Annotated in this window: 47 protein-coding genes (2 of these 47 cut by a window edge); 21 read left to right on the forward strand and 26 right to left on the reverse strand. The window is 66.5% G+C overall.

Annotated elements, in window-relative coordinates:
* From KO490_RS08360 to KO490_RS08395, 8 genes are all read right to left on the reverse strand, one after another.
* Positions 1-1,132, reverse strand: partial view of a nitrate reductase gene (locus KO490_RS08360; protein WP_216018958.1) — the start only. It extends 1,481 nt beyond the left edge of the window; 1,132 of the gene's 2,613 nt are visible here — the first part of the coding sequence; the start codon lies at positions 1,130-1,132; its stop codon lies off the left edge, out of view.
* Positions 1,129-1,455, reverse strand: a complete 327-nt coding sequence (gene nirD / locus KO490_RS08365; RefSeq protein ID WP_216018959.1) for a nitrite reductase small subunit NirD — start codon at positions 1,453-1,455, stop codon at positions 1,129-1,131. The genes KO490_RS08360 and nirD overlap by 4 nt, the downstream gene beginning before the upstream one ends.
* The gene (gene nirB, locus KO490_RS08370) at positions 1,452-3,887 is read right to left on the reverse strand and encodes a nitrite reductase large subunit NirB (protein ID WP_216018960.1); all 2,436 of its coding nucleotides are present in this window, start codon (positions 3,885-3,887) and stop codon (positions 1,452-1,454) included. Before nirB ends, nirD begins: the two co-directional genes overlap by 4 nt.
* 5 nt (positions 3,888-3,892) lie before the next feature.
* Complete coding sequence (locus KO490_RS08375; protein ID WP_216018961.1) at positions 3,893-5,578, reverse strand: ABC transporter ATP-binding protein; 1,686 nt, start codon at positions 5,576-5,578, stop codon at positions 3,893-3,895.
* A 10-nt stretch (positions 5,579-5,588) separates the two neighbouring features.
* Positions 5,589-6,659 carry an ABC transporter permease gene (locus KO490_RS08380; protein WP_216018962.1) on the reverse strand — a complete coding sequence of 357 codons (1,071 nt, stop codon included), beginning with the start codon at positions 6,657-6,659 and terminating at the stop codon, positions 5,589-5,591.
* 11 nt (positions 6,660-6,670) lie between these two features.
* On the reverse strand, positions 6,671-8,026 hold the full coding sequence (locus tag KO490_RS08385) for a CmpA/NrtA family ABC transporter substrate-binding protein (protein ID WP_216018963.1): 1,356 nt from the start codon (positions 8,024-8,026) through the stop codon (positions 6,671-6,673).
* 277 nt (positions 8,027-8,303) lie between these two features.
* Positions 8,304-9,476, reverse strand: coding sequence for an ABC transporter substrate-binding protein (locus KO490_RS08390; protein ID WP_216018964.1), 1,173 nt, complete (start codon positions 9,474-9,476; stop codon positions 8,304-8,306).
* On the reverse strand, positions 9,473-10,057 hold the full coding sequence (locus KO490_RS08395) for an ANTAR domain-containing response regulator (RefSeq protein WP_216018965.1): 585 nt from the start codon (positions 10,055-10,057) through the stop codon (positions 9,473-9,475). The genes KO490_RS08390 and KO490_RS08395 overlap by 4 nt, the downstream gene beginning before the upstream one ends.
* A 145-nt stretch (positions 10,058-10,202) precedes the next feature.
* Between KO490_RS08395 and KO490_RS08400 the strand changes: the two genes are divergently transcribed.
* The 10 genes from KO490_RS08400 to KO490_RS08445 all read left to right on the forward strand — a co-directional run bounded on the left by KO490_RS08400 (position 10,203) and on the right by KO490_RS08445 (position 21,518).
* Positions 10,203-11,081, forward strand: a complete 879-nt coding sequence (locus tag KO490_RS08400; protein ID WP_216018966.1) for a LysR family transcriptional regulator — start codon at positions 10,203-10,205, stop codon at positions 11,079-11,081.
* A 93-nt stretch (positions 11,082-11,174) separates the two neighbouring features.
* Complete coding sequence (locus tag KO490_RS08405; protein WP_216018967.1) at positions 11,175-11,990, forward strand: putative hydro-lyase; 816 nt, start codon at positions 11,175-11,177, stop codon at positions 11,988-11,990.
* A gap of 20 nt (positions 11,991-12,010) precedes the next feature.
* Positions 12,011-13,045, forward strand: coding sequence for a TRAP transporter substrate-binding protein (locus tag KO490_RS08410; RefSeq protein ID WP_216018968.1), 1,035 nt, complete (start codon positions 12,011-12,013; stop codon positions 13,043-13,045).
* Between the two features lie 15 nt (positions 13,046-13,060).
* Positions 13,061-13,606: a TRAP transporter small permease subunit gene (locus tag KO490_RS08415; RefSeq protein ID WP_216018969.1), complete on the forward strand. Its 546-nt coding sequence runs from the start codon at positions 13,061-13,063 to the stop codon at positions 13,604-13,606.
* Complete coding sequence (locus KO490_RS08420) at positions 13,603-14,886, forward strand: TRAP transporter large permease (protein WP_216018970.1); 1,284 nt, start codon at positions 13,603-13,605, stop codon at positions 14,884-14,886. The genes KO490_RS08415 and KO490_RS08420 overlap by 4 nt, the downstream gene beginning before the upstream one ends.
* A 14-nt stretch (positions 14,887-14,900) precedes the next feature.
* Positions 14,901-15,569, forward strand: coding sequence for a DUF2848 domain-containing protein (locus tag KO490_RS08425; RefSeq protein WP_216018971.1), 669 nt, complete (start codon positions 14,901-14,903; stop codon positions 15,567-15,569).
* Between the two features lie 69 nt (positions 15,570-15,638).
* Positions 15,639-16,610, forward strand: coding sequence for a LysR family transcriptional regulator (locus KO490_RS08430; protein ID WP_216018972.1), 972 nt, complete (start codon positions 15,639-15,641; stop codon positions 16,608-16,610).
* Between the two features lie 149 nt (positions 16,611-16,759).
* Entirely contained in the window at positions 16,760-19,195 is a 2,436-nt protein-coding gene (locus KO490_RS08435; RefSeq protein ID WP_216018973.1) for an FAD-dependent oxidoreductase, read from the forward strand.
* A gap of 101 nt (positions 19,196-19,296) precedes the next feature.
* On the forward strand, positions 19,297-20,787 hold the full coding sequence (locus tag KO490_RS08440) for an aldehyde dehydrogenase family protein (protein ID WP_216018974.1): 1,491 nt from the start codon (positions 19,297-19,299) through the stop codon (positions 20,785-20,787).
* Positions 20,787-21,518 (forward strand): sulfite exporter TauE/SafE family protein, encoded by a 732-nt coding sequence (locus tag KO490_RS08445; protein WP_216018975.1) that lies wholly within the window; start codon positions 20,787-20,789, stop codon positions 21,516-21,518. Before KO490_RS08440 ends, KO490_RS08445 begins: the two co-directional genes overlap by 1 nt.
* A 65-nt stretch (positions 21,519-21,583) precedes the next feature.
* On the opposite strand, the gene KO490_RS08450 is transcribed toward KO490_RS08445, so the two are convergent.
* The 3 genes from KO490_RS08450 to KO490_RS08460 form a co-directional block, all read right to left on the reverse strand.
* Positions 21,584-22,846 carry an ABC transporter permease gene (locus tag KO490_RS08450; RefSeq protein ID WP_216018976.1) on the reverse strand — a complete coding sequence of 421 codons (1,263 nt, stop codon included), beginning with the start codon at positions 22,844-22,846 and terminating at the stop codon, positions 21,584-21,586.
* A gap of 1 nt (position 22,847) precedes the next feature.
* The gene (locus KO490_RS08455; RefSeq protein WP_216018977.1) at positions 22,848-23,648 is read right to left on the reverse strand and encodes an ABC transporter ATP-binding protein; all 801 of its coding nucleotides are present in this window, start codon (positions 23,646-23,648) and stop codon (positions 22,848-22,850) included.
* Positions 23,649-23,713: 65 nt separating this feature from the next.
* Positions 23,714-24,694, reverse strand: coding sequence for an ABC transporter substrate-binding protein (locus KO490_RS08460; RefSeq protein WP_216018978.1), 981 nt, complete (start codon positions 24,692-24,694; stop codon positions 23,714-23,716).
* A gap of 263 nt (positions 24,695-24,957) precedes the next feature.
* On the opposite strand from KO490_RS08460, the gene KO490_RS08465 reads away from it, so the two are divergent.
* Together KO490_RS08465 and KO490_RS08470 are read left to right on the forward strand one after the other, a co-directional pair.
* A complete protein-coding gene (locus tag KO490_RS08465; protein ID WP_303462199.1) occupies positions 24,958-26,337 on the forward strand; it encodes an aspartate aminotransferase family protein in 1,380 nt (459 codons plus the stop codon).
* A 72-nt stretch (positions 26,338-26,409) separates the two neighbouring features.
* Complete coding sequence (locus tag KO490_RS08470; RefSeq protein WP_216018979.1) at positions 26,410-27,882, forward strand: PLP-dependent aminotransferase family protein; 1,473 nt, start codon at positions 26,410-26,412, stop codon at positions 27,880-27,882.
* Here KO490_RS08470 and KO490_RS08475 read toward each other — a convergent pair whose 3' ends face one another.
* Positions 27,883-28,863, reverse strand: coding sequence for a LacI family DNA-binding transcriptional regulator (locus KO490_RS08475; protein WP_216018980.1), 981 nt, complete (start codon positions 28,861-28,863; stop codon positions 27,883-27,885).
* 152 nt (positions 28,864-29,015) lie between these two features.
* On the opposite strand from KO490_RS08475, the gene KO490_RS08480 reads away from it, so the two are divergent.
* The 4 genes from KO490_RS08480 to KO490_RS08495 all read left to right on the forward strand — a co-directional run bounded on the left by KO490_RS08480 (position 29,016) and on the right by KO490_RS08495 (position 34,980).
* Complete coding sequence (locus KO490_RS08480; RefSeq protein ID WP_216018981.1) at positions 29,016-31,337, forward strand: DUF1989 domain-containing protein; 2,322 nt, start codon at positions 29,016-29,018, stop codon at positions 31,335-31,337.
* A gap of 32 nt (positions 31,338-31,369) precedes the next feature.
* The gene (locus KO490_RS08485; protein ID WP_216018982.1) at positions 31,370-32,332 is read left to right on the forward strand and encodes a glycine betaine ABC transporter substrate-binding protein; all 963 of its coding nucleotides are present in this window, start codon (positions 31,370-31,372) and stop codon (positions 32,330-32,332) included.
* A gap of 71 nt (positions 32,333-32,403) precedes the next feature.
* Positions 32,404-33,453 carry a glycine betaine/L-proline ABC transporter ATP-binding protein gene (locus tag KO490_RS08490; RefSeq protein WP_216018983.1) on the forward strand — a complete coding sequence of 350 codons (1,050 nt, stop codon included), beginning with the start codon at positions 32,404-32,406 and terminating at the stop codon, positions 33,451-33,453.
* Between the two features lie 9 nt (positions 33,454-33,462).
* Positions 33,463-34,980 (forward strand): proline/glycine betaine ABC transporter permease, encoded by a 1,518-nt coding sequence (locus tag KO490_RS08495; RefSeq protein ID WP_216018984.1) that lies wholly within the window; start codon positions 33,463-33,465, stop codon positions 34,978-34,980.
* Between the two features lie 113 nt (positions 34,981-35,093).
* Here KO490_RS08495 and purU read toward each other — a convergent pair whose 3' ends face one another.
* From purU to KO490_RS08560, 13 genes are all read right to left on the reverse strand, one after another.
* Positions 35,094-35,978, reverse strand: a complete 885-nt coding sequence (purU, locus tag KO490_RS08500; RefSeq protein WP_216018985.1) for a formyltetrahydrofolate deformylase — start codon at positions 35,976-35,978, stop codon at positions 35,094-35,096.
* Positions 35,975-36,880: a bifunctional methylenetetrahydrofolate dehydrogenase/methenyltetrahydrofolate cyclohydrolase FolD gene (folD, locus tag KO490_RS08505; RefSeq protein WP_216018986.1), complete on the reverse strand. Its 906-nt coding sequence runs from the start codon at positions 36,878-36,880 to the stop codon at positions 35,975-35,977. Before folD ends, purU begins: the two co-directional genes overlap by 4 nt.
* 3 nt (positions 36,881-36,883) lie before the next feature.
* On the reverse strand, positions 36,884-37,804 hold the full coding sequence (locus KO490_RS08510; protein WP_216018987.1) for an electron transfer flavoprotein subunit alpha/FixB family protein: 921 nt from the start codon (positions 37,802-37,804) through the stop codon (positions 36,884-36,886).
* Entirely contained in the window at positions 37,804-38,556 is a 753-nt protein-coding gene (locus tag KO490_RS08515) for an electron transfer flavoprotein subunit beta/FixA family protein (RefSeq protein ID WP_216018988.1), read from the reverse strand. Before KO490_RS08515 ends, KO490_RS08510 begins: the two co-directional genes overlap by 1 nt.
* A 35-nt stretch (positions 38,557-38,591) precedes the next feature.
* Positions 38,592-41,036: an FAD-dependent oxidoreductase gene (locus tag KO490_RS08520; protein ID WP_216018989.1), complete on the reverse strand. Its 2,445-nt coding sequence runs from the start codon at positions 41,034-41,036 to the stop codon at positions 38,592-38,594.
* Positions 41,037-41,049: 13 nt separating this feature from the next.
* Positions 41,050-43,482 (reverse strand): FAD-dependent oxidoreductase, encoded by a 2,433-nt coding sequence (locus KO490_RS08525; RefSeq protein ID WP_216018990.1) that lies wholly within the window; start codon positions 43,480-43,482, stop codon positions 41,050-41,052.
* A gap of 10 nt (positions 43,483-43,492) precedes the next feature.
* Positions 43,493-44,050: a helix-turn-helix domain-containing protein gene (locus KO490_RS08530; protein ID WP_216018991.1), complete on the reverse strand. Its 558-nt coding sequence runs from the start codon at positions 44,048-44,050 to the stop codon at positions 43,493-43,495.
* A 175-nt stretch (positions 44,051-44,225) separates the two neighbouring features.
* The gene (locus KO490_RS08535) at positions 44,226-45,617 is read right to left on the reverse strand and encodes an amidase (protein WP_216018992.1); all 1,392 of its coding nucleotides are present in this window, start codon (positions 45,615-45,617) and stop codon (positions 44,226-44,228) included.
* A 27-nt stretch (positions 45,618-45,644) separates the two neighbouring features.
* Positions 45,645-46,445, reverse strand: a complete 801-nt coding sequence (locus KO490_RS08540) for an ABC transporter ATP-binding protein (RefSeq protein ID WP_216018993.1) — start codon at positions 46,443-46,445, stop codon at positions 45,645-45,647.
* Positions 46,438-47,247, reverse strand: coding sequence for an ABC transporter ATP-binding protein (locus KO490_RS08545; RefSeq protein WP_216018994.1), 810 nt, complete (start codon positions 47,245-47,247; stop codon positions 46,438-46,440). Before KO490_RS08545 ends, KO490_RS08540 begins: the two co-directional genes overlap by 8 nt.
* Positions 47,244-48,062 carry an ABC transporter permease gene (locus tag KO490_RS08550; RefSeq protein WP_216018995.1) on the reverse strand — a complete coding sequence of 273 codons (819 nt, stop codon included), beginning with the start codon at positions 48,060-48,062 and terminating at the stop codon, positions 47,244-47,246. Before KO490_RS08550 ends, KO490_RS08545 begins: the two co-directional genes overlap by 4 nt.
* The gene (locus tag KO490_RS08555) at positions 48,059-49,015 is read right to left on the reverse strand and encodes an ABC transporter permease (RefSeq protein ID WP_252727081.1); all 957 of its coding nucleotides are present in this window, start codon (positions 49,013-49,015) and stop codon (positions 48,059-48,061) included. The genes KO490_RS08550 and KO490_RS08555 overlap by 4 nt, the downstream gene beginning before the upstream one ends.
* A gap of 21 nt (positions 49,016-49,036) precedes the next feature.
* On the reverse strand, positions 49,037-50,533 hold the full coding sequence (locus KO490_RS08560; protein ID WP_216018996.1) for an ABC transporter substrate-binding protein: 1,497 nt from the start codon (positions 50,531-50,533) through the stop codon (positions 49,037-49,039).
* 166 nt (positions 50,534-50,699) lie between these two features.
* On the opposite strand from KO490_RS08560, the gene KO490_RS08565 reads away from it, so the two are divergent.
* Together KO490_RS08565 and KO490_RS08570 are read left to right on the forward strand one after the other, a co-directional pair.
* Positions 50,700-51,602 (forward strand): LysR family transcriptional regulator, encoded by a 903-nt coding sequence (locus tag KO490_RS08565; RefSeq protein ID WP_216018997.1) that lies wholly within the window; start codon positions 50,700-50,702, stop codon positions 51,600-51,602.
* Between the two features lie 123 nt (positions 51,603-51,725).
* Positions 51,726-52,499 (forward strand): SDR family NAD(P)-dependent oxidoreductase, encoded by a 774-nt coding sequence (locus tag KO490_RS08570; protein ID WP_216018998.1) that lies wholly within the window; start codon positions 51,726-51,728, stop codon positions 52,497-52,499.
* Here KO490_RS08570 and KO490_RS08575 read toward each other — a convergent pair.
* Positions 52,472-55,264: an AMP-binding protein gene (locus tag KO490_RS08575; protein ID WP_216018999.1), complete on the reverse strand. Its 2,793-nt coding sequence runs from the start codon at positions 55,262-55,264 to the stop codon at positions 52,472-52,474. The two genes, KO490_RS08570 and KO490_RS08575, sit on opposite strands and share 28 nt — an antisense overlap.
* A 194-nt stretch (positions 55,265-55,458) precedes the next feature.
* Between KO490_RS08575 and KO490_RS08580 the strand changes: the two genes are divergently transcribed.
* The 3 genes from KO490_RS08580 to KO490_RS08590 all read left to right on the forward strand — a co-directional run.
* Complete coding sequence (locus KO490_RS08580; RefSeq protein ID WP_216019000.1) at positions 55,459-56,343, forward strand: LysR family transcriptional regulator; 885 nt, start codon at positions 55,459-55,461, stop codon at positions 56,341-56,343.
* A 143-nt stretch (positions 56,344-56,486) separates the two neighbouring features.
* Positions 56,487-57,155, forward strand: coding sequence for a DUF4286 family protein (locus tag KO490_RS08585; RefSeq protein WP_216019001.1), 669 nt, complete (start codon positions 56,487-56,489; stop codon positions 57,153-57,155).
* A 67-nt stretch (positions 57,156-57,222) separates the two neighbouring features.
* Positions 57,223-57,671: the start of a TRAP transporter substrate-binding protein gene (locus KO490_RS08590; RefSeq protein WP_216019002.1), read on the forward strand. The gene runs 511 nt beyond the window's last position; 449 of the gene's 960 nt are visible here — the first part of the coding sequence; it begins with the start codon at positions 57,223-57,225; the stop codon falls past the right edge of the window.

Raw genomic sequence — 57,671 nt, forward strand, 5'->3', positions numbered from 1 at the left:
CGCCCGCGGCGCGGAACATGTCCACCGCCTTCAGCCCCGGTGCATCCGCCATGCGCGGCGCTTGCCAGAATTCCCGCACCGCAAGGCGGTGGTCAGCGTTCTCGATATCCAGATGGCAGGCCAGCATGTTCGCAAGCCCGCCGACCTCGCGCCCGCCCATCGCGTTCGGCTGCCCCGTGACCGAAAACGGCCCCATGCCCGGTCTGCCGATGCGCCCGGTCGCAAGGTGACAGTTCAGGATGGCGTTCACCTTGTCCGCACCCGAGGTCGACTGGTTCACGCCCTGGCTGAATACGGTCACGACACGCTCGGTCCGGATCCAGAGATCGCAGAACGCTTCAAGCTGTTCGGCATCCAGCCCGGTATCGGCCTCGTCGGCGCGGGCGGCTTCCAATGCCTGCGGCAGCCCTTCGGTTCGCGCCGCGAAGTTCCAGTCCAGCGCGCCCGCATCCGCGATCCGTGCCAGCAGCCGGTTGAAGACCGCGACATCCGCGCCGGGCGCCAGCGCCAGATGCATGTCGGCCTGATCGCAGCTGGCGGTCCGTCGCGGGTCGATGACGACGATCTTCGTGCCCCGCGCCTGCCTGGCGGCCAGCAGGCGCTGATGCAGGACCGGATGACACCACGCCAGGTTCGATCCGACCAGCACCACCAGATCGGCCTGTTCCAGGTCGTCATAGGTGCCGGGCACCGTGTCGGTCCCGAAGGCCCGCCTGTGCCCCGCCACGGTCGAGGCCATGCAGAGCCGCGAGTTCGTGTCGATATTGGCCGATCCGATGAACCCCTTCATCAGCTTGTTGGCGACATAGTAATCCTCGGTCAGCATCTGCCCCGAGACGTAGAAGCCCACGCTGTCGGGGCCGTGGCGGTCGATCGTGTCGCGGAACTTCTCTGCCACGTGATCCAGGGCGCCGTCCCAATCCGTCGCGCGCCCATTGACGACGGGCGCGGTCAGGCGACCCCCCGTGCCGACCGTCTCGCCAAGTGCAGACCCCTTGGAACAGAGCCTGCCGCGATTGGCCGGATGATCGGGATCGCCCCTGACCGACAGCCCCCCCGCGCCGTCGGGGCGCAGCAGCGCCCCGCAGCCCACCCCGCAATAGGGGCAGGTGGAACGCGTCTCGCCGCTCATGCGGCGGCCCTGCGCAGAAGGGTCGCGTCGATCAGGATGCGGCCCTGTTCGACCCTGACGGGATAGGTCGCGATGCTTGCATCCTCGCCCCGCGCCTGCCCGGTTTCCAGATCGAAGACCCAGTTGTGCAGCGGGCAGGTCACCGAGCGGCCATGCACGATGCCTTCGGTCAGGGGTCCCTGCCGGTGCGGACAGCTGCCGCCGGTGGCGAAGACCTCGTTCAGGTCCGTGCGAAAGACCGCGACGCAGCCCATATGGGTGCGCAGCTTGCGTGATCCGCGCAGGGGGATGTCATCGATGGCGCCGATATCGATCCAGTTCATTCCGCAGCCTCCAGTGTCAGGTCGGCGATCGGGGCGTATTCCGCCGCGCGCGTGGCGGCATGTTCGGCCCAGGGATCCTTGCGATAGATGGTTTGCGACAATTCGAACGCGTCGATCAGACGACGACGTTCAACCGGGTCCTCGATCCGTTCGCGCACCCAGTCCAGCCCCACCTTCGCGATCCACTTGTAGGGCCGGTCCAGGTATTTCGCGTTCTCGCGATAGAGCTGGACGAAGGCGGTCGTCACCTCGATGGCCTCGGCCTCGGTCGGGACGTCCAGCAGGCGCTCGGTCTCGCGCAGGTCCATGCCTGCGGCCCCGCCGACGCCGATCTGGTATCCGCTGTCCACGCAGACGATGCCCACATCCTTGCAGGTCGCCTCGGCGCAGTTGCGCGGGCAGCCCGAGACGCCCAGCTTGACCTTGTGCGGCGTCCACGACCCCCAGAGCAGCTTTTCCAGCTGGACGCCCAGGCCAGTGCTGTCCTGCGTCCCGAAGCGGCAGTGGTCGGTCCCCACGCAGGTCTTCACCGTCCGCAGCCCCTTGGAATAGGCGTGTCCGGACACCAGCCCCGCACGGTTCAGATCGGCCCAGATCGCGGGAAGATCCTCGCCCCGCACGCCCAGCAGGTCGATGCGCTGGCCGCCGGTGACCTTGACGGTCGGGACGTTGTACTTCTCGGCGGCATCGGCGATGGCGCGCAGCTCGGTCGGGTTGGTCAGCCCGCCCCACATGCGGGGAACGACGCTGAAGGTGCCGTCCTTCTGGATGTTGGCGTGCTTCCTTTCGTTGATGAAGCGGCTCTGCGGATCGTCGCGATATTCCAGCGGCCAGTCGGCCAGCAGGTAGAAGTTGATCGCGGGCCGGCAGACATGGCAGCCGTTGCGGGTCTTCCAGCCCAGTTCCTGCCACACGGCCTCTTGCGATTTCAGCGGCATGGTCTTGATCAGACGGCGCACGTCCTCGTGGGTGTGGTCGGTGCAGGCGCAGACGGGCTTCGCGGTCGGCATCGCGAAATCGTCGCCAAGCGTGACCTGCAGAAGCTGTTCGACCAGCCCCGTGCAGGTGCCGCAGGATGCGCTGGCCTTGGTGGTCGCGCGCAGGGCGTCCAGATCATGCGCGCCCGCGCCGATGGCATCGGTGATCGTGCCCTTGCAGATGCCGTTGCAGCCGCAGATCTCCGCCTCAGGCGGCAATGCTGCAACGGCTGACAGAGGGTCCGCCGAGGCACCCCCCTGGAAGGCCGGCCCGAAGATCAGCGTCTCGCGCATGTCGTCGATTGGCGTCGCATCCTTGATGAGACCGAAGAACCAGTTCCCGTCGGCGGTATCGCCATACATGACGGCACCGATCAGGCGGTCCCCCTCGATCACCAGGCGCTTGTAGATGCCGCGGGCCGGGTCGCGGAACACGATATCCTCGCGCCCTTCGCCATCGGCGAAATCGCCCGCGCTGAACAGATCGCAGCCGGTGACCTTCAGCTTGGTCGACAGCGATTTCTGCACGAATGCCGCATCCTGCCCCAGAAGGGTCTGCGCGACGACCTTCGCCTGATCGTAGAGCGGCGCGACCAGACCGAAGACCGCGCCCTGGTGTTCGACGCATTCGCCCACCGCGAAGACATCCGCGTCCGAGGTCCGCATCTGGTCGTCCACATGGATGCCGCGCCCGACGGCCAGGCCGCTGTCCTTGGCAAGCGCCACGTTGGGGCGGATGCCCACGGCCATCACCAGCAAATCGCAGGGCAGATCCGTGCCGTCATCCAGCCGCAGGGCCGCAACGCGACCGTCCCGGCCCACGATCTCCTTGGAATTGGCCTGAAGCCTGACCTCGATCCCCTTGGTTTCAAGGGATTTCCGCAGCAGGTATCCCGCCGCCTCGTCCAGCTGGCGTTCCATCAGGTGGCCCATGATATGGACCACGGTCACATGCGCACCGCGTGCGGCCATGCCCGCCGCCGCCTCGAGGCCCAGCAGCCCGCCGCCGATCACGACGACGCGCTTGCCCGCGCCCATCGCCATCATGCGCTGCGTATCTTCCAGGTCGCGATAGGCGATGACGCCTTCCAGATCGTGCCCCGGCAGGGGAATGATGAACGGATTGGACCCCGTGCCCATGATCAGCCGGTCATAGGGCACCGCGCCGTGTTCGCCATGCACGACGCGCGCCTCGCGGTCGATGCGCAGGACCTTTTCGCCGAAACGGGTGGCGATGCCGCGATCCGCGTACCAGGCATCGTCATGGGTGACGATCTCCTCGTAGGTCTTGTCGCCCGACAGGACCGGCGACAGCATGATGCGGTTGTAGTTCCCGCGCGGCTCGGCATTGAAGAGGGTGATCTCGAAGCTGTCCGGGGCAGCATCGGTCAGATGTTCCAGCACGCGCCCCGAGGCCATGCCCGCGCCGATCACGACGATCTTCTGCTTTTCCATGTCCATTACTCCGCAGCGATGACCTTGGGCGCCTTGGCGGCCCGGGTCCTGGCATCGTTGGGCCGCGTGCCATGCTCGTATTCCTGGAGGAAATCCAGAACTTCCTGGCGGTAGGCGTAATAATCGGGATGCTCCAGCAGCGCCTTGCGGGTGCGGGGGCGCGGCAGATCGACCTTGGTGATCTTGCCGATCGTGGCCTGCGGGCCGTTCGTCATCATCACGACGCGGTCGGCCAGCAGGATCGCCTCGTCCACGTCATGGGTCACGCAGATCGCGGTGACCTTGGTCCGGGACCAGACCTCCATCAGAACCTCCTGCAACTCCCACCGGGTCAGGCTGTCCAGCATGCCGAAAGGCTCGTCCAGCAGCAGCAGCTTGGGCGACAGGGCGAAGGCGCGGGCGATGCCCACGCGCTGCTGCATGCCGTTCGACATCTCGCAGGCGGGACGGTCCATCGCGTCGGCCAGTCCGACCCGTTCAAGATAGTATTCCACGACATCCTGCCGTTCGGACTGGCTGGCGCGGGGATAGACCTTGTCCACGCCGACGCTGACGTTTTCCTTAGCCGTCAGCCAGGGGAACAGCGACGGCGATTGGAAGACGACGGCCCGTTCGGGATCGGCCCCCTGCACGTGGCGGCGGTCCAGCGTGATCGCGCCCTTGCTGATGTCGTTCAAGCCCGCGGCCATCGTCAGCACGGTGGATTTCCCGCAGCCCGAATGCCCGATCAGCGAGATGAACTCTCCTCGGTCGATCTTGAGGTCGAAATCCTCGACCACGGTCAGAGGCCCTTTCGGCGTGGGATAGATCTTGTGCAGCTGCGAGAACTCAAGGAAGCGCTGCTCGGCCATCCCGGCCTGTGCCTCGACCACGGCCGAGGGTTTGCCGAAGATCGGGGTCACGTCGGGCAGCACGCGCGTGCCCTCGATCCGGGATTCGATGCCCGCATCCATCAGGTATCCGGTGACGGCTGCGCGCAGCTTCTTGAAGGCCGCGTCGCTGTTCATCGCACCCCGATCGCGGGGGCGGGGAAGTTCAACCCGAAATTCCCGGCCAAGCGTGCCATCGGGGTTCAGCGGCACGATGCGGTCGGCCAGCAGGATCGCCTCGTCCACGTCGTTCGTGATCAGGACGCAGGTCTTGCGGTCGGCGGCGCAGATGCGCTCGATCTCGTCGGCAAGGTTCGCGCGGGTCAGCGCGTCCAGCGCCGACAGCGGCTCGTCCAGCAGCAGCATCTCGGGGTCCATCGCCAGGGCCCGGGCGACGTTCACGCGCTGGCGCATCCCGCCCGACAGTTCCGCCGGACGCCGATGCGCGGCGTGGCCCAGCCCCACCATGCGGACATAGTGGTCGACCTTGGCGGCACGTTCGGCGCGCGACAGGTTCGGGAACATCGTGTCCACCGCCAGCGCCACGTTCCCGTTCACCGTCAGCCAGGGCATCAGCGAATAGGACTGGAAGATCACGCCGCGTTCGGGACCGGGTTCGGTGATCTCCTGCCCCTTGAAGGTGACACGGCCGCGGGTGGGGCGTTCCAGCCCCGCCATCAGGTTGATCAGCGTCGTCTTGCCCGTGCCGGAGAAGCCCAGGATCACCAGGAATTCGCCGGACTGGACCTGCAGGTCGACATCCTTCAGGACGGTATTCTCACCGAAACCCTTCGAGACGCCCTTGAATTCGAGAACGGTCATGATCGGCCCCTCAGCGGTTGTTGGTGAAGGTGAACAGCGACTGGATCGTGAACATCAGGCGGTCGAGCAGGAAGCCGATGATCCCGATGGTGAAGACCGCCACCATGATCTTGGCCAGCGACTGGCTGCTGCCGTTCTGGAACTCGTCCCAGACGAACTTGCCCAGGCCCGGGTTCTGGGCCAGCATCTCGGCCGCGATCAGGACCATCCAGCCCACCCCGAGCGACAGCCGCAGGCCGGTGAAGATCAGCGGCAGCGCGGATGGCAGGACCAGCTTGCGGATCTTGGTCCAGGTGCCCAGCTTCAGCACCTTCGAGACGTTGATCAGGTCCTTGTCGATGCTGGCCACGCCAAGCGCCGTGTTGATCAGCGTGGGCCAGAGCGAACACAGCGTCACCGTGATCGCCGAGACGAGGAAGGATTTCTCGAACCAGCCGTCATCGCTGACATAGAGCGCCGAGACCACGATGGACACGATCGGCAGCCATGCCAGCGGAGAGACCGGCTTGAAGATCTGGATGATCGGGTTCAGCGCCGCATTGGCCGTGGGCGACAGGCCGGCCGCGATCCCCAGGGGAACCGCAACCGCCGTCGCCAGCAGGAAGCCAAAGAACACCGTCACGATCGAGGTCCAGATCTGCTGATAGTAGGTCGGCGCGCCGGTGAACTCGCGAAAGCGGGGCTCCTCGCCCTCGGCGATTCGGGCGGCATTGCGTTCGTCCTGCCGGGCATAGAAGTCGGCAGCCCGTTCGCGGGTGCGGATCGCGTCGTCGTTCAGGTTGACGACCTGTTCCCAGACCTGCGCCGGGCCGGGGATCGCCCCGAGCGATGTCTGCACACGGGGCGCAAGCACCGACCACATCATCAGGAACAGCGCGATGGCCAGAAGCGGCACCCCCAGAAGCCGCCACAATTCACGGCCCTGCGTGCGGGCATTGTCGCCCGCCGCGATCCGCATCATCGGCGTCAGCCAGCCCAGCCCCGCGACCTTCAGCCAAGCATCCGCCTTGTTGATGCGGGTGAAGTTGCGTTCACGGCGTGCCTCGCGGGCGGCGGTGAAATTCGGGTCGATGGTGGTCATGATCCTGCCCCTCAGCCGGTGATTTCGCCATCGGCGATCTTCTGATCGCCGGTCAGGCCGATGGGGAAGCTGTCGATATAGGCGTTGGGCGTGCGCCCGTCATAGGGGATGCCGTCGATCAGCGTGTCCACCGGTTCCTTGAAGCCGTCGCTGTCGAAGGGGAAATCGCCCGCATCTGCCAGCCCCTCGTCCACCAGGCTCTGGGCGGCTGCAAGATAGATGTCGGGGCGGTACACGGATTTCGCGACGTCGTGATACCATTCGTCGGTCTGCGGTTCCGCGATCTGGCCCCAACGGCGCATCTGGGTCAGGTACCAGACCGCGTCAGAATAGAAGGGATAGGTCGCGTTGTAGCGGAAGAACACGTTGAAATCGGGCACCTCGCGCACATCGCCCGGTTCGTATTCGAAGGTCCCGGTCATGGAGGCGGCGATCACCTCGGCATCGGCGCCCACATATTCGGGCCAGCTGAGCATCTCGACCGCCTCTTCGCGGTTGGCATTGTCGTCGGCGTCCAGCCACATGGCGGCACGGATCAGGGCACGGACGATCGCCTTGGTGGTCTCGGGGTTCTGTTCCACGAATTCGGCGGTCAGGCCGAAGACCTTCTCGGGGTTGTCGGGCCAGATCTCGTAATCGGTGACGACGGCCACGCCGATGCCGCGCTGCACGGCGGCCTGGTTCCAGGGTTCGCCCACGCAGTAACCGTGGATCGTCCCGGCCTCGAGGGTGGTCGGCATCTGCGGCGGGGGCGTCACCGACAGGAAGACATCCGCGCCGATCTGGCCCGACACGTCGTCAGGGCTGTAATAGCCGGGCTTCAGACCGCCCGCGGCCAGCCAGTAGCGCAGTTCGTAATTGTGCGTGGACACGGGAAAGACCATGCCCATGTTGAAACGCTCGCCCTCGTCGCGGAACTGTTCAACGACGGGCTTCAGCGCCTCGGCGCTGATCGGGTGGACGGGCCGACCGTCATCCATCGAGGGGATGTTCGGGCGCATCGCCTCCCACACGTCGTTCGAGACGGTGATGCCGTTGCCGTTCAGATCCATCGAGAAGGGCGTGACGATATGCGCCTCGGAGCCGTAGCCGATCGTGGCGGCCAGGGGCTGACCGGCCAGCATGTGCGCACCGTCCAGCGTCCCGTCGATCACCCCGTCCAGCAGGACCTTCCAGTTGGCCTGCGCCTCCAGCGTGACGAACAGGCCCTCGTCCTCGAAGAAGCCGCGCTCGTAGGCGACGGCCAGGGGGGCCATGTCGGTCAGCTTGATGAAGCCGAAGGTCAGTTCGTCGATCTCGAGGTCCTGCGCGGCGGCGGGGCCGGCAAGGGCGGTGCTTGCGATTAGGCTGGCAAGAAGGCGCTTCATGGAAGATGTCTCCTGTCACATGTGCCCCGGCATCTGGCGTGGGGGCGGAAAACGAAAAAAGCCGCTGACCTGCCCTGCCTTGCGGCAAGGGGTCGAGCGGCTGTGCTCATGGGTCCCGGCGATGGGGGTCCCGCATTCTGATTGGGTATTCCGACCCGAGGACGCCATTGCCCTCGTTGGATCCAGCATCGGCGGCGGTCGGCGGACGGTCAAGCGGCGGGCGGGCGGGCATCGGATATTTCATCGCGCCGCGGCCGGAATGCCCGAAAATCGGGCGTCAGGGGTCGTAAGGGTCGAAAATATGACCATCGAGAAAAGCATCAGGCTGCAGGATCACGTCCCCTTCGACCGAGGGGACAGGCATCGGCTGGTGCAGCGCGCCCTCGACCTTCTCGTTCGCGCCGGGCAGATCGGCGCCGATTCCCACAAGCTGCTTGCGATAGATGTCGGGCCGGAAGACCTGACCCGCCCGTGCCATGGCTTGGGTCACATCGCCCCCCGTGCGCTGCGCAAGGCGCTGGCCGATCCATTTCGCCTGGCTGCGCCATGGAAAGCCGGTCGCCCCGCCATGGAACTCGACGAAGCGATCGACGTGACGCTCCTCTCCTCGCGACGATACGACCAGCCGCCCTGCCAGCGCGCGGTCGATCATCTCGGGGGGAAGGTCCAGCCAGGCGGGCCGCGACAGGATCTCGGACGCGGCGGTGCGGGCATCGGGGTTCGCAAGCCAGCGCGACGCCCGCCAGACCGCGCGCATCAGCCGTCCCAGCAGATGGGGTTCCGTCTCGGCCCAGTCGGTCCGCACCGCCAGCACCTTTTCCGGCGCGAACGACCAGATCGCGCGGCCGGGCAGCAGAAGCGCGCCGTATCCCGCCTCGACCGAGACCGAGCCCCAGGGTTCGCCCACGCAGAAGGCGTCGATCTCTCCATCCGCCAGGGCCTCGGCCATCAGGGGGGGCGGCACGGTGCGGATGGTGACGGGGATGCCGGCCAGCGGGGTCGCCTCGAACCACCGATGCAGCAGTTCGACATGCATCGAGAAGGGGAACGGGGCGCCGATCGTCAGCCCGTCCGGTGCCACGCGGGCCAATGCCGCCCCCGCCGCCATCGGGTCGCGGAAATCGAACGGATGGCCGTCGGCACGCAGCAGATCCTCCAACCGGCGGCTGACGCCGATCACGTCGCCGTTCATCGACAGCACCATGACCGCCGACAGCGCGGTCGATACGCCCCCCATGCCAAGCGCCATGGCCACGGGCACCGGCGACAGCAGATGCGCCGCGTCCACCCGCCCGAAGGCCAGCATGTCGCGGACCGACGACCACGAGGGCGCGGCGATCAGGTCCAGATCCAGCCCCTCGTTCGCGGCAAAGCCCATTTCCTGCGCCACGATCAGCGGGGCGGCATCGACCAGCGGCATATAGGCGATGGGCAGTCGCAGCATCTTCATGACAGCAGCTCCGACGCGGTGACCAATGCCTGCGCGACCTCGACGATCTTGCGACCCTGATCCATCGCCGCGCGGCGCAGCAGGGCATAGGCCTCGTCCTCGCCGATGCGGCGGGATTTCATGATGAGCCCCTTGGCCCGGTCGATGACCTTGCGTTCCTCCAGCGCGCGCCGCGTCTCGGCCAGTTCGGACCGCATCTGGCGCATCATCTGGAATCGCGCGATCGCCGTGTCCATCACCGGGGTCAGGCGTTCGGGCAGCAGCCCGTCCACGACATAGGCGCTGACGCCCGCCTCGACCGCCGCGCGGGCCAGGCCGCCCGCCGCCCCCGACACGAACATCGCCACGGGCCGGTCCAGCGGGCCGGATGCAAGGGTCAGTTCCTCAAGCATGTCGCGGGTGGGGTTGTCGATGTCGATCAGCACGATGTCGGGCTGGCAGGCCGCGATCTTGCGTGCAAGTCCGGTCGCATGGCCGATCACGTGGACGTCGTGATCGCCCGCATCACGCAGGGCATCGACGATCGCGATGGCGCGGTCGCGGTCTTCCTCGACGACGACGATGGAGAGGGGCTCGCTCATGCGACATCAATCGGGCAGGATCGGCGCGGGGCAAAGGGCTAATGCGGGCAGAACGGGTCGCGCCTGCGGGATTGCATGTTTTTTGTGCAGCACCTGCGATGCGAAGCTGCTTGACCTTGGCCCCGAAGGCGGCAAACCGTCATCCATGTTCGGCTTTCGCGATATCGACATCATCCGCGCCATCGTGCGCCACGGCGGCTTTCGGGCCGCATCCGATGCCACGGGGCTTGCGCAATCCGCGATCTCTCGTCGGGTCAGGCACCTCGAGAGCAGGATGCGCATCACCATCTTCGAACGCGACGGGCGCGGCGTGCGCCTGACCGCCCCCGGCCGCCGCCTGCTGGAAGAGGCCGAGATCCTGATCGCCCAACGCGATCGCATCCTGGAGGAACTGACCCAGGGCGACATGGCCGGCGTCGTCCGCCTGGGCGTGGCCGAGACGATGACCCACACGATCCTGCCACGCCTGCTGACCGATCTGCGCACCCGCCACCCCCTGCTGCGGTTCGAGATTTCGGTCGATACCTCGGAACAGATGGCGCAGATGCTGATCGAGGATCAGCTGGACGTCGCCATCCTGCTGCGCGACCAGGCCCCGCGCGGCGCGCATCTGGCGGCCCTTCCCCCCGTCAGCCTGGGCTGGTTCGCGGCGCCTGCGCATTTCGCGCTGCCCCGCCCGGCGGGCATCGACGATCTGGCTGCGAACCCCATCGTGTCCTTTCCGAAATCGACGCTGCCGCATCGGCGGGTTCTGGACCTGCTGTCGCCCGGTCGCAGGCGGGCGGTCGCGGTCCACGGCTCGGCCTCGCTTGCGACGGTGCTGCACCTGGTGGGTCAGGGCTTCGGCATCGGGACGATCCCGCATGACATCGTGCGCGCCTGGCCCCATGTCGGGATCGAGGAGATCCCGACACGCGCCGATGCCCGCCTGCCCGATCTGGATTTCGCGATCTGCTTCATGCCCGAGCGCAACGAGGATATCGGGCGCGAGGTCACCAATGCCGCGCTGGCCGCCGCCGAATGATCCCCTAGGGTGATCAGTAATGGGCATAAATGAACTATTGATTAGATATGACGATCTGCTGAATCCTGAGCCGAGCTTTGCAGGAGATCCGTCATGTCCACCGCCGCCCCCGCCCTGCACGATCCCGCGATCCTGCGGGCACGGATTCGCAGCGGTGAATTCGACGGCCCTACGGCGGGGCATGGCGGCGATGCGCTGCAGGCCAATCTGGTGATCCTGCGCAGCAGCGATGCCGCCGATTTCCTGCGCTTCTGCCAGTCGAACCCGCGCCCCTGCCCGCTTCTGGCGGTGGGCGAGCCCGGCAATCCCGCGCTGCCGACGCTTGGCGACGGGATCGATCTGCGCCATGACATTCCGCGCTATCGCGTCTGGCACGACGGGGAACTGGTGGCGGAACCGACCGACATCGCCGCTCTGTGGCAGGACGACATGGTGTCCTTCGCGCTCGGATGCTCCTTCAGCTTCGAGGATGCGCTGACCCGCGCGGGCATCCCCGTCCGCCACCAGGATGCGGGCCGCAATGTGCCGATGTATCGCACGAACCTGCCCACGCGCCCTGCGGGACGCTTTGGCGGGCCGGTCGTCGTCAGCATGCGCGCCATGCCCGCCGCCGACGCGATCGAGGCCGTGCAGATCTGCGCCCGGATGCCCCTGGCGCATGGCGCGCCGATCCACCTGGGCGACCCCTCGCGGATCGGCATCGACGATATCGACGCGCCCGATTACGGCGATGCGCCCGATATTCGTGACGGCGACATCCCGGTCTTCTGGGCCTGCGGCGTCACCCCGCAGGCCGCCATCGCCAGCGCGCGCCCCGCGATGGCGATCACGCACGCCCCCGGCCACATGCTGGTCACCGACATTCCGGCAGACCGCGCGGAGACGCGGCTGACCGGCATCTACCGATAAGAACCAACAGGAGAGACGACATGAAACGCACCACGCTTGCCCTTCTGGCCAGCACCGCCCTGATGGCGACCCCGACCCTAGCCGAGGAACTTGCCGTTGTCGGCAGCTGGTCGAACCTGCCGCTGTACCAAGATTTCGAGAGCCCGTTCTGGACCGAGAAGCTGCCCGAGATGACGGATGGCGAATTCACCGCGCAGCTGACCAGCTTCGACCAGATGGGCATCGCCGGGTCCGACGTCTACCGGATGCTGGGCGACGGCGTCTTCGACGTGGGCGCGACGGTGGCCGATTACACCGTGGGCGATGCGCCCGAACTGGAAGGTCTGGACGTGCCGCTGGTCGCCACCACCCCGGCCGAGGCGCAGGCCATGGTCGAGGCCGCCCGCCCGATGGTCGACGACATCATGCGCGACCGCTTCGGCGCCGAGGTGCTGGGCATCGCGCCCTATCCGCCGCAGGTCGTCTTCTGCAAGGGCGACGTCGCCTCGTTGGCCGATCTGGAGGGCAAGAAGGTGCGCGGATCGGGCCGCATGACCACGAAGTTCCTCGAGGCGCTCGGGGCCGAGGGCATCAACATCGCCTTTTCCGAGGTGCCGGGATCGCTGGAGCGCGGCGTGATCGACTGCGCGGTGACCGGCGCGGGCTCGGGCTATTCCGCGGGCTGGTGGGAAGTGTCCGACACGCTGATGACCATTCCGCTTGGCGGCTGGGACGCGGTCGTGATCGCGATGAATGCCGACCGCTTCGACGGCTTCACCGAAGATCAGCAGACCACGCTGAAATCCGCCGTGGCCGAAGGGCTGGAGGCCCCCGCATGGGCCGCAGCCGAGGGCGGACTGGAGAACGACATCGCCTGCCTGACGGGCACCGGCGAATGCGCGTCGGGCGATGCCGCCTCGATGACGCTGGTCGAACCGAGCGAGGCCGATGTCGAGACCGCGCGCGAGATCCTGACCACCGAAGTCCTGCCCGACTGGGCGGAACGCGCGGGCGGCGATTGGGCGGCCCGCTGGAACGAGACGGTCGGTCAGGCCGTCGGCGTGACCATCCAGTAAGCCGGGACCACCATCATGACAGACACCTTGCACGGCGCGCTTCGGCGCGCCAACCGTATCGTCGCGCTGCTCCTCGGGGTTGCGCTGCTGCTGACCGTCGCCTTCATCCTGACAGATGTGATCCTGCGCAAATTCGGCTGGGGATCGCTTGGCGGCTCGGACGAGGTGTCGGGCTATGTCATGGCGGCTGTCGCAAGCTGGGGCCTGGCCTGCGCGCTGCTGGACCGCGCGCATGTCCGCATCGACGTGCTGCGCCAGAAGCTGGCGCAGCCCTCGCAGGCGGTGATGGACCTCTTTGCCATGATCGTCACCAATGGCGTCGTGCTGTTGATCGCGTGGTATTGCTGGCCGGTCCTGCAGAAGACCCTAGAACGCGGATCGCGGGCCAACACCCCGCTGGAGACGCCCCTGTGGATCCCGCAGGGCATCTGGTTTTCCGGCTGGCTGTGGTTCGCGCTGTCGGCGACGCTGCTGTCGCTGATCGGCATCGTGCATCTGGCCAAGGGCCGTCGATCCGATTTCGACGCCGCCATCGGCATGGGATCGGAGCTGCAGGAATGATCTGGACCGTCGCGATTTCCCTTCTGGGCCTGATGGCCCTGTCGATCCCGGTGGGCATCGTCCTGTTCATCCTGGGCATCGGCGTGGGCGAGTTCTATTCGGCATTTCCGCTGCTGCGCGGGCTGGGTCAGGTGATCTGGTCGGCATCGAATTCCTCGACCCTGATCGCCATTCCGCTGTTCGTGCTGCTGGGCGAGATCCTGGTGCGCGGCGGGGTGGCCGAACGCACCTATGCGGCGCTGGACAAATGGCTGTCCTGGCTGCCGGGCGGGCTGGTCCATGCCAATATCGCGACCGCGACGATGTTCTCGGCCACGTCGGGATCGTCGGTGGCGACCGCCGCGACCGTGGCAACTGTCGCCATGCCGCAGGCCGAGCGTCTGAACTACGACCCGCGCCTGTTTTCCGGCGCGATCGCGGCGGGCGGCACGCTCGGCATCCTGATCCCGCCCTCGATCAACCTCATCGTCTACGGCTTCCTGACGGAAACCTCGATCCCGCGCCTGTTCTCGGCGGGGCTGATCCCGGGGCTGCTGATGGCGCTGGCCTTCATCGCGGTCACCGCCGCGATCTGCCTTGCGCGTCCGCATCTGGGCGGTCCGTCGCGCAGCTTCACCTGGGGCGAACGCGCGGGCAGCCTGATCCAGCTTGTGCCGATCATCCTGCTGTTCGCGGTGGTCATCGGCTCGATCTATGCGGGTTGGGCCACCCCCACCGAAAGCGCCGCGATCGGCGTCGTCATGGCCGGGCTGATCGCGATCTTCCTGGGCGACGGGCTGGGCCCGCGCGCGCTGAGCGATGCCCTGCACGGCACGATCCGCATTTCCGCGATGATCATGCTGGTCGTCGCTGGTGCGTCCTTCCTGAACTTCGCCATGACCTCGGCGGGGCTGGGACGGCAGCTGACCGAGATGATCGAAGGATCCGGCCTGTCGCCCTTCGGCACGTTGCTGCTGGTGATCGCGCTGTATCTGGTGCTGGGCTTCTTCATCGAGACGCTGTCGCTGATGGTCGCGACCATCCCCATCGTCGTGCCGATCATGGCGGGCCTGGGTTACGACAAGGTCTGGTTCGGCATCCTGATGATCGTCTTGATCGAGATGGCGCTGATCACCCCGCCCGTCGGCCTGAACCTGTTCGTCGTGCAGGGCGCCCGCAAGAGCGGCTCGATCAATCAGGTCATCATGGGCGCGATCCCCTATGTGCTGGTCATGATCTGCATGATCGCCGCGCTGATCGCCCTGCCGGGGCTGGCGCTCTGGCTGCCCTCCATTCTTTGACAAGGACCGATTTCATGCAATTCACCGTCGATGGCCGCCCGCTGGACCTGACGCCCGCGAACCTCATCATCGCGGGCTGGACCAGCCGCAATCAGGACGCCATCCAGCACCATATCGACGAGCTGGCCGAACTGGGGGTCAAGCCGCCCTCGGCCACGCCGCTCTTCTATCGCGTGTCGGCATCGCTTCTGACCACCTCGGATCGGATCCAGGCCGTTGGCCCGGCATCCTCGGGCGAGGTCGAGCCGATGATCGTGCAGGACGGCACCCGTCGCTGGCTGGGGCTGGGGTCCGACCATACGGATCGCGCGCTCGAGGCGCATTCGGTCGCCATGTCGAAGCAGGTCTGCGCCAAGCCCTGCGCGGCCGAACTGTGGGATTGGGACGGGATCGCCGACCGGCTCGAAGATCTGGTGCTGGAAAGCTGGATCCACGAGAACGGCGACTGGGTCGAATACCAGAAGGGCACGGCGGCCTCGATCCGGCCGCTGGCCGATCTGATCGACGGCGCGGGGTTCGACGACCTGGCCAAGGACGGCCCCGTCGCGATGATGTGCGGCACCTTCGGCGCGATCGGCGGCGTGCGTCCCGCGGGTCGTTTCCGGATGCGCATGACCGACCCCGCGACGGGGCGCAGCATCACCCATGAATACGCCACGACCACCCTGCCCGACATCGCCTGAACAGGCCATTGACAGCATCGGCGTCCATGCCGACAGTTCCGGGCATTCCGGAACTTCGCGAGGACGCCGATGCCACTTCCCAAGCTGTCGCTCCAGGTCCTCGAAGCGTTCGAGACCGTCGCCCGCCATGGCTCGATGCAAGAGGCTGCGGCCCAGCTCGGGATCTCGATCTCGTCGGTGTCGCATCACGTCGCCCGGCTGGAGGAGGAACTGGGGGCGACCCTTCTGGACCGGACCACCCGGCCCTTTGCCCTGACGCGAGAGGGGCGCGAGACACTGCACCACCTGTCCCTGGGGCTGCAACACCTGCGCCGCGCCACCAGCGAGACCGCCGTCGCGGGCCTGCTGGGCGCGCGGTCGCTGAATGTCGGCCTGGTCGAGGATTTCGAAAGCAATCTCGGCCCCGAGCTTGCGGGCATCCTTGCCGGTCGGATGCCGCGCGCCAAGCTGTCCTTCAGCAATGTCCTCAGCCATCAGGCGCCCGACCTGCTGCGCCGGGGCGATCTGGACATCGCCATCGCATCCGACCCAGATCGCAACATCGGCGACCTTCAGGTGCTGCCCCTGCTGCGCGATCCCTTCGTGATCGTGCACCCCGCGAACCTGCCCGTATCGCCCGAGGACCTGCTGCGCGGGGCGCATGCCCTGCCCTTCCTGCGCTTCAACCCGTCCCACCAGATCGGACGGCTGGTCGAAGCGCATCTGGCGCGCAACCGCATCTCGCTGACCGAGCGCTACAATTTCGACACCGTGCAATCCATCATGGCGGTCGTCGCCAAGGGCCAGGGCTGGTCCATGATCACGCCCCTCGGCTATGTCCGCGCCGAAAGATTCGCATCGCAGGTTCGCCTGCGCCCCCTGCCGGTCGCGGGCTTCACGCGGCGGATATCATTGCTGGCAAGGGCGGATTTCGATCGCGCGGCGGCAGGCGCCATCGCGCAACTGGTTCGGACCACCCTGCCCCCCGTGGCCATCGAACCGGCGCTGGCGGGCCATTCATGGCTTGCCGAAAGTTTCACCGTCGTGACCGACCCAAGCTGAAAGCCGCGCCACGAAGGCCCCCGCAATCGTGGGCGCTGCAAACACAGTTCCGGAAAACCGGGAACTGTCGGCATCCCGATTGACCGGACGGGCGCCCTGGTTCTGGCATGGCCGCAGAACAGTCACTTCATTCCACGGGGTAAGACAACATGCGGGACCAGGCACGGGTCGTGATCATCGGGGGCGGCATCGCGGGATGCTCGGCGCTTTATCATCTGACGCAGGAGGGGTGGACCGACGTCATGCTGATCGAACGGGACGAGTTGACATCCGGCACGACCTGGCATTCCGCGGCGCAGGTCACGAATTTCGGCATGACCCAGACCATGGTCGGGCTGAAAACGCATTCAATCAATCTGTACAAGGAACTGCGCGACGATCCCGAATATCCTGTTGGCTATAACTATGGCGATGGCGGCATCCGCCTGGCCAATACCGAAGCGCAAATGGACGGCTATCGCCACTTCACCTCGATGGCGGCCGGGATGGGCGTCGAATTCGAGGTGCTGGACGCCGCCGAATGCGCCCGCCGTCATCCGCTGATTTCCACCGACAACCTGCTGGGCGGCCTTTGGGATCCGACCGACGGGCATATCGACCCCGCGCAGCTATGTCAGGCGCTGGCCCGTCGCGCCCGTCTGGCCGGTGCCGAGGTGAACCGCCACACCCCCGTGACCGGCCTGACCCAGCATCCCGACCACACATGGACCGTCCATACCACCAAGGGCGACGTGAAGACCGAGATCGTGGTCAATGCCGGTGGCTATCGTTGCAACGAAATCGGCGCGATGATGGGCGTCAGCCACCCCGTCGCCTCGATGGAGCATCAGTATTTCCTGACCGAGGATATCCCCGCCATCGCCGAGGCCGGCCACCGCATGCCGCTGCTGCGTTGCCCGATCAGCGATTACTACTGCCGTCAGGAAAAGGGCGGTCTGCTGCTGGGCTTCTATGAACAGGATTGCCGCACATGGGGCATGGACGGGATCGACCCCAAATTCACCAATGACCTGTGCCCCGACGATCTGGACCGTGTGACCGACGTGCTGGAAGGCGCATTCGCCCGCATGCCCGCCCTGATGGAAACAGGCATCCGCAGCGTCGTGAACGGTCCGATCACCTATACCATCGACGGCGCGCCGCTGGTCGGCCCGATCCCCGGCAAGCGCAATGCCTTCTGCATCATCGGTCTGCGTGCGGGTCTGGGCGAAGGTGGCGGCCACGGCTGGTTGCTGGCGCAGCAGATCGTCCATGGCGAGGCGCAATACGACACATGGGTCATCGACCCGCGCCGCTTTACCGGACATGCCACGGTCGAACTGACCGCCTTGAAGGCGATCGAGGATTACCAGAACGAATTCCGCTTCCACTTTCCGCATGAACACCGCCCCGCCGGTCGCCCGATGAAAACCACCCCCCTGACCGCCGTGCTGGCAGCCGAGGGCGCGGAATTCGGCACCGTCAACGGCTGGGAACGCGTGGATTACATCAAGCCCTCGCCCGACTTCCACGAGACCCTGGGCTTCCGCTTCAACGAGGTGCAGGACATCGTCGCCGCCGAGGTGGATGCGGTCGCCACGGGCGTCGGCATCACCGAGGTGTCGGGCTTCAACCGGTTCGAACTGACCGGCCGCGATGTCCACGCCTTCCTCGACCGGATGTTCTGCGGACGGGTCGCGAAGAAGCCCGGCCGCGTCGGTCTCGGCTATCTGCTGAACGACCATGGGATGCTGAAGGGCGAGGCGACAGTCGCGAACATCCCGGCCTCGGATCGCGGACCGGACCGGGTCTGGTATGGATCGGCGGCGGCGTCGGAATATCACGACATGGATTGGCTGGCATCCCATATCCGCGCGGACGAGGATGTCGCGATCCGGTCGCTGACCAACCAGCAGACGATCCTGGTGATCGCCGGTCCCAAGGCGCGCGACGTCCTGCAGGGGGCCGCGCGCGGCGACTGGTTGAAAGAGGCCTTCCCCTGGCTGTCCGTCCGCGAAACGCATATCGGCATCGCCCCCGCGACCGTGCTGGGCGTGAGCTTCTCGGGCGAACTCGCCTATGAAATCCACGTCCCGAACGAGAGCTTGCACGCCGCCTATATCGCGTTGCGCAAGGCGGGCGAGTCCCACGGGATGCGGCTGTTCGGCGCCCGGGCGGTGGATTCGATGCGCATGGAAAAGGGCTTCTTGCACTGGAAGGCCGACATCCTGACCGAGTTCGACCCGTTCGAGACCGGTCTCGACCGCTTCGTCAAGCTGGACAAGCCCGATTTCATCGGTCGCGAGGCCCTGCTGAAGCGCCATGCCGCCGGACCGTCGCGCAGGCTGGTCACCCTGCGGGTCGATACGCGGGACGCCCCCGCGCACCCGGGCGCATCCCTGCGCCAGGACGGACGCATCGTGGGCACCGTCACCTCGGGCGACCTGGGGCATCGGACGGGGCTGAACCTTGCCTATGCCTTTGTCGAACCGGGCGTTTCCGCCGAAGGCACGCAGCTGTCGGTCGATATCATCGGCACGGCGGTCCCCGCGACGGTGATCCCGGCCAGCCCCTATGATCCGGGCTTCGCGAAGATGCGCGGCTGAGCCGAACTGGACCTACGAATGCAGCCCTCTGGCCCTAACGCCGGGGGGCTGCACGCCATTATACCGGAACATGCCGAAATTCCGTGGCCGAGGACCCTTCCATGACCAAGCAGAACATGATCGACACCGCCCCCGACGAGGTGTTCGCCGCCTATCGTCAGGTCAACCTGATCGACGCCAAGCGCGTCCCCGCCAACGCGGCGCTGGACGTGACCGCCCCCGCGACCGGCCTGGTCCTGGGTCAGGCCGCCGCCAGCGACGCGGATGAAACCGCCGCCGCCGTCGCATCCGCCAAGACCGCCCAGATCGCCTGGGCGCAGGTGCCCGCCCGCGAACGCGGCAAGCGCGTCGCCGCCGCCGCCCGCGCCGTGGCCGAGAACGCCGAACTGATCGCGCAGGTCCTTGCGCGCGAAACCGGCAAAGCCATCCGCACCGAATGCCGGGGCGAGGTCGCGGTCGCCGCCGACATCATCGAGTTCTATGGCGGGCTGGGGTCCGAGCTGAAGGGCCAGACCGTCCCCTACAACCCGCGCATGCTGACCATGACCACCCGCGAACCGCTTGGTGTGGTTGCGGCCATCGTGCCCTGGAACGTGCCGCTGGTCCTCTTTGCGCTCAAGATCGGCCCGGCGCTGGTCGCGGGCAATTCGGTCGTGCTGAAATCCTCGGAGGAGGCGCCCTTCGCCACCTTCCTCATGGCCGAGATCATGATGGCGCATCTGCCCGCGGGCGTGCTGAACGTCGTGAACGGCACCGGCGCCGTCTGCGGCAACGCCCTGACCGGCCATCCCGACATCGCCAAGATCACCTTTACCGGCTCGGAAGCCGTGGGCGAGGCGATCTACAAGGTCGGCGCATCGCGCATCATCCCGGTGTCGCTGGAACTGGGCGGCAAATCCCCGATGATCGTCTGCGAGGATGCGGATCTGGACAAGGCCGTCGCGGGCGCCATCTCGGGGATGCGCTTCACCCGCCAGGGCCAGAGCTGCACGGCCGCCAGCCGCATCTATGTCCATGACAGCCTGATGGACGCGTTCATGGAACGCCTGGGCGCCCAGCTGGACAAGCTGGTCATCGGCGACCCGCTGGACGAGGCGACCGATGTGGGCACCATCATCAATGCCCGCCAGATCGCCACGATCAACGGATATGTCGCCCGGGCCGAGGCGACCGAGGGCGCAACCGTCACCCGTTATGGCCAGCTGCCGAAGGATGCGGCGCTGTCCCCCGATCTGTTCGTCCAGCCGACGATCCTGTCGGGCCTGCCCGACGATCATCCCTGCGTCATGGAGGAGATCTTCGGCCCCGTCGCCGTCGTTCAGCGTTGGAGCGATTACGACCAGGTCATCGAGCTGGCCAACAGCACGCATTACGGACTGGCCGCATCGGTCTGGACGCGCAGCCTGCATGTCGCGCTGGACAGCACCTCGCGGCTGAACGCAGGCTATGTCCAGGTGAACCAGAACCTGACGATCCAGCCCAATGTCAGCTATGGGGGCTTCGGGCGTTCGGGCCTGGGCAAGGAGGCTTCTCTCGAGGCCATGCTGGAGCATTTCACGCGGTCCAAGACCATCGTCATGAATTTCGACTGATGGAAGACATCATCGTGCTGTCCGCTGCCACCTTGGCGGCGGGCTTTCTGCGGGGCGTGACCGGGTTCGGTTTCGCCCTTGCTGCCGTTCCGCTCTACAGTCTCAGCGTGCCGCCGCTGCAGGCGGTCATCATGGCGCAGATGCTGCAGATCGCCGCCGCCCCCACCGATATCGTGCAGAACCGGCGCAGCGTCGATCGCAAGGCACTGACGCTGCTGTGTTCGGGGGCGTTGATCTTCACGCCCGTCGGGGCATATTTCGCGACGCGCCTGCCGGCCGACGCGATGAGGCTGGCGATCGCGGTCGTGGTGTTGATGGGACTGGCCGCCCTGATGGCCAAGGTCACGATCCGCGACGGCAAGGGGCCGGCCATCACGGCGGGCGCGGTCGCGGGTCTGCTGGGGGGGCTGGCCGCGATGCCGGGACCGCCCGCCGTCGCCTATTTCCTGGGCCGCGGTGCGGGCAAGGCCGCAAGCCGTGCATCCCTGCTGCTGTTCTTTGCCTTCACCGCGATCATCGCACTTGGGTCGCTGGCCCTGGGGTCCGACGTGCTGCGATGGGACATGCTGATGGCATCGGTGATCGCCTATCCCTCGATGCTGATCGGAAACTGGGCGGGAACGCGGCTGTTCCAGCGCCTTGGGGATGGGCATTACCGCGTCGCGGCACTGGGCGTCCTGTTCATCTCGGCGGTGCTGACAGGGGTCAAGGGCGTCGCGGGCCTGATCTGATGCCTTGCAACGAAGAACGCCGCCCCGATCGGGGCGGCGTTCGCGTTTCCTCAGGGCGTCTGTCCTCAGGATTTGCCCTTCCAGGGGACCAGCCAGTCCTCGGCCTTGCGCATCAGGATGTCGATGCCGAAGCCGATCAGGCCGATCAGCACGATCCCCATGATCACGATGTCGGTCGCCTGGAACTTGGACGCCGCGACGATCATCTTGCCGGCGCCCTTCTCGGCCGCGACCAGTTCGGCGGCGACGACCGTGCCCCAGCAGACGCCCATGGCGACCCGCGCCCCGGTGAAGATCTCGGGGAGGGAGTTCGGCACGATCACATGCCGCAGCACCTGCCATTTCGACGCCCCGAGGCTGTAGGCCGCATGCACCTTGGTGATGTTCACCCCCGACACACCCGCCCGGGCCGAGATGATCATCACCCACAGTGCCGCAAGGAACAGAAGCACGATCTTGCCGTTCTCGCCGATGCCGAACCAGATGATGACCAGCGGGATCAGCGCAAGCGGCGGCACGGGGCGCATGAATTCGACGATCGGATCGAACCAGCCGCGCGCCCAGCCCGACAGCCCCATCGCGTAGCCAAGCGGAATACCCACCAGCGACCCGATCACGAAGCCCGCGATGACGCGCCACAGCGACCAACCCACATGTTCCAGAAGCGCCACGTTCTGGTATCCGTCGCGCGAAATCTCGACCAGGCGCGCCACGACCGCCTCGGGCGAGGGCATCCAGATCGGTTCCATCTGCAGCCCCTTGTCGGGCGAGAAGTTGAGCGACCCCTTGGCCGTCATCGTCACATTGCCATGGGGGACCGAGACTTCGCCGCCCGGTTCGATGGGCTGACCCTCGATCGCGGTGATGCGGACATCGTCGCCATCGTTGCGCTGCGCGCTGATCAGGACCGAACGCCACGCAGCGACCGTCGCGCTGTCGCTGGTGGCAAAGCCCGTCGCCGGGGCGGGTTCGGGATCCTCGGCCTCGGCGCCCATCTCGTGGACCAGCACCGACACGGTGGCATCCGAGGTCCGACCGTCCGGCGCCGTCGCGGTGTAGGTGAAGGACGTGGTGCCGGTATAGGGCCCCGGCACGTGGACGGGCACAAGCTTCGATCCGGTGAACGCGCCCCAGACCAGGAACACCACCACGACCGAGATGATCGAGGCCCAACGATCGGGCCGCACCGCGCTCTCGTCGCCGAAGGTGACGGTCTTGAGCGAGGTGAAGTCGGTGACCTTGGCCATCGACCTGCGCACCAGCCTGATCGCCATGAACGCCCCGAAGAACAGCGCGCAGTAGACGGCAAGAATGATGAGACCGGTCATGTCAGTTCTCTGCCCCGCCCATGATTTCCTCTTCCATTTCCCAGATCATTCCCAGGATCTCGTTCTTGGTGGCCCCGAAGGCCGGGTCTTCCTTGACCGAACGCAGATCGGCGCCGACGGCACGATCCGCGAAGGGAAGGCGATATTCCTTGTGGATGCGACCGGGTCGCGGGGCCATCACCAGCAGCCGTTCGCCCAGAAGCAGCGCCTCGTCGACGGAATGGGTGATCAGGATGATGGTCTTGCCCGTCTCCTTCCACAGTTTCAGGACAAGGCCCTGCATCTTCTCGCGCGTCAGCGCGTCCAGCGCGCCCAGGGGTTCGTCCATCAGGATGACGTCGGGGTCGTTGGCAAGGCAGCGGGCAAGTGCCACGCGCTGCTGCATCCCGCCCGACAATTCGTAGACGGCCTTGGTCTTGAACGCGCTCAGGCCGACCGTGTCCAGAAGGTTCTCGACGATGGTGTTGCGATCCGTCTCGCCCATGCCCTTCATGCGGGGGCCGAATTCGACATTCTGGCGCACGTTCATCCATTCGAACAATGCGCCCTTCTGGAAGACCATGCCCCGTTCGGGGCCCGGCCCCCGAACGGGGCTGCCCTCCAGCGTCACCTCGCCCGAGGTCTGCGCCAGAAACCCCGCAAGAATGTTGAGAAGGGTCGATTTCCCGCAACCGGAAGGCCCCAGAACCGATATCAGTTCGCCCTTGCCGATGTTCAGGGATACGTCCTGCAGCGCCTGGACATGCCCGCCCTTGGGCAGGTCGAAGCGCATGGACAGGTTGTCTATGCTGAGAAAAGCCATGGGCAGTGTTCCCGAAAGCTGAGAAGGGTGGGTCGGGGCAGGCACGCGGCCCGCCCCGGACGGGATCACTGCGCGGCGGCCAGCGGCGCGGTGTTCACCGTCGCCTCGTAGCTGTCCAGCGCGCTGGAGATGCTGCCGGCCTCGACGAAGACGTCGGCCACGCCCTTCATGAAGTTCTGGGCATTGCCGCCCAGCCATTTCGGGGCAAGCTGCTCCTCGATCGAGGGGAAGGTGAAGGTCGAGATCGATGCTTCGGCTTCCTCGGGCGACATCCCCGATTCCGAAGCGATCTTGGCCAGCATCTCGGGGTCGTGGTTCTCGTTCCATTCGGCGTTGACGGCGGCGGTCACGGCCAAGAAATCGCTGACGAGGGCCTCGTTCTCGACCACGAAATCGGCGGGGGCCGAGGTGACGTCGAAGACCAGAATGCCCAGGTCCTCCTTCTCGGCGCCGGTCAGCAGGACGTTGCCGTGTTCCTTCATGCGGGCAAGGCCGCCACCGTAACCGCAGGCGAAATCGACCTCGCCCTGCGCAAGGGCAGCCGCGCCGTCGGTGGGCGCCATGTCCACGACAGTCAGCGATGCCACGTCCACGCCGAAATGATCCATCTGGCGCAGGAACCCGTAATGGGCGGCGGTGCCCATCGGCACGGCGACCTTCTTGCCCGCCAGTTCGTCCGCGCTGTCCTTGTCGATCTCCAGCTCGGTCGCGACGACGCAGTTGTCGTTCTCGGAATAGCTGACGGCCACGTCCAGCACCTGAAGCGCCTGCCCTGCCGATGCGGCCACCACGAAGGGCGGGATCCCCTGAGAGATCGAGATCTGCACGTCGCCCGAAGCCATTGCCGCGGACATCGCGGTGCCGGTCTCGAAGCTGACCCATTTCACGGGCATGCCCAGGGCCTCGTCATAGGCGCCATCGGCCTTGGCAGCCAGGAACGGCATGGGCCATTCGAGGAAATACCCGACGGTCAGTTCCTGCGCGGCGGCGCCCTGGGCTGCCATGGCCATGACGCTTGCGAACATCAATGCGGCGAATTTCTTCATCTGCAGTCTCCTTGGTGGATGCTTGGCGGCATTCGCCGCGTTCTTTTCCCTGTTGTCGCGGGGATGCCATCGTCGGGCATCCCATGACCCGATCAATGAAGATCGCCGCGCGCTTCTCAACCGGCCCGTGCGGCTGGACTTATCTGTGGTGATCTTCTGGCCCTACAAGCGCCGCAAGTTTGGGCACAGTTTGGGTCCAGCCGCAGGGCCGCGAAGATATCCGCCGCCATGCGTCCCCCCTCTTGCCCCGATGGAGACATCCCGTGAACCAAGTCGCCCCCGTCAACGATTTCCAGGACACCGTCAGCGCCGACCGTGCCCATGTCTGGCACCACCTGACCCAGCACAAGATCCACGAGAAGGTGGACCCGCGCATCATGGTCGAAGGCAAGGGCATGCGCGTCTGGGATGCCAATGGGCGCGAGCATCTGGACGGCGTGTCGGGCGGGGTCTGGACGGTGAATGTGGGTTATGGGCGCGCCGATATCGGGCAGGCCATCGCCGATCAGGTCACGAAGATGAACTTCTTCGCGCAGAATAACGGATCGGTCCCCGGTGCGCTGTTCGCCAAGAAGCTGATCGAACGGATGCCGGGCATGAGCCGCGTTTACTATGTCAATTCGGGGTCCGAGGCGAATGAGAAGGCGTTCAAGATGGTCCGCCAGATCGCGCAGAAGCGCTATGGCGGCAAGAAGCACAAGATCCTCTACCGCGAGCGCGACTATCACGGCTCGACCATCTCGACGATCTCGGCGGGCGGCCAGTTCGAGCGGAACGCCCATTACGGCCCCTATACCCCCGGCTTCGTCGAGGTGCCGCACTGCCTGGAATACCGCGCCCAGTGGGATGTCGAGGATTACGGCCTGCGTGCCGCCGACGCCATCGAGGAGGTGATCCTGCGCGAGGGCCCCGACACGGTCGGTGCGCTGTGCCTCGAGACCGTGACGGCGGGTGGCGGCGTCATCACCCCGCCCGAGGGGTATTGGCCGCGCGTGCAGGAGATCTGCCGCAAATACGACATCCTGCTGCATCTGGACGAAGTCGTCTGCGGCATCGGACGCACCGGCAAATGGTTCGGATACCAGCATTACGGCATCCAGCCCGACCTTGTGACCATGGCCAAGGGCGTCGCTTCGGGCTATGCCGCGATCGCCTGCCTGGTGACGACCGAAGCCGTCTTCGACATGTTCAAGGACGACGCAAGCGATCCCATGAGCTTCTTCCGCGACATCTCGACCTATGGCGGCTGCACCGCCGGGCCGGCCGCCGCGCTGGAGAACATGCGCATCATCGAGGAAGAGGGCCTGCTGGAGAACACGCTGGCCATGGGCGAGCGGCTGATGGGCAACCTGCGCGAATTGCAGGAACGCCACGCGGCGATCGGCGACGTGCGCGGCCTGGGCCTGTTCTGCGGAGCCGAACTGGTCGCGGATCGCGAAACCAAGGAACCCGCCCCCGAAGCCAAGGTCCAGGCCGTCATCGCGGAATGCATGGCGCAGGGCGTGATCATCGGTGCAACCGCGCGCGCGATCCCCGGCTTCAACAACACGCTGTGCCTGGCGCCGGCGCTGATCGCCACCGCGGACGATATCGATGCGATCACCGCGGCCATCGACGTCGCGCTGACCCGCGTCTTCGGCTGATCGCAGCGCATTGCGCAAGGGGTTCGGGCCGCATATCCTGCGGCCCGAACCTTACCCGGAACGGGCACGCATTTGGCGATACCTCCTGAAATCTTCCTGTTGCCGGCCAAGAGCGACGCGACACTGCAACAGCAGATCCAGCAGATCGTGGCCGAAGCCATCGTGTCGGGCCGCTGCGCCCCGGGCGAGAAGATGCCCTCGTCCCGCAGGCTGGCCGATCACCTTGGCGTTTCGCGGATCACGGTCACCCTGGGCTATACCGAGCTGGTGGCGAACGAATACCTCGTCTCGCGCGACAGGTCCGGCTATTTCGTCGCCGATACCGCGCCCACGCGTCCGGTCTTTGCGGATCCGACGATCGCGGATCGCGGCGGCGTGGACTGGGACCGCAAGCTGGCCCGCCCCACCCAGCTGCGCGAGGATATCCTGCGCCCGCCCAACTGGAACGATTACAAGTTCCCCTTCATCTATGGTCAGTCGGACCCCGACCTCTTCGATCACGGCAACTGGCGGAACTGCGCGCTGCGCGCCGTGGGGCGGCGCGATTTCGACAGCCTTGCGCAGGATCACTATCAGAACGACGATCCGATGCTGGTCGAATTCATCCTGCGCCACATCCTGCCCCGCCGTGGCATCCGCGCCCATCCGGACGAGATCCTGATCACCATGGGCGGCCAGAACGCGTTGTGGATGATCGCGCAGCTTCTGCTGTCCGAGGGTCAGAAGGCCATCGTGGAAAACCCCTGCTTTCCCGGGCTGCGCAAGATCTTCGACCAGATGCGATATGTCGCGACATCGGTGGACGTGGATGATGACGGGCTGCCCCCCGACCTGATCCCGCCCGATGCGGACGTGGTCTTCACCACCCCCAGCCATCACGCCCCGACCAACGTGACGATGCCGCTGGACCGACGGCTGGAAATGCTGGATCGCGCCTTGCAGGACGATTTCCTGATCGTCGAGGACGATTACGAATTCGAAATGTCGTTCCTCAGCGCGCCTGCCCCCGCGCTCAAGTCGCTGGACCGGGCGGGGTCGGTCATCTATCTGGGATCGTTTTCGAAATCGATCTTTCCGGGGCTGCGGCTGGGTTACGTCGTCGGCGCCCGCCCCCTGATCCACGAGATGCGCAAGCTGCGCACGGTGGTCCTGCGCCACCCGCCCAGCCACATTCAGCGGACGACGGCCTACTTCCTGTCGCTCGGCCATTACGACAGCCAGCTTGCGCGAATGGCCCGCGTCTATGGCAAGCGCCGCGCGATCATGGAGGGCTGCATCCGCGAATTCGGCCTGACGCCCGCGGGGCGCGACATGCATGGCGGGTCGTCCTTCTGGATGAAGGCCCCGCCGGGGGTCGATACGACCCAGCTGGCGCTGGACCTGCGCCGGAACAGCGTCCTGATCGAACCCGGCAACGCCTTCTTCGCACGCCGTGCGCCGGACAAGGCGCATTACCGCATCGCCTATTCGTCGATCAACGCCAGCCTGATCCGCGACGGCATGGCCCTGGTCGCCGAGGCGATCCGGCAGGCGCCCCGCGCCTGATCACGGGCAGGGCCCGGTCGAGGCGCGGGCGATCAGTTCGAAATCCAGCAGATGCGGATGGGGCTTCTCGTCCCTCTCGACCCAGCCGGCCAGCGCATCGGCCACCCCGCGGCCCATTCGCGATACCGGCAGATGGATCGTCGACAACGCCGGATAGAGATGCGCCGAACCGGGCAGGTCGTCCAGCCCCATGACCGACATGTCCGCGGGCACGCGCAGCCCCTGACGCTGCACCTCGGCCATCGCGCCCGCCGCGATGACATCCGAAAGACAAAGGATCGCGCTTGGCCGGTATCCCGCCAGGACGGCCCGCACCCCCTCGCAGCCGCCTTTGGTGGACAGCGCGGTCTCGTGAAAGCTCAGATCGCCCTGACCCTGCAGCGCGGCCACGCGCAGACGGGTCCGGTCGTTTCGGACCGGTCCGTGCAGCACGGCGATGCGGCGATGTCCCAGTTCGGTAAGATGCCCCAGTGCCGCCAGGGCGGCTCCGTGATTGTCATATCCGATGGTCGGCATCGAATATTCGGGGTCGTGGCAGGAAATCGCGATGGTCGGCAGACGCGCCCGGTCGATCAGGTCGTGGAAGTCCGGGCTGCGGGTCATGCCGGACACGATCAGCCCCTCGGCACCGATATCGACCAGCGCGCGGGCCTTGGCGACCTCGATCTTGGGGTCGTCATCCGTCGTGGCGACGACCAGCGACAGCCGCTGCGCGGTCAGTCCCTGTTCCAGGTTCGCCAGCACGCGTGCGAAGATGTCGCTGTCCAACGTGGGGACCAGCGCGCCCACGAATCGCGTCCGCCCGGAATTGATCGCACGCGCCGCCGCACTTGGCACCCATTGCAGCCGCCGCATCGCGCCCTCGACCCGTTCGCGCGTCGCCGGCGCCACGCTTGCCGGTGAATTCATCACCCGCGAAACCGTCGCCACGGATACGCCTGCATCCGCTGCCACATCGCGCAGGTTGACCCGCTTGCGCATCGCCGTTTTTTTGACCTGCTCCGCCCGAGATTCGATCACGCCCACCTGCCATTCTTCTGTTTCCTGCAGCGCAGGGATATCAGTTCTTGACGGATGTAACCAGTTACACGGCGAATGTAACCAGTTACATTATGCAGAATCGAGACTGACTGATGACCGCTTACACAGTCCTGCGCGATTTCGACAACATGGGTTTCCTGACCCCTGCCCGCAGCTTTCACGGCTTTCCCAAACGCTCGGCCCCGGTCGAACGCGCGCTGGCCCCGCGCGCGGGGATGCGGCTGGAAACCCGCACGGGCGATCTCGTATCCATCGAGATCACAGCGGGGGCCGAGGCCTGCATCCTTGCCTTCGGGCCGCGCGGCGCGAATGCCCTTGCGCATCTTGGGCTGGCGGCGAATGCCGTGATGGATGCGACCGGTTGCGACCCCCAGCCGATGTTCGACTGGATCGCGGCCTGCGGCGGCACGAGTCGCGATCTGCCCGTGTGCCGCATCAGGGCGCTGGACGAACCCCTGCTGCTGCGCATCTCGGATGCTGCAACGGTCTGGATCTTCTGGCCCACCCCACCTTCGGCGCTCGTCTCGGGCGGCTTCGCGGGCGCGGTCCGCGTCGGACATCAGCAGGCGGCGACGAATTCGGCGCTGTTGCCACCGCTTCTGGGCGACACGCGCGACGAATTCACCGTCCCGCGCGGCACCGCCATGGCCTACGAGCTGAGAAGGGGCGAGTTCCTGCAGATCATCGACGTCGAAGGCCAGCAATGTTCGGATTTCAACGCCTTCCGGGCCGAGGGGCTGGATCGCGGACAGGAACTGATGATCGACGGCACGGTCACACGGTCGATGGTGCGCCGCGCCTTTCCGGGGCCGGGCGTGCTCGACAAGTTCTTCGATGCCGAACTGCGCCCGCTGCTGAACGTGGTGCAGGATACCTGCGGGCGTCACGACACCTTCGGGCTGGCCTGCAACGCACGCGGCTACGAGGAGCGGGGCTTTCCGGGGCATGTGAACTGTTCGGACAACATGTCCGATGCACTGGCACCGTTCGGCGTGCAGCGCAGGCGTGCCTGGCCCGCGATCAACTTCTTCTGGAACACTTGGATCGACCCGCATTCGCATCACCTGATGACGCAGGAATCCCATTCACGCCCCGGCGATTACGTGGCGATGCAGGCGATGGACGACCTTGTCTGCGTCTCGACCGCCTGCCCGGACGATATCGACCCCATCAACGGGTGGAATCCCACGGATGTGCATGTGCGCATCTATCGCCCCGAGACCCCCATCCGCCGTGCCGTGGCTTACCGCGAAAAGGAAGACGCCCCCATGACGATCAGCCAGAATTCGGCCTTCCACGACCGGCTGGCCCCGCTGACGCAGAACTTCGCGCCCGCGCGGGATTTGTGGGCGCCCGCCAGCTTCGCGGCGGACGGGGCCATCGGCGAATACTGGGCCTGCCGCAACGACGTGACGATCCAGGACATGAGCGGGCTGCGCAAATACGACATCGTCGGCCCCGATGCCGAGCGTCTGCTGCAGCAGGCGACCACCCGCAACGTGGCCAAGCTGGCGGTCTGGCGCGGATCCTATACGCTGATCTGCGACGCGGCGGGCACCGTCATCGACGACGGCACGCTGTTCCGCCTTGCGCCCGACCTGTTCCGTTGGTGCTGCGGGTCCGAGGAAAGCGGCCGCGTGCTCGAGGCGCTGGCCCGGCAGATGGACCTGCAGGTCCGCATCCACCACTTGGGCGGCGCAATGCCGAACCTTGCGTTGCAGGGGCCGAAATCGCGCGACCTGCTGCGTCGGATCGTCTTCACCCAACCGACCGTGCCCGCGCTGGACCAGCTGAAATGGTTCGGCGTCACCGTCGCACGCCTGAACGACCGCGACGGCGCGCCGTTCATGCTGTCCAGATCGGGCTATACCGGGGAACTGGGCTACGAGATCTTCTGCGCGCGCGCCGATGCGCTGACGATCTGGGATGCGCTGATCGAGGCGGGGCAGGAATTCGGCATCACGCCGATGGGCAGCGACGCGCTGTCCATGATCCGGATCGAGGCGGGGCTGGCCGCCGGGAACGCCGAATTCGCCCCCGGCATCGACGCCTTCGAGGCGGGCCTGGGCTTTGCGGTCGATCTGACCAAGCCCGATTTCACCGGCAAGGCCGCGCTGGAACGCAATGCGGCAGCCCCGCGGCGCATGCTCAAGGGGCTGCTTCTGGAATGCAACGACCTGCCCCATCACGGCGATCCGGTCCTTGCGGGCGAAAGGCAGGTCGGCATCGTCACATCGGCCACCCGCTCGCCCATGCTGGGACACGCCATCGCCATCGCGCGCATCGGCGTCGAACACGCCCTGAACGACACCCGGCTGGAGATCGGCCAGCTGGACGGCCGGATGAAGCGCCTTGGCGCAACCGTGACCGACATTCCCTTCATAGACCCGCAGCGCAAGCGGGCGCGCGCCTGACGGGCGCATCCCCCTGACAGAGAGGATATGACATGAAGCATCTGAAATCACTGACCGCCATCGTGGCGGTCCTGGCCGCGACCTCGGCCACGGCGCAGGAAAAGGTCATGGTCGGCGAACCCAGCTGGCCCGGCGCCAAGGTCATGAGCCGCATCATCGCGCAGGTCATCCAGACCCGGCTGGGCAGCGAGGCGGGCTATGCCCCCGGTGCGAACGCGGTCATCTTCTCGGCCATGGATGGCGGGCGCGGCGATATCGATGTGCATCCCGACGTCTGGCTGCCGAACCAGGCATCCTTCACCGACGAATTCGTCGAGGGCAAGGGAACCGTCGCCCTGTCCGAAGGCAGCTACCAGGGGCGTTCGGGCTTCTGCGTTCCCACCTACATGGCCGAGGAACACGCAATGAAGTCGGTCTACGATCTGGCCACGCCCATGGCGCAGGAGTTGTTCGACAGCGATGGCGACGGCAAGGGCGAGATCTGGGTCGGGGCCTCGGGGTGGACCTCGACCAACATCAACCGCGTGAAGGTCCGCGATTACGGGATCGAGACCTTCCTCGAACCCACGACCGAGGACGAGGCCGTCTTCTATGCCCGCCTGAAGGACGCGATCGACCGCAAGGAAGGGGTCGTCTTCTACTGCTACGAGCCGCATTTCGTCCACGCCGTCTATGACGTGACCTTCATCGAGGAACCCGAGCACGACCCGGCCGCCTATGTGATGGTCCAGCCCGACGAGGATGCCGACTGGCTGGCCAAATCCTCGATCACGACGGGCGACGAGGTCAAGACCGTCACCGTCGCCTATTCCCGGTCGCTGGAACAGCGCAACCCTGCCGCCGCGGCCTTCCTGTCGCGCATCGACATGGAGGCGTCGGACCTGTCGCGGCTGACCCACCAGACCGTGATCGAGGGGAAGGACACCGACGAGGCCGTGGCCGCCTGGCTGGACGACAACGGCGATATCGTCGACGGCTGGCTGGGTCTTCGGTGACCGCCCCGTGGCACCGGCCCCCGCCCGATACGGGCCGGGGCCCGATCGTCGCCCCACGAGAAGGACCGCCCATGAGCGATGAGATCGTGATCGACGCGCAAGGCGTCTGGAAGATATTCGGTGCCCGCGCCAAGAACGCCCTGCGCGCCATTCGCGAAGAGGGACTTGGCAAGGCCGAGGTCCGCGACCGCTTCGAATGCGTCGTGGGCGTGGCGGACGCGAATTTCCAGATCCGCAAGGGAGAGCTGTTCTGCGTGATGGGCCTGTCCGGTTCGGGCAAATCCACCCTGGTGCGCCATGTGAACCGCCTGCTGGAGCCGACCGACGGGCATATCTTCATCGACGGCGACGACGTGATGGCGCTGGACGAACGCGGGTTGCGCGATCTGCGCAACCGCCGCGTCTCGATGGTGTTCCAGAATTTCGGCCTGATGCCCCACCGGACGGTGCGCGACAACGTCGCCATGCCGCTGGAGATACGCGGCACCGGCAAGGCCCGCCGTTGGGCCGAGGCCGACCGCGTGCTGGATCTTGTCGACCTGCAGGGATGGGAGGACAAATACGCGCATGAGCTGTCGGGCGGGATGCAGCAGCGCGTGGGCCTTGCCCGCGCCATCGCCTCGGACCCCGAGATCCTGCTGATGGACGAGCCTTTCTCGGCGCTGGACCCGCTGATCCGCAAGCAGCTGCAGGACCAGTTCATGCAGCTGTCGCGGCGTCTGGGCAAGACGACGATGTTCATCACCCACGACTTGGACGAGGCGATCCGCATCGGGCATCGCATCGCCATCATGAAGGACGGCCGCATTGTTCAGATCGGCACCCCCGAGGAGATCATCCTGAACCCGGTCGACGACTACGTGGCCGATTTCGTGGCCGGCATCTCGAAGCTGGACATGATCTTCGCGCGTTCGGTCATGCAGCCGACCGCGGAATACGAGGCGATGCACGGCCCCGTTCCCGGCGATGCGCTGGCGGCCCATCCCGACATGGACCTGAACGCGTTGATGGACCTGTCGGTCCAAGGGCACGGGGTCCTGCGCGTCACGGCGGATCACGCCACCGTCGGCATCATCGACCGCGCGCGGCTGATCCGCGCGATCCAGTCAAGCCAGGCCTGAGGACATTCCATGAAGCATGTCGAAACATCCGAGATGGCGCCCGAGAATGCGGTGCAGCTGCAGGCCCTCGTGTCCCAGTTCGCGGGCCGGGGCCAGCCCTATTACCAGCGCGTCTTCGCCTACATGATGCAGGCGCCGGGCTTTCGTTTCACCCTGAATGCCGCCACCGCCCTTCTGGGACCGCTGTGGTTCGGGGCGCGCGGGTTGTGGTCGTGGTTCCTAGGCTTCGTCCTGCTGGAGACGCTGACCTTCGTGCAGATCGGCATCGGCCTGTTCGGCGATCTGGGACGCGAGGACCGGTTGCGCGCCGAACAGATCGCGCAGACGCTGGACCTGCGCCGCCAGCAGATCGAGGCCGCGCGGCAGGCCGGTTCCGGCTCGGTCGCGTCGCTGGAAAGGGCAGCCGCCTCGTTGGAACAGGCGCTGACATCGGCACGCGACGCCGCCGAGGGCGCGATCGCGGGCGGCATGATGCATGTCGCCCTAGGCCTGGGACTGCTGCTGGCCATCCGCTTCGTCGCGGCGTCCCTCGCGAACTGGACGCTCGAGCGGCAATTCGTGCGCTGGCGGTCCGACCGTGCGGCGGCAAGCGGCTGGTCGCCTGCCCGCCTGGCCGTCGCATCGCTGCTGATGGGTGCGGTCGTCGGGTTGTCGATCCTGCGCTTTGCCATGCCCGACGCCTTCGCGATCCTGAACAGCTTCCCGACGAACCGCGAATGGCGGCTGGACCTGGGCGACGGCGTGCAATCGGTCTTCGACTGGACCAAGACCGCCGGACGCGGCTTCTTCGACGGGCTGACCGTCGGAATGCGCGGGTTGCTGGACTGGATCGAGGTCCTGCTGGTCGGCACGCCATGGCCCGTGGTCGCGCTGGTCTTCGTTATGCTGGCATGGCTGTCAGGCGGCCCGAGCGTCGCGATCTTCACGGGCGCGGCGCTTGCCTATCTGGGGCTGCTGGATTTCTGGGAAAAGGCGATGACGACCATCGCGCTTCTGGGGGCGGCCGCGCTGATCTCGATCACCATCGGCATCCCCCTGGGGATCTTCTGCGCGCGCCGGCCCATTGCCTTCGCGATCGTGCGGCCGGTGCTGGACTTCATGCAGTCGATGCCGTCCTTCGTCTACCTGATCCCGGTCGTGGCCTTCATCGGTTCGGGCAAGCCCGCGGGCGTGGTCGCCACGATGATCTTCGGCAGCCCGCCGGTCATCCGCTTTACCGTGCTGGGCCTGCAGCAGGTCCCCGCATCGGTCCGAGAGGCCGCGATGGCCTTCGGCGCATCGCCCCGCTACCTGCTGTGGCGCGTGGATCTGCCGCTTGCCCGCAGGACGATCATGGCGGGCGTGAACCAGACCATCCTGCTGTCGCTGGCGATGGTGGTCGTCGCGTCGCTGATCGGGGCCAAGGGCCTGGGCGAGGATGTGCTGGAGGCGCTGCAATACGCGGCGGCGGGACACGGGCTTCTTGCAGGCCTCGCGATCCTCTTCTGCGCGCTGATCCTCGACCGGATCGTCGCCGGACAGAAGTGATGCACATTCGATGACGCGAAAGGCCCGGAGCATGCTCCGGGCCTTTTTCATGTCGTAATCGGGACGGGAAAACCGCGCGGACCGGAATGGCCCGCGCGGTTCGTCCGGGCGCCTCAGCCCATCAATTCGCTGGAATAGCTGCCGGGCGAGGCGGGGAAGACGACCGTCTTGTTGCCGTTCAGGAACACGCGGTGATGCGCATGGGCGTGGATCGCACGGGCCAGGACCTGGCTCTCGACATCGCGACCCAGGCTGACATAGTCGGACGCGCTCTGGGCATGGGTGATGCGGACGGTGTCCTGCTCGATGATCGGGCCCTCGTCCAGGTCGGCGGTCACGTAATGGCTGGTCGCGCCGATCAGCTTCACGCCGCGCTCATAGGCCTGCTTGTAGGGGTTCGCGCCCTTGAAGCTGGGCAGGAACGAGTGGTGGATGTTGATGATCCGCCCCGACATCTTCTGGCACATCTGATCCGACAGGATCTGCATGTAGCGGGCCAGCACGATCAGCTCGGCGCCCGCATCCTCGACCACCTTCATGATCTGGGCCTCGGCCTCGGGCTTGTTCTCCTTGGTGACCTTGATGCAGTGGAACGGGATGTCCGCGTTCACCACGACCTTCTGGTAATCCATGTGATTGCTGATCACGGCCACGATCTCGATCGGCAGCGCGCCGATGCGAACCCGGTACAGCAGATCGTTCAGGCAATGCCCGAAGCGGCTGACCATGATCGCCACACGCATCTTGCGCGCCTCGTCATGGAACTGGAACTGCATGCCGAAGGGCCCCGCGACGGGGCCGAAGGCCTCGGTCAGGGTCGGCAGCGTCGCGCCCTCTTCGGGGGCGAAGCTGACGCGCATGAAGAACTGGCCGGTCTCCTGGTCGTCGAACTGGCTGCTGTCTGTGATGTTGCAGCCGTGTTCGGCCAGGAAGGTCGAGATCGCGGCCACGATACCGCGCCGGGACGGGCACGTGACGGTAAGGCAGTAATTGGTCATGTCTGGTCCTGTTCGTCGAGAAGGAGCGGTTCTTCCTGAAGGTCGTTCTGATGGCAGAAGGCGGTCAGCGTATTGGCCAGAAGGCAGGCGATCGTCATGGGGCCGACGCCCCCCGGAACGGGCGTGATGGCGCCCGCGACATGGCGCACATTGTCGAAATCGACATCGCCGACCAGCGCGGGCTTGCCGTCCCTTTCGATGCGGTTGATGCCCACGTCGATGACGGTCGCGCCGGGTTTGATCCATTCGGCCCGGACCAGTCCCGGAACGCCCGCCGCCACGATCACGATATCGGCGATGCGTGCCAGTTCGGGAATGTTGATCGACGATTTATGCGCCACTATGACCGTGCAATCGGCATTCAGCAGCAGGCGGGCCATCGGCTTGCCCACGATGTTGGAATGCCCGATCACCAACGCGGTCAGGCCACGGAAATCGGCATGGTGATGGCGCAGCATCATCATGCAGCCAAGCGGCGTGCAGGGGACGATGGCATCCTGCCCGGTGCCCACCATTCCCACGTTCGAGATGTGGAACCCGTCCACATCCTTGGCGGGCGAGATGGCATTGATGACCGCCCGCGCATCCAGGTGCGCGGGCAGCGGCAGCTGCACGAGGATGCCATGCACAAGCGGATCCTCGTTCAGCCTGCGGATCAGATCCAGCAGATCGGCGGCGGGGGTGTCGGTCGGCATGCGATGCTCGAAGCTGCGCATGCCGGCCTCGACCGCCTGCTTGCCCTTGGACCGGACATAGACCTCGGAGGCGGGGTCATGTCCGACCAGGACCACGGCAAGGCCGGGGGTCAGCCCGGTCCGTGCATGGATGTCGGCCACGCGGTCGCGGACGCGGGCGCGGACGGACGCTGCATGGGCCTTGCCGTCGATCAACCGGGCAGTCATGGCTTACAGCGTCCCCGTCAGTTCGGGCACGGCCTCGAACAGGTCGGCGACCAGTCCGTAATCGGCCACCTGGAAGATCGGGGCCTCCTCGTCCTTGTTTATCGCGACGATGACCTTGCTGTCCTTCATGCCCGCAAGATGCTGGATCGCCCCCGAAATGCCGACCGCGACATAGAGATCGGGCGCCACGACCTTGCCGGTCTGACCGACCTGCAGGTCGTTCGCGGCGAAACCGCTGTCCACTGCCGCGCGCGATGCGCCGACGGCCGCCCCCAGCTTGTCGGCCAGCCCCGAGATCAGCGCGAAATCGGCCTGCGAGCCGACGCCGCGCCCGCCCGAGACGACGACCTTGGCCGAAGCCAGTTCGGGGCGGTCGCTCTTGACGACCATGTCCTCCAGATGCACCGACAGGGTCGGAACCTCGGCCAGGGCGACGGCCTCGACCGGGGCCGCATCGCCGGTGCCCGCGGCTTCGAAGCCCGCGGTCCGGATGGACAGCACCTTGACCGCATCCTGCGACCGGACCGTCTGGATGGCATTGCCCGCATAGATCGGGCGCTTGAAGGTCTGGGCATCCAGGATATCGGTCACGTCGGTGATCACCATCGCATCCAGAAGCGCGGCCACGCGGGGCAGCACGTTCTTGCCCGCATTGCTGGCGGGGGCGACGATATGGGTAACGCCGGCCGACAGCTGCATGACCAACGCGGTGACGTTCTCGGCCAGGCCGTTCGCCACGGCGTCGTCGGCGCAGTGCAACACCTTGTCGATGCCATCGATGCCCGCAGCCTCGGCGGCGGCCTCGGGCGATCCGCAGACCAGCGCGGTGACCGAACCCAGTTTCGCGGCCGCCGTGGCGGCCTTCGCGGTCGCGTCCAGCGCCAGCGCGCCCCCTGCAACCTCTGCCAGAAGAAGAACAGACATCAGACCAGCGCCCTTTCCTTGAGTTTCTCGACCAGTTCACCCACCGATCCGACCTTGACGCCCGCGGCGCGCCCTGCCGGTTCCTCGGTCGCGACGACCTGCAGGCGGGGCGTCGTGTCGACCCCGTAATCCGCCGCTGTCTTTTCGGCAACCGGCTTCTTCTTCGCCTTCATGATGTTGGGAAGCGATGCATAGCGCGGCTCGTTCAGGCGCAGATCGGTCGTGACGATGGCAGGCAGCGCGACCTCGATCTTCTGCAATCCGCCATCGACCTCGCGCGTGACCTGCGCCTTGCCGTCCACGATCTCCAGTTCCGAGGCGAAGGTCGCCTGTCCCCAGCCCAGCAGCGCGGCCAGCATCTGGCCGGTGGCGTTCATGTCGTTGTCGATGGCCTGCTTGCCCGCGATGACCAGCTGCGGCTGTTCCTCGGCGATGACGGCCTTCAGGATCTTGGCGACAGCCAGCGGCTCGATCTCGGTCGCCTCCGCGGCCTCGACCAGGATGCCGCGATCGGCACCCATCGCCAGCGCGGTGCGCAGGGTCTCGACCGATTTCTTGTCGCCGATGGACACCGCCACGATTTCGGAGGCGATGCCCGCCTCCTTGAGGCGGATGGCTGCTTCGACCGAGATCTCGTCGAAGGGGTTCATCGACATCTTGACGTTGGCCAGATCGACACCAGTGCCGTCCGACCGGACCTTGACCTTCACGTTATAGTCGATGACGCGCTTGACCGGGACCAGTATCTTCATCGCCTTGGCGTTCCTTTCGATTGGATGGTGGGGGTTCAGACCTTGACCCGTTCGGATTTCGGGTCGTGGAAGGGCTTGATCGAGGCATGCGCCGCCACGCGGCGGCCCGCGATCTCGATCGTGTAATCGGATGCCAGCACGTCCTGGACGCTTTCGCCCGCGCAGGGGACATAGCCCATGCCCATCGCGGCACCCAGGTGATGGCCGTAGCCGCCGGAACTGAGATAGCCCACGAGCCTACCGTCGCGCAGGATCGGTTCGGCGTGATACAGCAGCGGTTCGGGATCGGTCAGCATGAACTGGACCATCCGCCGTTCGAGGCCCGCCTCGCGCTTGCGCAGGACCGCATCGCGACCGACATAGTCGCCGTCGCCCTTCTTCAGCGCGAAGCCCAGGCCCGCCTCCAGGATGTGATCCTCGGCCGAGATGTCATGCCCGAAATGGCGGAAGCCCTTTTCCAGGCGGCAGCTGTCCATCATATGCAGGCCGCACAGCTTGGCGCCCATATCGCGGCCCGCCTCGCGCAGCACCTCGAAGACATGGGCCGCCATGTCGGTCGACACGTAGATCTCCCAGCCCAGCTCGCCCACATAGGTGACGCGGTGGGCGCGGGCCAGGGCCATGCCGATCTCGATATCCTGCCAGGTCCCGAAGGGGTTGACGGCGTTCGAGAAATTGTTGGGCGACACCCGCTGCAACAGGGCGCGGCTGTTCGGCCCCATCACGCAGATCACGGCCTCGGCGGCGGTCATGTCGGTCAGGGTCACGCGGCGGTCGCCCAGATGGCGGCGCATCCATGCCTGATCGGCCTGACGGGTCGCCGCCGGGGTCACCACCATATAGGCATCCTCGGCCAGGCGGTTGATCGTGACATCGGCCTCGATGCCCGCGCGGCTGTTGAGGAACTGGCTGTAGACGATCTTGCCCACCGGCACCGACAGATCGCTGCCCGAGATATGGTTCAGGAACGCCTCGGCATCGGGGCCCTCGACCCGGATCTTGCCGAAGGACGACATGTCGTAGATGCCGACATTCTCGCGGATGGCCTTGTGTTCGCGGGCGGCATTGTCGAACCAGTTCTGGCGTTTCCACGAATATTCGTATTCCGCCTTCTGCCCCGGATCCGCGAACCAGTTCGCGCGCTCCCAGCCCGACAGTTCCCCCATGACCGCGCCTTCGGCCTTCAGCGCCTCGTGCAGGGGCGAACGGCGGATGCCGCGTGCGGTGGCCTTCTGGCGATAGGGAAAGTGATCGGCATAGAGCAAGCCGAGCGTCTCCTTCGAGCGTTCGAACAGGTAGTGCTTGTTCCCCTGGAAGGGCTGCATGCGCGCGATATCCACATCACCCAGATCGAAGGGCTTCTCGCCCGTGTCCATCCAGGATGCCAGCGCGCTGCCCGCGCCGCCCGCCGACTGGATGCCGATGGAATTGAAGCCCGCCGCGACCCAGACATTGTCCATCTCGGGGGCGAGGCCCAGGTGATAGGCGTCGTCGGGGGTGAAGCTCTCGGGGCCGTTGAAGAAGGTGTGGATGCCGGTTTCCGCAAGGATCGGCAGGCGGTTCACGGCCATTTCCAGGATCGGCTCGAAATGGTCGAAATCCTCGGGCAGCTGGTCGAACTCGAAATCCTCGGGGATGCCCTTCATCGCCCAAGGCTTGGCGACGGGTTCGAAGGCACCCAGCAGGATCTTGCCCGCGTCCTCCTTGTAATAGGCGCATTCCTCGGGAACCCGCAAGGTCGGCAGCTGCTGCAGGCCCGGCACGGTATCGGTGACAATGTAGAAATGCTCGCAGGCATGCAGGGGCACGTTGATGCCCATCTGGCGGCCGACCTCGTGGCCCCACATGCCCGAACAGTTCACGACGTGATCGCATTCGATCATGCCGCTTGCGCCCTCGGCCTCCCACGAGACGCCGGTGATGCGGCGGCCATCGCGGCGGAAGCCGGTGACCTTGGTGCGTTCCAGCACCTGCGCGCCGCGCTGCCTGGCACCCTTGGCCATGGCCAGCGCGATATTCGCGGGATCGCCCTGCCCGTCCTTGTCCAGATAGACGGCAGCCTTCACGCCGTCGATGTTGACATGCGGGTATCGGGCCAGAAGCTCGGTCGGGCTGATCTCCTCGACCTCGACACCGAAGGCGCGTGCCATCGAGGCCTGGCGCAGGATCTCCTCTCGGCGTTCATCCGACAGCGCGACCGTGATCGACCCGTTGCGGCGAAAACCCGTGGCGACGCCGGTTTCCTCTTCCAGGCTGCCATAGAGTTCCTGGCTGTATTTCGCCAGGCGCGTCATGTTCTGGGACGCCCGCAGCTGGGCGATCAGCCCGGCGGCGTGCCAGGTCGTCCCCGAGGTCAGCTGCTTGCGTTCCAGCAGGACCACGTCCTTCCAGCCCAGCTTGGTCAGGTGATAGGCGACCGAGCATCCGATCACCCCGCCGCCGACGATGACGACGCGTGCTTTTTCAGGGGGCAGTGCCATGTTCATCGTCCTTTCACGCACGGATGCAGCTGTTGTCGGCATCCCAGAGGCAGGCGTTCTCCTGCACGACGGCCTTCAGACGCTGGCCATAGACCTCGATTTCCAGCTCGGTCCCCGGCAGGGCGGCATCGCTTGCCAGCATCGCCATCGCGATGGCCTTGTCGGTGCGGTATCCATAGGCCGAGGACAGGACCTCGCCCACGCGGGTGTCGCCTTGGAACGCCGCCGCCATGTAGGGCGCGTCCTGCCGGCCCGGCTCGACCACCAGCGTCACGAGGCGGCGGGCAGACGCGGTTTCGGCCCTAAGCGCGGCCTTGCCGGGGAAGTCCTGCGGCTTGTCCAGCTTCACGAAGCGGCCCAGCCCGGTTTCCATCAGCGTGTAGTCGCTGGACAGATCGCCCTTCCAGGTCAGGTAACCCTTCTCGATCCGCATCGAGTTCAGCGCATACATCCCGAAGGGCGCGGCCCCCGCATCGCGGATCGCGGCATAGATCGCGGCAGCGTCAGTGGGCGCTGCGTGAACCTCCCATCCCAGTTCGCCTGCGAAGGACACGCGGGCCAGCATCGCGGGACTGCCCGCCACCGTCGCCTGCTGATGCGTCAGCCAGCCAAGCGTCAGGTCCGCATCGGAAATGACGCCCAGCAGGTCGCGCGATTTCGGCCCCGTCACCAGCATCGCGGTCACATCGGCGCTGCGATCGGTCAGGGTCACCCCGGCGGGCAGGTTCCGCGCCAGCAGATCGCGGTCGTGCCACTGGGCGACGGCGGCGGTCATCAGGGTGAATTCATCCTCGGCGTGGCGGATGCAGGACATCTCGGTCAGGACGCGGCCACGGCTGTCGGCGAAATAGATCAGGTTCATGCGCCCGACCTTGGGCAGACCGCCCGCGACCATGCCGCGCAGCCATTCGGCTGCCCCCTCGCCCGACAGGGCGAAGCGAGAGAAACCGCAGAGGTCGATCACGCCCACGCCGTCGCGCACGGCCTCGACCTCGGCCCGGACGCGGGGTTCCCACGGGCCGCTGCGATCCCAGGTCAGGGTCGCGTCCTCCGATATGTCGTCACCGGGCTGCGCAAACCAGTTGGCCCGTTCCCAGCCGTTATAGGCACCCATCTGCCCACCATCCGCGACCAGGCGGTCGTGGTTCGGCGACAGCTTGCGACCCCGTTCGGCGGGCCATTCGTGATGCGGGAAATGCATCGCGTATTCATGGCCATAGGTCTCCATCGCCTTGCCGGTGCAATATGCCGCATCGGCATGTGCGGTGAAGCGGCGCGGATCGACCGACCACATGTCCCATTCGGTATGGCCATGCATGATCCATTCCGACAGCACCTTGCCCGCACCGCCGCCCTGCGCGATCCCGAAGGTGAAGCTGTGCGCCTCGAACGCGTTCGGCACGCCGGGCATCGGCCCGATCATCGGCAGCCCATCGGGTGCATAGGGGATGGGCCCGTTGATGTTGCGCTGAACGCCCTGCGTTCCTAGCAGCGGCACGCGAGCCATCGCATCCTCGATATACCATTCCAGCCGGTCCAGGTCGTCGGGATAGAGCTGGAAGCTGAAATCCTCGGGCATGTCCTGCCCCGATGCCCAGCCGACCTGGCAGTTCCGTTCATAGGGCCCCAGGTTCAGCGAATGCGTGTCCTGCCGCAGATAGTAGCTGCTGTCCACGTCGCGCAGCATCGGCAGCTTGCGGCCATGTTCCTTCGTCCAGGCGGCGACCTCGGGGATGGCCTCGGTCAGGAAATACTGATGGCTCATCACCGTCATCGGCACGGGCCGCCCGCCATGGGGCAGGAACCATTCGCCCACGCGCGCGGCATAGTAGCCCGCCGCGTTCACCACGTATTCGCAGCGGATATCGCCCTTTTCGGTATGGACGACCCATTCGCCATCCTTACGGCTGACGCCCGTGGCGGGGGTGAAGCGCGCGATGGTGCCGCCATGCGCCCGCGCGCCCTTGGCCAGCGCCTGCGTGACCTGGCTTGGATCGATATCGCCGTCCAGCGGATCCCAGAGGCCGCCTTCCAGGTCATGCGTCTCCATGAAGGGGAAATGCTGCTGCAGTTCCTCGGGGGTGCACATGTCCATGGTCAGGCCCATATGGGCAGCCATGCCGCGCACGCGCTCGAACTCCATCATGCGGTCGTGGGTATGGGCCAGCCGGACCGCGCCGGTGACGTGATAGTTGATGGGGTAATCAACCTCGTCCGCCAGCCCGCGATACAGCGCGAGCCCGTGGCGCTGCATGTTCATCACGCCGTAATTCGCAGCGAAGTTCGGGCAGTTCCCCGCCGCGTGCCAGGTCGAGCCCGCCGTCAGCTCGTTCTTTTCCAGAAGGACGCAATCCGTCCAACCCGCCTTGGCAAGGTGATACAGCGCCGAGACGCCGACCACCCCGCCACCGATGATGACCACACGCGCAGTGGAGGGAAGAGCCATTTCGATAACCTCAGTAGACAGGGGGAGAGATGACCCAGATCGCCGTGGCGGGGTCGTCATAGGGGTTCGACCAGCGATATTCCGCATTCCTGATGCGGAAGCTGTCGCCGGTCTCGATGGTGAAGGCGCGGTCCTCGATCCACAGATCAAGCCGCCCCGAGACGAGATAGACCACCTCGGAGGTGCCGCGACGGCGCGGCTGATCCAGCCTGGCACCGGGCAGGAAGGTCGAATGGATCACCTCGAAATCATCCGACAGGTCGGGCGACAGCAGCGCCTCGAACAGACCGCTGTCGCGTTCGCCGATCTCGCGGCGGTTCCGGGCGCGGACGATCAGGCCCTGTTCGTCCGAAGGCCCGTCCGCCGTGCCGAAGAACATCGAGGTGGGCACTTCGAGCAGTCGGGCGATCTTCTGCAGGTCGTCCACGGTGGGCTGCGACAGCCCGCGTTCGACCTGCGACAGCCAGCCGATGGATTTTCCAAGACCCCCGGCAAGGTCGTCCAGGGTCATTTTGCGGGTGGTCCGCAAGGCCCGGATATCGCCGCCGATGGTCTTGTCGCCCGACATGTTTCGCCCTCGCCTTCAGGTGTCATGAAATATGTCGCGTGATTTTCACGATGTCGCAATGAAAATCTGGCGGATTATTTCACGAGAGGGGCGGCGGCGATCAAGTTGGGCGTTTTTTCAGCGGGGCGGGGTCACGCTGCCCATCGAATATGCGGGCAGCGCGAAAACGATGCGTTCAGCGGTCGAAGCGCGGCCAATCCGTGATGGGTCCGCGCCGTTCCTCGTATGCGCGGGCCATCGCGAAGACCTGCGTGTCGCAGAAGCGGGGCGCGACGATCTGCAGACCGATGGGCATGCCGCTGCCCGAGAAGCCGCAATTGATGGAACAGGCGGGCTGTTCGCCCATGTTCCAGGGAACGGTGAAGCAGATATGTTCGAAGGGGCGGGCGGGATCGTTCGTGGGCGATGCCCAATCCGCAGGATAGCTGACATTGGGGTTCACCGGAGAAATGATCGCATCGACCTGCTGGAACGCCTCGGCGGTCGCGCGGCGCATGGCGAAGGTCTGGTCGAACCCCTGCGCGACCCGGACGGGCGATGCATCGGCCCCGGCCTCGGCCCATTCGCGGATATAGGGCAGGATACGGGCGCGGGCCTCGGGGCGCAGCGCCTCCATCATGCCCCAGAACCGCGCGCGCCAGGCCACGTCCAGCCCGTCCAGCATCGTGCGCGTCAGAACCGGCGCGACGGGAACGACGATGGCGCCCATCTCCTCGAAAACGCGTGCGGCATCCGTCACCGCGGCCACGACCTCGGGCTCGGGGTCGATGCCGCAGCCCGCATCCAGCATCAGCCCGATCCGCATTCCGCGCAGATCCACGCTTGCACCTTCCCAGTCCAGATCCTGATGGGGCAGCGCCGTGGCATCGCGCCAGTCGGGCCGGGTCATCGTCGGCATCATCAGCGCGGCATCGTCCACCCTGGGCGTCATGGGCCCCGCACAGCGCCCGGTATAGTAGGGATCGATCGGGATGCGCCCCTGCGTGGGCTTGAACCCGAACAGCCCCGTCCAGCCTGCGGGCAGCCGAACCGATCCACCGATATCGGTGCCCACATGCAGCGGACCGTATCCTGCCGCCGCGGCCGAGGCCGCCCCGGCGGACGAACCGCCGGGATTTTCCGTCAGCTTCCACGGGTTCAGCGACAGCTGGTGAAACGTGGACAGGCCCGATGACAGCATCCCGTAATCCGGGCAGGTCGTCTTGGCGAAGATGACCGCGCCATCCTCGCGCAGGCGCGCGGCGGTGGGCGCGTCCTCGGGGGCGGGCACCGGATCGATCGCCGCGGTGCCCATCGGCACGATCTCTCCCTTGGTGGCGATCAGTTCCTTGACCGTTACCGGCATCCCGTCCAGCCGACCCATGGGGCTGTCGGCCATGTACCGCGCCTCGGACGCACGGGCATCGTCCAGCGCGCGTTCGGGCGCGAAGGCAAAGAGCGCGCCCACGGACGGCTCGCTCGCCTCGACGCGCGCGATCAGCGCGGTCATGTATTCGACGGGCGACAGGCTCCGGTCGGCGAATGCGGCAAGCACGCGCCGGGCGGACAGGTCGAGGATATCGGACATCGTTCTTCTTTCGCCTTCGGGTTGGGATCAGACGGGCGCGCGATTCCTGCGCCCGATCACGTTCAGCGTGGGTTCGGCGGCCAGCAGCTTGCGGGTATAATCCTGCCGTGGTTCGTCCAGCACCTGCCGGGCGGGGCCGGTCTCGACCAGGCGACCGTCCTGCATCACGGCCACCTCGTCGCAGATCTCGTCCACGACGCCGATGTTATGCGTGATGAACAGCACGCTGATCCCGTGTTCGTCCCGCAGCTTCAGGATCAGTTCCAGGATCTGCTTCTGCACCGTCAGATCGAGGGCCGAGGTCGCCTCGTCCGCGACCAGCAGGCGCGGCCTGGTGATCAGCGCGCGGGCGATGGCGATGCGCTGGCGCTGTCCGCCGCTGAATTCATGCGGGAACCGGTCGGCGTCGGCGGCGGCCAGCCCGACATCCTCCAGCAGGTCGGCCACCAGCCTGCGACGCGCGGCACCACGGGGGGCCTCCGGGTCCAGATAAAGCGGCTCGGCCACGATGCGGCCGACGCTCTGTCGGGGGTCGAGCGAGCCGTAGGGGTCCTGAAACACCATCTGGAAATGCCGCCGCGCCCGTCGCAATTCGCGCGGGGTCATGGCGAACAGGTCGCGCCCGTCGATCAGCACCTGCCCCGAAGTCGGGCGATCCAGCGCCATGACCAGCTTCGCAAGGGTGGATTTTCCGGAACCGCTTTCGCCCACGACGCCCAGGATGCGGCCTTCGCGCAGGGTCAGGGACACGTCGTCCAACGCGCGCACCACGCCCTGCCCCAGTTCGAAATGGCGCGACAGGTTCTTGACCTGCAGGATATCAGCCATCGGGGGCCTCCAGCGATGCGCGCACGCGTCTCGGCATGGCCGAGATCAGCTTGCGGGTATAGTCGTGGGTGGGGCGGCGCAGGACGGCTTCGGTCTCGCCCTCCTCCATCCGGTCGCCGCGATACATGACCAGCGTCCGGTCCGCGATCCGCGCGATCACCCCAAGGTCATGAGAGATCAGCATCAACGAGATCCCCAGATCGGTCACCAGATCGTCGAGAATGTCCAGAACCTCGGCTTGGACCGTCACATCCAGCGCGGTCGTCGGTTCGTCCGCGATCAGCAGGTCGGGTTTCAGGGCGAGGGCGATGGCGATGCCCACGCGTTGGCGCTGGCCCCCCGACATCTCGTGCGGGAAGCTGTCGATGCGTTCGGATGCGCGCGGGATGCGCACCATCTGCAACAGGCGCAGGGCCTCGGCCCGGGCATCGCCGCGCGACATGCCCTGGGTCAGGCACAGCCCCTCGGCGATCTGGGCACCGACCCGCATGGCCGGGTTCAAGGCGGTCATCGGTTCCTGGAAGATCATCCCGATCCGCCGACCGCGTATCCCGCAGAGCTGGCGTTCGGACATGCCCAGGATGTCCTGCCCGTCGAGCAGGATCTGCCCGCTGGCCCGCGCGGTCCGCGGCAGCAGGCCCATCACCGCCAGCGACAGCACGGATTTGCCCGATCCGCTTTCGCCCACGACGCCCAATGTGCGGCCCTTGGGCAGGTCCAGGTCGATGCCGTGCAGCACCTCGGCCGCGGGGCCCCGTTCGCGCGCAAAGGACACGCGCAGATCCCTGATGCTCAGCATCATGATGCCTGCCTCCTTCGCGGATCGGTAAGGTCGCGCAGCCCGTCGCCTAGCAGGTTCAGGCCCAGCACGGCGACGGCGATGGCCAGCCCCGGCGCCAGCACCAGATGCGGCGCGGCCGAGATGTAGGTCTGCGCATCGGCCAGCATCCGCCCCCAGCTGGGCGTCGGCGGCGCGACCCCCATGCCCAGGAAGGACAGCCCCGCCTCGGACAGGATGCCGAGGCCCGTCTGGATCGCCAGCTGCACGATGATCTGCGCCTGAATGTTCGGAATGACGTGCTGCACCGTGATCAGCGCCTGCCCCTTGCCCGCCATCCGCGCGGCCTGCACGAAATCGCGCGCCCAGATCTGCATCGCGGCGGCCCGCGATATGCGCGCGAAGACCGGCACCATGAAGATCCCGATCGCGGTGATCGAGGTCAGCGCCCCCGGTCCCATGAGCGCCCCCAGAAGGATCGCCGACAGGATCGGCGGGAACGAGAACAGAACCCCGTTCGCGGCCATCAGCACGCGCTCGATCGCGCCGCCACGCGCGGCGGCGGTGACGCCCACCAGCGTGCCGACCGCGCCGCCGATGATGGTCGCGGTGAAGGCAACCCCAAGAGAGGTCCAGGCACCGGCCATGACGATGGAGAAGACATCGCGCCCGATCTGGTCGGCACCCAGCAGCCCGGCCTCGCCCGGGCCCTTCAGGCGGTTCAGCACGTTCATCGCGGTCGGGTCGGCAGGCGTCCAGACCCGGCTGAGAAGCGCCGCCCCGATCAGCAGCGCGGTGATCGCGCCGCCGATGATCAGCGACAGGGGAAGACGCCTCATGTCCGCCCCCTCAGCCGCGGGTCCAGCACGGAATAGAGCGCGTCGACCGCGAAATTGACCAGCAGCACGATCAGGGTGAACAGCAGGACGACGTTCTGAACCACGATCAGGTCGCGCTGCGACAGCGCCTGGTAGGCCAGCGTCCCGATGCCCGGCAGGGTGAAGACATTCTCGACCAGCACCGCGCCCGAGATCAGGAAGGGGATCTGCAGTCCCAGCATGGTGACGACCGGCAGCAGCGCATTCGGCACCGTGTGCCGCCACAGCGCACGGCCGCGCGACATCCCCTTGGCGCGGGCGGTGCGGACGAAATCCTCGTTCGCGACCTCGATCACCGCGGCGCGGGTCACGCGCGTCAGGACCGCCGCCTGCGGGATCGCCAGCGCGATCGCGGGCAGCACCAGCGCGCCCATCGCGGGGGCGAAGCCCGCCCCCCAGCCCGGAAAGCCGCCCGTCGTGAACCACCCCAGGCCCAGTGCCACGCCCAGGATCAGCAGCAGGCCGATCCAGAAGTTCGGCACCGCGATCCCCACCTGCGAGAAGACCGAGGCCAGCGTATCCACCGCCCCGTTCGGCCGGTTCGCGGCCCAGACCCCAAGCGGCAGCGCGATCAGGACCGACAGGACCACAGCCATCGCCGTCAGCGGCAGCGTCACCAGCAGGCGGTCGCCGATCAGTTCGGCCACGGGCGTGTCATAGGTGAAGGAAACGCCCATGTCGCCGGTGGCCAGCCCCGCCAGCCATGCAAGGTATCGCACCCCGAGCGGACGGTTCAGCCCCAGCTCGGCGCGCAGGGCGGCGACGGTATCGGGGGCGGCGCTGGTCCCCAGCATGATCGAGGCGGGATCGCCGGGGGCGGCCTCGATCAGCAGGAAGATCACCAGCGACGCGATCAGAAGGACGGCCAGAAGACCGCCGATCCGCCGTGCGGATCGTGTCAGGAAGGGCATCATACCTCGGCAGTTCAGGGACCGTTACTCGTTCACCCAGTGAACGTCGGTCATGTCGTTCGACGGGACGGGTCCGTTTTCCCAGACCCCTTCCAGCCCAGCATCCCAGACCGCAAGCCGCGGTTCGGAATAAAGAAACAGCGCCGGCAGGTCATGGGCGATGATCGTCTGCGCGCGGGCATAACCCTCGGCCCGCTCCTCGGGGGTCGAGGCGGCGGCGATGGCGGTCATCGTCTCGTCGAACTCGGGGTTGTCATAGTTGAAGTAGTAGGGATCGCGGGCATAGATGTTGATGTCCAGCGGTTCGGCATGGCCGATGATGGTCATGTCGTAATTGGTATCCTGGAACACGTCCTGGATCCACGCCGCCGGAAAATCCGAGCTTTCGATATTCGCGGTCACCCCGATCTGGGCAAAGAACGCCTGCATGATCTCGGCCGAGCGTTGGGCATAGGCGCGGTTCGGCACCTTGAAGGTGAATTCGAACCCGTCGGGATGCCCCGCCTCGGCCAGAAGCGCTTTGGCGGCCTCGGGGTCGTATCCGTATTCGCCCGACAGATCGACATAGAAGGGCGAGCCGGGGGCGAAGTGCGACCCGATGGGGGTGCCGTGCCCGGACTTCACCGCCTCGATCAGCAGGTTGCGGTCGATGGCATGCATCAGGGCCTGCCGGACGCGGATGTCGTCGAAGGGCGGACGTTCGGCATTCATGCCGGCCACGACCTCCATCTCGCCCGTGCCCTCATGCGTGGCGAAGGCCGCGTCGCTTGCGAACTGGTCGAACAGTTCGGGGGCCGAGAATTCGGCCACCACCTGCACCTGCCCCGATTTCAGCGCCGCGACCTGTGCCTGCGGATCCGAGATGAAGCGCGCGACGATGCGGTCCAGTGCGGGCTTCTCGCCCCAGTATCCGTCCCATGCGGACATGATCGCGCGGTCGCCCTTGCGCCATTCGTCCAGCTTGAAGGGCCCGGTGCCCACCGGCGCGGTGCCGTTGGTGTCGACCGATGACGGCTCGACCATGACGGCAGCCGGAAAGCCCAGCCAATAGACAAGATCCGACGAAGGCGCCGACAGCTTCAGCACCAGCGTCGTCGGATCGGGCGCCTCGACGCTGTCGATCGCGGCATAGAGCGCCTTCTGACCATTGGTGGAATCGTCGGCCAGGATGCGCTCGATGGCGAATTTCGCGGTCGCGCTGTCGAAGGCCACGCCGTTCTGGAAGCTCACGCCCTCGCGCAGCGTGAAGCTGTAGGTCAGGCCGTCATCCGACACCTGCCATTCGGTCGCAAGCTGCGGCTGGACCTGGCCGTCGCGGTCGATGGCCACCAGCCCCTCGAACACGTTCTGCCATGTGACCTGCCCCGCCGCCACGGGCGAGCTGACCGTGGGGTCGAGCCCTGCGGGTTCGACCGACTGGACGAAGCTGACCTCGCCCGCGGCAAGGGCAAGCGCAGGGGTGGCCGCGATCATCGCGGCAAGCGAGGCCGATCTGGCAAGGGCGCGAAAGTGCTGTTGCATGGTTGTTCCCTGTCCTTGGGTTGCCTTGCGACGGCGCTGGCCGACGCAGCGGGTGATGCGTTCATGTGCACATCTTATGCATTGATAAGATGGCACTTCCAGTGCCTTGAAAAGTGCCATGATCGTGTCACCGTGCAACGCAATTCGTAGCACCCGGAGGCAAGGCATGGATCGGCAGGCAATAGAACTGTTCCAGGAACTGGCGCGGACGGGGTCGATCCGGCAGACGGCCGAGGCCGTGGGCGTGTCGCCCACCGCCGTCACCCGGCAGCTGGACAAGCTGGAACGGAACTTCGGATCGCCCCTGGTCGAACGCACCCCGCGGGGCGTGCGCCTGACCGCCGCGGGCGAGATGCTGGCCGCCAAGAGCCGCGACATCGCGCGGGAACTGACCCTGACCCATCAGATGATCGACGACCTGAAGGGGCTGCGGCGCGGCCATGCGTCGATCCATGTGAACGGGGCGGCGATCAGCTCGATCCTGGGTCCGGCCCTGTCGGAATTCGCGCTGCTCTATCCCGGCATCTCGGTCGAGGTCTCGGTGACATCGGCCCAGGGGGCGCTGGACGCGGTCGCAATGGGCGCGACGGATCTGGCGGTCACCATGTTCGCCCCCGCCGACAGCCGCATCCTGACCCGATATCGCGGCCCTGTCCGGCACGAGCCCGTCATGGCGCCGGACCATCCCCTTGCCGCCCGCGAGGCCATTGGCATCGCGCAGATGGCCGAGCACCGGCTGGCGCTGCCCGACCGGGGCTTCGGGGTCCGCCGCGCCTTCGACCGGCTGATGCGCGCACAGGGGATCGACCGCTTCGAACCCGCCTTCACGACCTCGTCGATGGAGCTGCAGAAGGATCTTGCGCGCCGGGGTGCGGCGGTGCTGATCCTGCCGCGCATGGCCGTCCGGCATGATCTGGATGCAGGCACGCTGATCGCCCGCCCCTTCGAACCGCGCGCCCGGATCGAGACCCTGCTGGAGCTGGGGCATTCCGTCGCCCACCATCAGAGCATGGCGGCAAGGCGTCTCATCGACTTCCTCGAGGCCTTCTTGCGGTGCCATCACGGCTGATCCCCCGGGTTCCTGTTGGACGTCGCCCGGTCAAGGGTCCATACACGCCCCCGGAGCCGGCGCCGCGACGCCAGATCCGCCCCGACCGGGGCGGGAGGAACAGATGACGAGACAGGTCGAAACATGAGCAATGAACCCAAGATCGCGATCGTGACGGGCGGACTGACGGGGATCGGGGCCGCCGTCGCGCAGCGCTTCGTGCGGGACGGGATGCAGGTCGTGATCGGCGCGCGCCGGGGTGGCGACGCCGAACGCCAGCGCGAGGTGGCCGACAAGCTGGGCGATGCCGCCATGCTGCGCCACCTGGACGTGCGCGATACCGACAGCGTGCAGGAATTCACCGATGCCGTGATCGCCCGCCATGGCCGGATCGACGCCATCGTGAACGCCGCCGGCGTCTACGAGGAGGCCCCCGTGGACGGCCATCCCGACCGAATCTGGAACGACACGATCGACACCAACCTGACGGGAACCTTCAAGATGGTCCGCGCGGTGATGCCTGTCATGCTGCGCCAGAAATACGGCCGCATCGTCAACATCGCGTCGGTCGCGGCCCACCAGGGCATGGCCGACAACGCGGCCTATTGCGCGTCCAAGGCGGGCATTCTGGGCCTCAGCCGCTGCGTCAGCCTGGAAGGGGCCGCGCATGGCGTCACCTGCAACAGCATCAGCCCCACCTGGGTCGAGACTGAGATGCTGCAGCAGTTCATTCAGAACGACATCGCCCAGACCGGCCTGCCCGAGGCCGAGATCCGCGCGCGATACGAGGCGTCGAACCCGCAGGGCAAGCTGGTCCAGCCCGACGAGATCGCGAACCTCGCGGCCTTCCTTGCAAGCGATGGCGCGCGCGCGATCACGATGGCCGATTATCAGGTCAATGCAGGATCGCTCTGGTAGGCCATATCCCGGCCCAACCGGCGGGCCAGCAGCTGCCGGGGGTCGGACAGGCGGCTGAAATCGCCGCCCCCCAGCTTGTCCCACAGAAGACGCGCGGCGGCGTTGTCGTATCGCGCGTCGGCACGGACCGTATCGGGGCTGGCGCGCAGCAGGTTGCGCAGCGCATCGTCCAGCGGTGCCATCTGCAGCCAGGCATCCAGCGGCATGCCGCCCTCGGATGGCAGGCAAACCGGATGATCGGCCATGAGGTTCGCGTATCTTGCGCCCTGTCCCGCGGGGCGGGCAACTAGCGCCCGCGCGGCGGCAGTGACATCGGTCATGCTGAAACGCATCCCCTCCGGGAAACCGCCGCATTCGCGACAGGCCGCAAGGATCAGTTCATAGATGTCCTTCGGGTTCGGCGCATCCAGATCATAGAGCGAGGGCAGCCGCAGGATCGTGGCCGCCACGCCCGAGGCCGCGATGGCATGTTCGGCGGCGATCTTGGCCACACCATAGCCCGAGATGTCGCCCACCGGCGCGACCGGGCCTTCGGGATAAGGCCCGCCCCGGTCGGGAAAGACCGAGTTCGAGCTGGAGAAGGACAGCCCTGCCCCGGCCTCGCGGCAGAAGGACAGGACCGTCCGGATCCCGGCACGCGACCATTCCTCCATCTGCTCGGGCGCGACGGCAAGGTTCACCGTCGCCGCGCAATGGATGACGTGATCGACCTTGGCGGCCAGCTCGGAATGGCTGGCCGGGTCCAGCCCGAAACACGGCTGATCGATGCTGCCCTCGAGGGCCACGAAACGGTCGGGCGCGACACCCAATGCCGCCGCGCGTTCGGCCAGCCGCGCCTCGGGTGCGCGGTTGCGGGGCCGGACCAGGCAATAGACCACCTGATCCGCAGGCAACTCTCGCGCGGCCTGCGCCAGGACATGCCCGCCCAGGAAACCCGTGGCCCCGGTCAACAGGATGCCCCGTCGCGTGAAATCCGTAACAGCCCGGGCAACGGTCCTGTCGGTCAGCAATTCATGCAGCCGCATCAGGGGCAGGTTCAGCGCCCAGTCGAAATCGACGCGGCGCCCATAGGCCTGTTCCAGCGACAGAAGGAAATCGACGCACATGAGGGAATCCCCCCCATGGTCGTGGAACGACCGCCCCGCATCGAAGCCCGCAGGCGGATGGCCCAGGATACGCGCGGCAATGCGCGCGGCGTCGACCAGGTCGCCCGCATCCTCGGCCCCGTCCAGATGGTCGGGCGGCAGCGGAAGCGCCTTGAAGTCGCATTTCCCCGACACCTTGTTGATCGGGATCTCGTCCAGACGCACGAGGAAGCTCGGCACGCAATATCGCGGCAGGATGCCTGCAAGGCGACGCGCCAGGGCATCGGGCATCCGCTGCCAGCCGTCCCCGATCTGCCATCGGTCGCAGTTGCGCCCCGCCTGCGCATCATCGGCGGTATAGTAGAGAAGCAGCACCTGATCGCCCCCCTGCTGCTGCACCCAGGGGATCGCGCGCGCGAATTCCATCTGCTGGCCAAGGGTCTCGGTCAGTTCACGGGTCTGGATGCTGTGACCGCGCAGCTTGAGCATATGCGCGACCCGGCCCAGCACGTGGATCTGCCCGTCGGCGGTCACAAAGCCCCGATCCCCGGTATCGTAGAGCCGCAAGACCTCTCCGTTCAGTTCCACATGGCGGAAACGCTGCGCCGTCTCCTCGGGGCGGTTCACATAGCCCGGCCCCAGCATCCGAGGTCCTTCGAAATGCAGAAGGCCCGGCTCGTCCGGGGGACAGGGGCGGTCGGCCTCGTCCAGCACGATCGCCCGCAGGTGCGGCATGGCGCGGCCCACGCCCGCATCCACCCCCGGCTGCAGGCGGGTCATGCTGATGTCATGCGTCTCGCAGATGCTGTAGAGGTTCCACAGCTGCGCCCGGGGCAGCTTGGCGCGGGCCTCGGCCACCAGGCGCTCCGGCACCACCTCGCCGTTCAGGATGACCCGACGCAGGGGCAGCGATGCGCTGTCCTGCGGCTGCATGGCGCCCAGGGTCTTTTCGAAGAAGGACGGGGTGAACAGCATCTCGTCGATGCGGTTGCGGTCCAGGAAATCCCTCAGCCCGCGCGGCGACATCAGGTCGTTCAAATCCGGGAAGAACAGCTGCCCCCCGTGGCGAAGCGGGCGCAGCAATTCCCATATGGCGAAGATATAGATGCCGACCCGCGACCCGGTGTCGTAGGGCGTGAACGCGTCCCGCCAGCGATACGACAGCCAGGCCGAATCCTGCGTGACGGGGATGCATTTGGGCCGCCCCGTGGTGCCCGATGTCGCCACGAGATAGATCGCATCCTGCGGATCCACGCGGGCCGCGACGGGCAGCGCCCCTTGGCCCGGCACCAGGCAATCGGCAGCCCTGATCACCCGGCAATGGCCCGGCAACTGCCCGTTGCGCGGGGTGTCGCAGCACAGGATCAGGTCGATGCCCAGCTCGTCCACGATATTGGCCAGCACCGCCTGCGGCATGGCCGGGTCGAGATGGACGAAGGGCCGCCCCCCGATCACCGCGGCCACGACCGACGCGGCCATCAGCGTTCCGGGCAGGCCGAAGACGGCGACGGGCCCCGACCCGTCGATCCGGCCCAGCACATGGCCGACGAAACCTGCCAGCTCGCCATAGCTGAGCGCGTGGGCACCATCGGACATGGCGGGCAGATCGCGGTATCGCGCCAGCGCCTCGGCCAGTTCGGCGGGAATGTTGTCATGGGCATGGAGGGGGGTGTCGGGCATGTCGCAAACGCTCGCCTGAAGGTCGCCGGTCGACCACCGCCTTAGGTCAAGCCGCCGGGATTGTCGAGGATCGCCCGCAGGGCCTGCCCGAATCGCGGGCAGGTTCGACGCGATTGCCGGGCCGGGCTTTTCGCAATATCCCCCGCCGCGTATCGTCGGACAGCTGAGATCGGACGGCCACAAGAGGATATCGGGTGAACACGCGCTTTCTGGAGACCTTCGTCACCGTCGCCAATCTGGGCAGTTTCCGCGCCGCCGCCGAAAGGCTGAGCGTCAGCCAGGCGACGGTGTCCAGCCGCATCTCGGCGCTGGAGAACGAACTGGGCGTGAACCTGTTCGACCGCGAATTCCACGCATCCCGGATCACGGTCGCGGGGGCGCTGATCCTCGACAAGGCGCAGCACATCCTGGCGGCGGAACGCCAGCTGCGCGACACGCTGTCCGATCCCGCCCAGGCCGCGGGGCGGGTGCGGCTGGGGCTTGTCACATCGGTCGTGCATACATGGCTCTGCGATCTGATCGAGGAGGTCGCCCGCGTCTATCCCCGGCTGGAGATGGAACTGACGATCGAACCCACCACGAACATCTCCGCGACCTTCGACAGGGGCGGGCTGGACATGCTGCTGACGACCGAGGAACAGCAGGACGAACAGACCGCCTGCATGGCCCTGACGCCGCTGGCCATGGGCTGGTTCGGACCGGCGGGCATGCAGGGCGAGGCGCTGACCCTGGCCGATGTCGTCGCGGGGCCGCTGATCACCTTCACCCGCAATTCGCGCCCCCACGCCAATATCGTGGCGCTGTTTCAGGAACAGGGCCTGCGCCCGTCCATGGTCCATTGCGTGACCTCGATCTCGGCCATCGCGCGGCTGACCGAGCGGGGTCTGGGGATCGCGACGCTGCCGCGCGGCTGCGACCTGCAGGGGCCGGGGCTGTCGGAATTGCGCGTCGATGCCGCCCTGCCCGACCTGCCGCTGTTCTGCGTCTGGCGGCGCAGTTCCGACGCCGCGATCCATCGGGCCATCGCCGATCTGGCGCGGCACTGCGCCGCGGCACATCGCGCGGCCATCGAGGGCTGAGGATGCGGGTGATCGGAAAACCCGATCGCCCCCTGCCGAAATTTCCCGTTTGCCGCATCGGGCTTTTCGACGGACCCTGCCTGAAACGAAATCGACGGCGATGGACCGCATGGCCCGGACCCGTCCAGCAGGCAGGGTGCAGCATGAGCAGGATCCGTTCGACCCAGGAAGCGCAACTGTTCGTCTGGAGCGATGTCGACCCCGATCACGAGGCCGATTTCAACCTCTGGTACGACCGCGAGCACATGGAGGAGCGCGTCCGCATCGAGGGCTTCACCGGCGCGCGGCGCTATCGCGCGGTGTCGGGTTCGGCGCGCCGCTATCTCGCGCTCTATCGTGCAAGCGCGCTGAGCGATTTCACCTCGGCCGCCTATCGCAAGGCGTTCGAACATCAGACCCAGTGGTCGGTGACGAACTTCACCCGCATGTCGAACACGCGCCGCCGCGTGATGCAGGTCGCGCTGGAAGGCGGCTTCGGCTGGGGATCGGCCGTCGCGATGGTCGAACTGGTGCCGGGCGCCGTCGACCAAGATGCGATCCGCGACCGGATGGAGGCCCTGATGGCCGTCGAGGGTGTGCTGCGCGTGCATTACATGATCCCCGACGAGACACTCTCGACGCCCCTGCCCTCCGAGAGCAGCGAGGGCCGCGTGCTGGCCCCCTGCCTGGTCGTCGACACCACGACCGAACCGGTGGCCGAGGCGACACTGCGCCAGCTGACCGAAGGCTTCGAGGGTAATTTGCGCGAGGCACAGACCTTTACCCTGCTATGGTCGCTGGACGAACACGACCTGCCGCCGCTGGCAGGCTGATCAGATCGCCGGGACGGGGGCGCAGATCCCCGGCCGGCCACGAACCAACCAACCGGGAGACAACGACATGAAACGCATTCTTCTTGGCACCGCCATCGCGGCCCTTGCGACCTCTGCCGCGCATGCGGAAACCTGGCAGATGTCGGCGGACGCGCCCGACGGCAACTATCTGACCCAGAACATCCGCGCCTTTGCCGAGGATGTCGCCCGCCTGACCGAGGGCGAGCTGGAAATCGAGGTGGTCTCGAACTCGGTCCTGCTGAAGCGCCCCGAACTGAAGCGCGGCGTGCAGCGCGGCATTGTCCCCATCGGCGAGGTGCTGATCTCGGCCCTTGGAAACGAGGACGCGGCCTATTCGGCGGATGCCGTGCCGCTGCTGGCCACGACCTTCGACGAGGCGAAGGCCCTCTGGGACGCGTCGCGCCCCATCTACGAGGAGAAGCTGGACGAGGAAGGTCTCGTTCTTCTCTATGCCGCGCCCTGGCCGCCGCAGGGGATCTACATGAACGGCGAGGT

This window comes from Paracoccus sp. C2R09, assembly GCF_018860625.1.
Classification (GTDB): Bacteria; Pseudomonadota; Alphaproteobacteria; order Rhodobacterales; family Rhodobacteraceae; genus Paracoccus.

What these genes read in the sequence shown, in the direction of transcription:
- nirD (WP_216018959.1), bottom strand. Translation starts at nt 1,455, where the DNA reads ATGAACTGGATCGATATCGGCGCCATCGATGACATCCCCCTGCGCGGA.
- nirB (WP_216018960.1), bottom strand. Translation starts at nt 3,887, where the DNA reads ATGGAAAAGCAGAAGATCGTCGTGATCGGCGCGGGCATGGCCTCGGGG.
- KO490_RS08375 (WP_216018961.1), bottom strand. Translation starts at nt 5,578, where the DNA reads ATGACCGTTCTCGAATTCAAGGGCGTCTCGAAGGGTTTCGGTGAGAAT.
- KO490_RS08380 (WP_216018962.1), bottom strand. Translation starts at nt 6,659, where the DNA reads ATGACCACCATCGACCCGAATTTCACCGCCGCCCGCGAGGCACGCCGT.
- KO490_RS08385 (WP_216018963.1), bottom strand. Translation starts at nt 8,026, where the DNA reads ATGAAGCGCCTTCTTGCCAGCCTAATCGCAAGCACCGCCCTTGCCGGC.
- KO490_RS08390 (WP_216018964.1), bottom strand. Translation starts at nt 9,476, where the DNA reads ATGAAGATGCTGCGACTGCCCATCGCCTATATGCCGCTGGTCGATGCC.
- KO490_RS08395 (WP_216018965.1), bottom strand. Translation starts at nt 10,057, where the DNA reads ATGAGCGAGCCCCTCTCCATCGTCGTCGTCGAGGAAGACCGCGACCGC.
- KO490_RS08400 (WP_216018966.1), top strand. Translation starts at nt 10,203, where the DNA reads ATGTTCGGCTTTCGCGATATCGACATCATCCGCGCCATCGTGCGCCAC.
- KO490_RS08405 (WP_216018967.1), top strand. Translation starts at nt 11,175, where the DNA reads ATGTCCACCGCCGCCCCCGCCCTGCACGATCCCGCGATCCTGCGGGCA.
- KO490_RS08410 (WP_216018968.1), top strand. Translation starts at nt 12,011, where the DNA reads ATGAAACGCACCACGCTTGCCCTTCTGGCCAGCACCGCCCTGATGGCG.
- KO490_RS08415 (WP_216018969.1), top strand. Translation starts at nt 13,061, where the DNA reads ATGACAGACACCTTGCACGGCGCGCTTCGGCGCGCCAACCGTATCGTC.
- KO490_RS08420 (WP_216018970.1), top strand. Translation starts at nt 13,603, where the DNA reads ATGATCTGGACCGTCGCGATTTCCCTTCTGGGCCTGATGGCCCTGTCG.
- KO490_RS08425 (WP_216018971.1), top strand. Translation starts at nt 14,901, where the DNA reads ATGCAATTCACCGTCGATGGCCGCCCGCTGGACCTGACGCCCGCGAAC.
- KO490_RS08430 (WP_216018972.1), top strand. Translation starts at nt 15,639, where the DNA reads ATGCCACTTCCCAAGCTGTCGCTCCAGGTCCTCGAAGCGTTCGAGACC.
- KO490_RS08435 (WP_216018973.1), top strand. Translation starts at nt 16,760, where the DNA reads ATGCGGGACCAGGCACGGGTCGTGATCATCGGGGGCGGCATCGCGGGA.
- KO490_RS08440 (WP_216018974.1), top strand. Translation starts at nt 19,297, where the DNA reads ATGACCAAGCAGAACATGATCGACACCGCCCCCGACGAGGTGTTCGCC.
- KO490_RS08445 (WP_216018975.1), top strand. Translation starts at nt 20,787, where the DNA reads ATGGAAGACATCATCGTGCTGTCCGCTGCCACCTTGGCGGCGGGCTTT.
- KO490_RS08450 (WP_216018976.1), bottom strand. Translation starts at nt 22,846, where the DNA reads ATGACCGGTCTCATCATTCTTGCCGTCTACTGCGCGCTGTTCTTCGGG.
- KO490_RS08455 (WP_216018977.1), bottom strand. Translation starts at nt 23,648, where the DNA reads ATGGCTTTTCTCAGCATAGACAACCTGTCCATGCGCTTCGACCTGCCC.
- KO490_RS08460 (WP_216018978.1), bottom strand. Translation starts at nt 24,694, where the DNA reads ATGAAGAAATTCGCCGCATTGATGTTCGCAAGCGTCATGGCCATGGCA.
- KO490_RS08475 (WP_216018980.1), bottom strand. Translation starts at nt 28,863, where the DNA reads ATGCGCAAGCGGGTCAACCTGCGCGATGTGGCAGCGGATGCAGGCGTA.
- KO490_RS08480 (WP_216018981.1), top strand. Translation starts at nt 29,016, where the DNA reads ATGACCGCTTACACAGTCCTGCGCGATTTCGACAACATGGGTTTCCTG.
- KO490_RS08485 (WP_216018982.1), top strand. Translation starts at nt 31,370, where the DNA reads ATGAAGCATCTGAAATCACTGACCGCCATCGTGGCGGTCCTGGCCGCG.
- KO490_RS08490 (WP_216018983.1), top strand. Translation starts at nt 32,404, where the DNA reads ATGAGCGATGAGATCGTGATCGACGCGCAAGGCGTCTGGAAGATATTC.
- KO490_RS08495 (WP_216018984.1), top strand. Translation starts at nt 33,463, where the DNA reads ATGAAGCATGTCGAAACATCCGAGATGGCGCCCGAGAATGCGGTGCAG.
- purU (WP_216018985.1), bottom strand. Translation starts at nt 35,978, where the DNA reads ATGACCAATTACTGCCTTACCGTCACGTGCCCGTCCCGGCGCGGTATC.
- folD (WP_216018986.1), bottom strand. Translation starts at nt 36,880, where the DNA reads ATGACTGCCCGGTTGATCGACGGCAAGGCCCATGCAGCGTCCGTCCGC.
- KO490_RS08510 (WP_216018987.1), bottom strand. Translation starts at nt 37,804, where the DNA reads ATGTCTGTTCTTCTTCTGGCAGAGGTTGCAGGGGGCGCGCTGGCGCTG.
- KO490_RS08515 (WP_216018988.1), bottom strand. Translation starts at nt 38,556, where the DNA reads ATGAAGATACTGGTCCCGGTCAAGCGCGTCATCGACTATAACGTGAAG.
- KO490_RS08520 (WP_216018989.1), bottom strand. Translation starts at nt 41,036, where the DNA reads ATGGCACTGCCCCCTGAAAAAGCACGCGTCGTCATCGTCGGCGGCGGG.
- KO490_RS08525 (WP_216018990.1), bottom strand. Translation starts at nt 43,482, where the DNA reads ATGGCTCTTCCCTCCACTGCGCGTGTGGTCATCATCGGTGGCGGGGTG.
- KO490_RS08530 (WP_216018991.1), bottom strand. Translation starts at nt 44,050, where the DNA reads ATGTCGGGCGACAAGACCATCGGCGGCGATATCCGGGCCTTGCGGACC.
- KO490_RS08535 (WP_216018992.1), bottom strand. Translation starts at nt 45,617, where the DNA reads ATGTCCGATATCCTCGACCTGTCCGCCCGGCGCGTGCTTGCCGCATTC.
- KO490_RS08540 (WP_216018993.1), bottom strand. Translation starts at nt 46,445, where the DNA reads ATGGCTGATATCCTGCAGGTCAAGAACCTGTCGCGCCATTTCGAACTG.
- KO490_RS08545 (WP_216018994.1), bottom strand. Translation starts at nt 47,247, where the DNA reads ATGATGCTGAGCATCAGGGATCTGCGCGTGTCCTTTGCGCGCGAACGG.
- KO490_RS08550 (WP_216018995.1), bottom strand. Translation starts at nt 48,062, where the DNA reads ATGAGGCGTCTTCCCCTGTCGCTGATCATCGGCGGCGCGATCACCGCG.
- KO490_RS08555 (WP_252727081.1), bottom strand. Translation starts at nt 49,015, where the DNA reads ATGATGCCCTTCCTGACACGATCCGCACGGCGGATCGGCGGTCTTCTG.
- KO490_RS08560 (WP_216018996.1), bottom strand. Translation starts at nt 50,533, where the DNA reads ATGCAACAGCACTTTCGCGCCCTTGCCAGATCGGCCTCGCTTGCCGCG.
- KO490_RS08565 (WP_216018997.1), top strand. Translation starts at nt 50,700, where the DNA reads ATGGATCGGCAGGCAATAGAACTGTTCCAGGAACTGGCGCGGACGGGG.
- KO490_RS08570 (WP_216018998.1), top strand. Translation starts at nt 51,726, where the DNA reads ATGAGCAATGAACCCAAGATCGCGATCGTGACGGGCGGACTGACGGGG.
- KO490_RS08575 (WP_216018999.1), bottom strand. Translation starts at nt 55,264, where the DNA reads ATGCCCGACACCCCCCTCCATGCCCATGACAACATTCCCGCCGAACTG.
- KO490_RS08585 (WP_216019001.1), top strand. Translation starts at nt 56,487, where the DNA reads ATGAGCAGGATCCGTTCGACCCAGGAAGCGCAACTGTTCGTCTGGAGC.